At 65.2% G+C, this 53559-nt stretch carries 64 protein-coding genes and 2 tRNA genes (1 of these 66 only partly in view); 44 read left to right on the top strand and 22 right to left on the bottom strand.

Features of this window, described 5'->3' with window-relative positions:
- The 24 genes from ACWIDZ_RS04275 to ACWIDZ_RS04160 all read left to right on the top strand — a co-directional run.
- A protein-coding gene (locus tag ACWIDZ_RS04275) for a DUF4055 domain-containing protein (protein WP_453988893.1) crosses the window boundary here: on the top strand, positions 1–667 show its 3' portion. Its footprint begins 731 nt before the window's first position; only the last 667 of its 1398 coding nucleotides appear in the window; its start codon lies beyond the left edge, outside the window; it ends in the stop codon at positions 665–667.
- On the top strand, positions 664–1101 hold the full coding sequence (locus ACWIDZ_RS04270) for an Ntn hydrolase family protein (protein ID WP_343828704.1): 438 nt from the start codon (positions 664–666) through the stop codon (positions 1099–1101). The genes ACWIDZ_RS04275 and ACWIDZ_RS04270 overlap by 4 nt, the downstream gene beginning before the upstream one ends.
- Complete coding sequence (locus ACWIDZ_RS04265) at positions 1101–2096, top strand: minor capsid protein (protein ID WP_453988892.1); 996 nt, start codon at positions 1101–1103, stop codon at positions 2094–2096. Before ACWIDZ_RS04270 ends, ACWIDZ_RS04265 begins: the two co-directional genes overlap by 1 nt.
- Positions 2097–2752: 656 nt before the next feature.
- A complete protein-coding gene (locus ACWIDZ_RS04260; protein ID WP_453988891.1) occupies positions 2753–3547 on the top strand; it encodes a hypothetical protein in 795 nt (264 codons plus the stop codon).
- Between the two features lie 65 nt (positions 3548–3612).
- A complete protein-coding gene (locus tag ACWIDZ_RS04255; protein WP_453988890.1) occupies positions 3613–4626 on the top strand; it encodes a hypothetical protein in 1014 nt (337 codons plus the stop codon).
- A gap of 62 nt (positions 4627–4688) precedes the next feature.
- Positions 4689–5252, top strand: a complete 564-nt coding sequence (locus tag ACWIDZ_RS04250; protein ID WP_453988889.1) for a hypothetical protein — start codon at positions 4689–4691, stop codon at positions 5250–5252.
- A complete protein-coding gene (locus tag ACWIDZ_RS04245; RefSeq protein WP_453988887.1) occupies positions 5252–5701 on the top strand; it encodes a hypothetical protein in 450 nt (149 codons plus the stop codon). The genes ACWIDZ_RS04250 and ACWIDZ_RS04245 overlap by 1 nt, the downstream gene beginning before the upstream one ends.
- Positions 5698–6045 carry a hypothetical protein gene (locus ACWIDZ_RS04240; RefSeq protein ID WP_453988886.1) on the top strand — a complete coding sequence of 116 codons (348 nt, stop codon included), beginning with the start codon at positions 5698–5700 and terminating at the stop codon, positions 6043–6045. Before ACWIDZ_RS04245 ends, ACWIDZ_RS04240 begins: the two co-directional genes overlap by 4 nt.
- Before the next feature lie 192 nt (positions 6046–6237).
- Positions 6238–6633 carry an HK97 gp10 family phage protein gene (locus ACWIDZ_RS04235; RefSeq protein ID WP_453988885.1) on the top strand — a complete coding sequence of 132 codons (396 nt, stop codon included), beginning with the start codon at positions 6238–6240 and terminating at the stop codon, positions 6631–6633.
- Positions 6630–6818, top strand: a complete 189-nt coding sequence (locus ACWIDZ_RS04230) for a hypothetical protein (RefSeq protein WP_453988884.1) — start codon at positions 6630–6632, stop codon at positions 6816–6818. Before ACWIDZ_RS04235 ends, ACWIDZ_RS04230 begins: the two co-directional genes overlap by 4 nt.
- Positions 6815–7246: a hypothetical protein gene (locus ACWIDZ_RS04225; RefSeq protein ID WP_453988883.1), complete on the top strand. Its 432-nt coding sequence runs from the start codon at positions 6815–6817 to the stop codon at positions 7244–7246. Before ACWIDZ_RS04230 ends, ACWIDZ_RS04225 begins: the two co-directional genes overlap by 4 nt.
- Before the next feature lie 81 nt (positions 7247–7327).
- A complete protein-coding gene (locus ACWIDZ_RS04220; RefSeq protein ID WP_453988882.1) occupies positions 7328–7774 on the top strand; it encodes a phage tail tube protein in 447 nt (148 codons plus the stop codon).
- On the top strand, positions 7774–8157 hold the full coding sequence (locus ACWIDZ_RS04215) for a hypothetical protein (protein WP_453988881.1): 384 nt from the start codon (positions 7774–7776) through the stop codon (positions 8155–8157). Before ACWIDZ_RS04220 ends, ACWIDZ_RS04215 begins: the two co-directional genes overlap by 1 nt.
- Positions 8133–8447 (top strand): hypothetical protein, encoded by a 315-nt coding sequence (locus ACWIDZ_RS04210; RefSeq protein ID WP_453988880.1) that lies wholly within the window; start codon positions 8133–8135, stop codon positions 8445–8447. Before ACWIDZ_RS04215 ends, ACWIDZ_RS04210 begins: the two co-directional genes overlap by 25 nt.
- A gap of 36 nt (positions 8448–8483) precedes the next feature.
- Positions 8484–9575 (top strand): DUF2806 domain-containing protein, encoded by a 1092-nt coding sequence (locus tag ACWIDZ_RS04205; protein ID WP_453988879.1) that lies wholly within the window; start codon positions 8484–8486, stop codon positions 9573–9575.
- Positions 9572–10351, top strand: a complete 780-nt coding sequence (locus ACWIDZ_RS04200) for a hypothetical protein (RefSeq protein ID WP_453988878.1) — start codon at positions 9572–9574, stop codon at positions 10349–10351. The genes ACWIDZ_RS04205 and ACWIDZ_RS04200 overlap by 4 nt, the downstream gene beginning before the upstream one ends.
- A 61-nt stretch (positions 10352–10412) precedes the next feature.
- On the top strand, positions 10413–12800 hold the full coding sequence (locus ACWIDZ_RS04195; RefSeq protein ID WP_453988877.1) for a hypothetical protein: 2388 nt from the start codon (positions 10413–10415) through the stop codon (positions 12798–12800).
- Entirely contained in the window at positions 12800–13456 is a 657-nt protein-coding gene (locus ACWIDZ_RS04190; protein ID WP_453988876.1) for a hypothetical protein, read from the top strand. The genes ACWIDZ_RS04195 and ACWIDZ_RS04190 overlap by 1 nt, the downstream gene beginning before the upstream one ends.
- Positions 13456–14058 carry a hypothetical protein gene (locus ACWIDZ_RS04185; protein WP_343828726.1) on the top strand — a complete coding sequence of 201 codons (603 nt, stop codon included), beginning with the start codon at positions 13456–13458 and terminating at the stop codon, positions 14056–14058. The genes ACWIDZ_RS04190 and ACWIDZ_RS04185 overlap by 1 nt, the downstream gene beginning before the upstream one ends.
- The gene (locus ACWIDZ_RS04180; protein ID WP_346486289.1) at positions 14040–14438 is read left to right on the top strand and encodes a DUF6950 family protein; all 399 of its coding nucleotides are present in this window, start codon (positions 14040–14042) and stop codon (positions 14436–14438) included. The genes ACWIDZ_RS04185 and ACWIDZ_RS04180 overlap by 19 nt, the downstream gene beginning before the upstream one ends.
- Positions 14439–16298: a hypothetical protein gene (locus ACWIDZ_RS04175; RefSeq protein WP_453988875.1), complete on the top strand. Its 1860-nt coding sequence runs from the start codon at positions 14439–14441 to the stop codon at positions 16296–16298. It abuts the gene before it with no gap.
- Positions 16295–16471: a hypothetical protein gene (locus ACWIDZ_RS04170; RefSeq protein WP_343828729.1), complete on the top strand. Its 177-nt coding sequence runs from the start codon at positions 16295–16297 to the stop codon at positions 16469–16471. The genes ACWIDZ_RS04175 and ACWIDZ_RS04170 overlap by 4 nt, the downstream gene beginning before the upstream one ends.
- Before the next feature lie 31 nt (positions 16472–16502).
- Positions 16503–18248 carry an SGNH/GDSL hydrolase family protein gene (locus ACWIDZ_RS04165; protein ID WP_454077657.1) on the top strand — a complete coding sequence of 582 codons (1746 nt, stop codon included), beginning with the start codon at positions 16503–16505 and terminating at the stop codon, positions 18246–18248.
- Between the two features lie 12 nt (positions 18249–18260).
- Positions 18261–19007, top strand: a complete 747-nt coding sequence (locus tag ACWIDZ_RS04160) for a hypothetical protein (protein WP_453988873.1) — start codon at positions 18261–18263, stop codon at positions 19005–19007.
- Positions 19008–19049: 42 nt separating this feature from the next.
- Here the strand turns inward: ACWIDZ_RS04160 and ACWIDZ_RS04155 are convergent, their stop codons facing one another.
- Complete coding sequence (locus ACWIDZ_RS04155) at positions 19050–20576, bottom strand: hypothetical protein (protein ID WP_453988872.1); 1527 nt, start codon at positions 20574–20576, stop codon at positions 19050–19052.
- Between the two features lie 84 nt (positions 20577–20660).
- Between ACWIDZ_RS04155 and ACWIDZ_RS04150 the strand changes: the two genes are divergently transcribed.
- From ACWIDZ_RS04150 to ACWIDZ_RS04130, 5 genes are all read left to right on the top strand, one after another.
- A complete protein-coding gene (locus ACWIDZ_RS04150; RefSeq protein ID WP_453988871.1) occupies positions 20661–21341 on the top strand; it encodes an acylneuraminate cytidylyltransferase family protein in 681 nt (226 codons plus the stop codon).
- 253 nt (positions 21342–21594) lie between these two features.
- The gene (locus ACWIDZ_RS04145; protein ID WP_112999611.1) at positions 21595–21918 is read left to right on the top strand and encodes a hypothetical protein; all 324 of its coding nucleotides are present in this window, start codon (positions 21595–21597) and stop codon (positions 21916–21918) included.
- Positions 21915–22157 carry a hypothetical protein gene (locus tag ACWIDZ_RS04140; protein ID WP_343828732.1) on the top strand — a complete coding sequence of 81 codons (243 nt, stop codon included), beginning with the start codon at positions 21915–21917 and terminating at the stop codon, positions 22155–22157. The genes ACWIDZ_RS04145 and ACWIDZ_RS04140 overlap by 4 nt, the downstream gene beginning before the upstream one ends.
- A gap of 485 nt (positions 22158–22642) precedes the next feature.
- Positions 22643–23236: a glycoside hydrolase family 19 protein gene (locus ACWIDZ_RS04135; protein ID WP_453988870.1), complete on the top strand. Its 594-nt coding sequence runs from the start codon at positions 22643–22645 to the stop codon at positions 23234–23236.
- Positions 23233–23607 carry a hypothetical protein gene (locus tag ACWIDZ_RS04130; protein WP_453988869.1) on the top strand — a complete coding sequence of 125 codons (375 nt, stop codon included), beginning with the start codon at positions 23233–23235 and terminating at the stop codon, positions 23605–23607. Before ACWIDZ_RS04135 ends, ACWIDZ_RS04130 begins: the two co-directional genes overlap by 4 nt.
- 408 nt (positions 23608–24015) lie before the next feature.
- Here the strand turns inward: ACWIDZ_RS04130 and ACWIDZ_RS04125 are convergent, their stop codons facing one another.
- The 10 genes from ACWIDZ_RS04125 to ACWIDZ_RS04080 form a co-directional block, all read right to left on the bottom strand.
- Complete coding sequence (locus tag ACWIDZ_RS04125) at positions 24016–24555, bottom strand: hypothetical protein (RefSeq protein WP_453988868.1); 540 nt, start codon at positions 24553–24555, stop codon at positions 24016–24018.
- Between the two features lie 781 nt (positions 24556–25336).
- Complete coding sequence (gene ku / locus ACWIDZ_RS04120) at positions 25337–26194, bottom strand: non-homologous end joining protein Ku (RefSeq protein WP_453988867.1); 858 nt, start codon at positions 26192–26194, stop codon at positions 25337–25339.
- Positions 26195–26264: 70 nt separating this feature from the next.
- The gene (locus ACWIDZ_RS04115; protein WP_312120564.1) at positions 26265–26501 is read right to left on the bottom strand and encodes a DUF5961 family protein; all 237 of its coding nucleotides are present in this window, start codon (positions 26499–26501) and stop codon (positions 26265–26267) included.
- A 57-nt stretch (positions 26502–26558) separates the two neighbouring features.
- Positions 26559–26831: a hypothetical protein gene (locus ACWIDZ_RS04110; protein WP_453988866.1), complete on the bottom strand. Its 273-nt coding sequence runs from the start codon at positions 26829–26831 to the stop codon at positions 26559–26561.
- 23 nt (positions 26832–26854) lie between these two features.
- On the bottom strand, positions 26855–27556 hold the full coding sequence (locus tag ACWIDZ_RS04105; protein WP_453988864.1) for an SOS response-associated peptidase family protein: 702 nt from the start codon (positions 27554–27556) through the stop codon (positions 26855–26857).
- Between the two features lie 10 nt (positions 27557–27566).
- The gene (locus ACWIDZ_RS04100) at positions 27567–27848 is read right to left on the bottom strand and encodes a hypothetical protein (RefSeq protein WP_076222890.1); all 282 of its coding nucleotides are present in this window, start codon (positions 27846–27848) and stop codon (positions 27567–27569) included.
- A gap of 266 nt (positions 27849–28114) precedes the next feature.
- Entirely contained in the window at positions 28115–28294 is a 180-nt protein-coding gene (locus tag ACWIDZ_RS04095) for a hypothetical protein (RefSeq protein ID WP_453988863.1), read from the bottom strand.
- Entirely contained in the window at positions 28291–28452 is a 162-nt protein-coding gene (locus ACWIDZ_RS04090) for a hypothetical protein (RefSeq protein WP_453988862.1), read from the bottom strand. The genes ACWIDZ_RS04095 and ACWIDZ_RS04090 overlap by 4 nt, the downstream gene beginning before the upstream one ends.
- Before the next feature lie 8 nt (positions 28453–28460).
- A complete protein-coding gene (locus ACWIDZ_RS04085; RefSeq protein WP_453988861.1) occupies positions 28461–29648 on the bottom strand; it encodes a tyrosine-type recombinase/integrase in 1188 nt (395 codons plus the stop codon).
- 187 nt (positions 29649–29835) lie between these two features.
- Positions 29836–29925: transfer RNA gene (locus tag ACWIDZ_RS04080), tRNA-Ser, on the bottom strand.
- Positions 29926–30070: 145 nt separating this feature from the next.
- Between ACWIDZ_RS04080 and msrA the strand changes: the two genes are divergently transcribed.
- Both msrA and ACWIDZ_RS04070 read left to right on the top strand, forming a co-directional pair.
- Positions 30071–30721: a peptide-methionine (S)-S-oxide reductase MsrA gene (msrA, locus tag ACWIDZ_RS04075; RefSeq protein ID WP_453988860.1), complete on the top strand. Its 651-nt coding sequence runs from the start codon at positions 30071–30073 to the stop codon at positions 30719–30721.
- Between the two features lies 1 nt (position 30722).
- On the top strand, positions 30723–31064 hold the full coding sequence (locus ACWIDZ_RS04070; protein WP_453988859.1) for an MmcQ/YjbR family DNA-binding protein: 342 nt from the start codon (positions 30723–30725) through the stop codon (positions 31062–31064).
- On the opposite strand, the gene ACWIDZ_RS04065 is transcribed toward ACWIDZ_RS04070, so the two are convergent.
- The 9 genes from ACWIDZ_RS04065 to flgF all read right to left on the bottom strand — a co-directional run bounded on the left by ACWIDZ_RS04065 (position 31061) and on the right by flgF (position 38049).
- Positions 31061–31429, bottom strand: a complete 369-nt coding sequence (locus tag ACWIDZ_RS04065) for a hypothetical protein (RefSeq protein ID WP_453988858.1) — start codon at positions 31427–31429, stop codon at positions 31061–31063. The genes ACWIDZ_RS04070 and ACWIDZ_RS04065 overlap by 4 nt on opposite strands.
- 17 nt (positions 31430–31446) lie before the next feature.
- Positions 31447–33237, bottom strand: a complete 1791-nt coding sequence (locus ACWIDZ_RS04060; RefSeq protein ID WP_453988857.1) for a DUF885 domain-containing protein — start codon at positions 33235–33237, stop codon at positions 31447–31449.
- Positions 33238–33300: 63 nt separating this feature from the next.
- Positions 33301–33813, bottom strand: a complete 513-nt coding sequence (locus ACWIDZ_RS04055) for a hypothetical protein (protein WP_453988856.1) — start codon at positions 33811–33813, stop codon at positions 33301–33303.
- An 8-nt stretch (positions 33814–33821) separates the two neighbouring features.
- A complete protein-coding gene (locus tag ACWIDZ_RS04050) occupies positions 33822–34325 on the bottom strand; it encodes a hypothetical protein (RefSeq protein WP_291776885.1) in 504 nt (167 codons plus the stop codon).
- A 37-nt stretch (positions 34326–34362) separates the two neighbouring features.
- Positions 34363–34839, bottom strand: coding sequence for a hypothetical protein (locus ACWIDZ_RS04045; protein WP_291776884.1), 477 nt, complete (start codon positions 34837–34839; stop codon positions 34363–34365).
- Between the two features lie 124 nt (positions 34840–34963).
- Positions 34964–35689: a flagellar basal body L-ring protein FlgH gene (gene flgH / locus ACWIDZ_RS04040; RefSeq protein WP_256968228.1), complete on the bottom strand. Its 726-nt coding sequence runs from the start codon at positions 35687–35689 to the stop codon at positions 34964–34966.
- Positions 35690–35700: 11 nt separating this feature from the next.
- Positions 35701–36492: a flagellar basal body P-ring formation chaperone FlgA gene (gene flgA / locus ACWIDZ_RS04035; RefSeq protein ID WP_453988855.1), complete on the bottom strand. Its 792-nt coding sequence runs from the start codon at positions 36490–36492 to the stop codon at positions 35701–35703.
- A gap of 16 nt (positions 36493–36508) precedes the next feature.
- Positions 36509–37297, bottom strand: coding sequence for a flagellar basal-body rod protein FlgG (flgG, locus tag ACWIDZ_RS04030; protein ID WP_291776879.1), 789 nt, complete (start codon positions 37295–37297; stop codon positions 36509–36511).
- Between the two features lie 14 nt (positions 37298–37311).
- Positions 37312–38049 carry a flagellar basal-body rod protein FlgF gene (flgF, locus tag ACWIDZ_RS04025; protein WP_312218447.1) on the bottom strand — a complete coding sequence of 246 codons (738 nt, stop codon included), beginning with the start codon at positions 38047–38049 and terminating at the stop codon, positions 37312–37314.
- A 179-nt stretch (positions 38050–38228) separates the two neighbouring features.
- On the opposite strand from flgF, the gene ACWIDZ_RS04020 reads away from it, so the two are divergent.
- From ACWIDZ_RS04020 to ACWIDZ_RS03960, 13 genes are all read left to right on the top strand, one after another.
- A complete protein-coding gene (locus ACWIDZ_RS04020) occupies positions 38229–38870 on the top strand; it encodes a flagellar basal body-associated FliL family protein (protein ID WP_312218445.1) in 642 nt (213 codons plus the stop codon).
- Positions 38871–38872: 2 nt separating this feature from the next.
- Positions 38873–39943 (top strand): flagellar motor switch protein FliM, encoded by a 1071-nt coding sequence (gene fliM, locus ACWIDZ_RS04015; protein ID WP_291776873.1) that lies wholly within the window; start codon positions 38873–38875, stop codon positions 39941–39943.
- Position 39944: 1 nt separating this feature from the next.
- A complete protein-coding gene (locus ACWIDZ_RS04010; protein WP_346487157.1) occupies positions 39945–40553 on the top strand; it encodes a DUF6468 domain-containing protein in 609 nt (202 codons plus the stop codon).
- Positions 40554–40658: 105 nt separating this feature from the next.
- Positions 40659–41555, top strand: a complete 897-nt coding sequence (locus tag ACWIDZ_RS04005; protein WP_453988854.1) for a MotE family protein — start codon at positions 40659–40661, stop codon at positions 41553–41555.
- Positions 41556–41621: 66 nt separating this feature from the next.
- Positions 41622–41861, top strand: a complete 240-nt coding sequence (locus tag ACWIDZ_RS04000) for a DUF3297 family protein (RefSeq protein ID WP_024354808.1) — start codon at positions 41622–41624, stop codon at positions 41859–41861.
- 109 nt (positions 41862–41970) lie between these two features.
- Positions 41971–43377 carry a M28 family peptidase gene (locus ACWIDZ_RS03995; RefSeq protein WP_453989147.1) on the top strand — a complete coding sequence of 469 codons (1407 nt, stop codon included), beginning with the start codon at positions 41971–41973 and terminating at the stop codon, positions 43375–43377.
- 10 nt (positions 43378–43387) lie between these two features.
- A tRNA-Leu gene (locus tag ACWIDZ_RS03990) sits at positions 43388–43472 on the top strand.
- Between the two features lie 583 nt (positions 43473–44055).
- On the top strand, positions 44056–45759 hold the full coding sequence (locus tag ACWIDZ_RS03985) for a sodium:solute symporter family protein (protein ID WP_453988853.1): 1704 nt from the start codon (positions 44056–44058) through the stop codon (positions 45757–45759).
- A 12-nt stretch (positions 45760–45771) separates the two neighbouring features.
- Complete coding sequence (locus tag ACWIDZ_RS03980) at positions 45772–45903, top strand: putative transporter small subunit (RefSeq protein WP_291776856.1); 132 nt, start codon at positions 45772–45774, stop codon at positions 45901–45903.
- 111 nt (positions 45904–46014) lie between these two features.
- The gene (locus ACWIDZ_RS03975; protein WP_453988852.1) at positions 46015–47709 is read left to right on the top strand and encodes an alkaline phosphatase family protein; all 1695 of its coding nucleotides are present in this window, start codon (positions 46015–46017) and stop codon (positions 47707–47709) included.
- A 159-nt stretch (positions 47710–47868) separates the two neighbouring features.
- Positions 47869–49335, top strand: coding sequence for a pyruvate kinase (pyk, locus tag ACWIDZ_RS03970; RefSeq protein ID WP_453988851.1), 1467 nt, complete (start codon positions 47869–47871; stop codon positions 49333–49335).
- 9 nt (positions 49336–49344) lie between these two features.
- Positions 49345–50385, top strand: coding sequence for a DNA adenine methylase (locus ACWIDZ_RS03965; RefSeq protein ID WP_453988850.1), 1041 nt, complete (start codon positions 49345–49347; stop codon positions 50383–50385).
- 111 nt (positions 50386–50496) lie between these two features.
- A complete protein-coding gene (locus tag ACWIDZ_RS03960; protein ID WP_312219813.1) occupies positions 50497–50619 on the top strand; it encodes a hypothetical protein in 123 nt (40 codons plus the stop codon).
- Positions 50620–50628: 9 nt separating this feature from the next.
- Here the strand turns inward: ACWIDZ_RS03960 and ACWIDZ_RS03955 are convergent, their stop codons facing one another.
- Both ACWIDZ_RS03955 and ACWIDZ_RS03950 read right to left on the bottom strand, forming a co-directional pair.
- Positions 50629–51279 carry a ribonuclease HII gene (locus ACWIDZ_RS03955; protein ID WP_453988849.1) on the bottom strand — a complete coding sequence of 217 codons (651 nt, stop codon included), beginning with the start codon at positions 51277–51279 and terminating at the stop codon, positions 50629–50631.
- 827 nt (positions 51280–52106) lie between these two features.
- Positions 52107–52676, bottom strand: coding sequence for an imm11 family protein (locus tag ACWIDZ_RS03950; RefSeq protein ID WP_453988848.1), 570 nt, complete (start codon positions 52674–52676; stop codon positions 52107–52109).
- Between the last annotated feature and the right edge of the window lie 883 nt (positions 52677–53559).

Genomic DNA, 53559 nt, shown 5'->3' with positions numbered 1-53559 from the left:
GGCACGGCCCCCACTGGACGACATTGCCGACATCAGCGTCGCGCACCTGAATAACTCGGCAGCCTTGGAATGGGCGCTGCTGTGGACGGCCAATCCGACCCCGGTCTTCAAGGGGCTGAACATCGGTGAAGGAGAGACCGTTAAGCTCGGTTCGTCCGAGGGGCTGGTCGTCACCGAGGGCGGCGACGCCAAGTTCATGGAGTTCACCGGCTCGGGCCTGTCTGAGTTGCGTCTCGCGCTGGAGGCCAAGCGGAAGGACGCGGCGCTGATGGGCGCCCGGATGCTGCTGGAGAGCGGCCGAGCAGCCATTGCGGCGGAGACGGCTCGCATCGAGCGGGCAGGTGAGACGTCAGTGGTCTCTGGCATCGCCAACGCCCTGTCGGACTGCCTGACGAAGGCTTTGCAGTTCATGGCCGATTGGGCCGGGGTGTCGTCGGATGGGCTGCAGTATTGGCTCAACACCGACCTGAACCCAGCCGGCTTATCGGCGCAGGAACTGACCGCATTGTTGGCAGCCTGGCAGTCCGGCGCGATCACGCTGGAAGACCTGTTCGAGAACCTGCAGCGCGCTGAGATCGTCGATCCGGCCAAGAGCTTTGAGGATCACCGGGAAGCGCTGGACGAAGAGGGCGGCGGCCTCGGCGGCTTGGAGGATGATGCGGCATGACGACCATCGTTTACCGCAATGGAACCCTGGCCGCAGACCGGCGGGCCTATTCGGGCGACAAGAAGCCCATCGGCACCAAGACAAAGATTCACCGCCTTGAAGACGGAACGCTTTGGGGCGCCAGTTCCGGCAGCGTCGGGGCTGACGCTCTGCTTAGGCGCTGGATTGAAGGGGGCTGCGAGCCTGCCGAAAGCGGCGACCTCAAGCCTGAGGGCTTTGAACTGATCGTGATCCGCCCCGATGGCGGTGTGTTCTATGCGAACGGCAACCTCGATCTGACCGGACCGCTCACCGCTGACTATGTGGCCATTGGCTCCGGCGATCACTACGCTCTAGGCGCGCTGGCAATGGGCGCTTCCGCCGAGGACGCGGTGAAAATCGCCTCCGATCTGGACATCTGGTCTGGCGGCGGCGTCGACGTTCTGACGCGCTGATGGCTTCCACCGCCGAGCGCCTGATCGACGAGGCGGTCAAGCATCGGATCGCCCTGTCCCGCTATTCGACGGCGACTGTCCGCAAGGTCATAGCCCTGCTGAACCGCACCGACTCACGTTTGGTCGAGCGCGTCCTTCGGGCGGACAATGAGGGCCGCGATCCGGTCCAACTGGAACGGCTGCTGGAAGAGGTGAGGGCGCTCCAGTCTGACGGCTGGACCGTGCTGCGCGGGCGGCTCAATGAGGACGTGGCGGCTTTAGCGGACGCCGAGCGGTTGTTCACGGAGCGCATGGTTCACTTCGGCCAGCGGTCGGTCGGCCTGGCTACGGTCACGAACGCGCCGACGACGGCCCAGGTCGTGGCGGCGGTGAACGCCAGACCCTTCCAAGGCCGCTACCTCAGGGGCTGGCTGGAAGAAGCCGAAGCGGGCGCCGCCAAGCGCGTCAGGGAGACGCTGAGGCAGGGGTTTGTCGAGGGCCGCTCGGTCACGGCGCTGGTCCGCGAGATCAGAGGGACGCGGGGGCTCCAATACAGGGACGGGGTGCTCGAGATCAGCCGGCGCGGAGCCGAGGCGATGGTTCGCACGGCGCTGACCCATACGGCCGCCGTCGCATCGAAAGAGACCTACGCGGCCCTTGGTGTCGATCAGGTCCGCTTCATCGCCACGCTGGACGCCAGAACGACCATCACCTGCGGCGCGCTGCACAACTCGGTGCACCCGTTGGAGAGCTTCCCCTGGCCGCCACGGCACGTGAACTGCCGGTCCACGACGGCGCCGGTCATCAAGGGCCTGCCCCCCATTGAGGCTCCGTCCTATTCGGACTGGCTGATGCGCCAGCCCGTCGAGGTTCAGAACGAGGTCTTGGGCGTCCGCAAGGCCCAGCTGTTCCGCACCGGCAAGCTGACGTTGGATCGTTTCGTCGACAGCAAGGGCAGGGTGCTCACGCTGGAAGAACTGAAGAAGCGTGACGCGGCGGCGTTCGAGGGCCTATAGTTTCGGGGTGAGCACGCCCTTCAAGGTCATCGACGGGACACTGGAGCCGGAAGGCCCGCTGAAGCGCTTGAAGGCGTCAGTTCCTGATACGCCGCTTGTTCGTTGCCCTCGCTGCACTGGCCTCGCGATGATCGAGGTGAAGCTCGGCATGGTCTGGAAGAGCGGAAAGCCGACCGGCGGCCAGAAGCAGATCGTCTGCGGAACCTGTCTGGCGCGCGGCGAACATGTCGTCGTCGCCTGAACAACTAGGCTAGTCAGTCGGATTGCTCCTGGGCTGGCCGCCAGCCTGAAGGAACTCCCGGATTAGGCCTCGGGCAGCCGCATCTACGGCTTCTGCATCATCGTCTGTGCCGGTGAGGTCATGCACCTCCTGGTGCTCAACGAAAGCTTCGTAGCCGGTGACGACCGCGCTGTTGTCGTCGAAGATTCTGACGATCCACCGAGCGGTGCTCCGGTCGTATTCAGTGCGTGCCCAATAGCGATCTGGGCCGCAATTGAACTCGATGGCGTCTAGGTCCGTCACAGGTCTGGTCTCCCGGTTTCCCCTTTCCGCAACACCCCGTTGCCGAAATCGCTCCGTGCAGAGCCGGAGCATCCACCAGGGCGTGAGCTGAGCAGCGCCCCCTCTGTCCGCTGAGCGGGAGGAACTACCCACCATGAACACAACCAAGAACCGCCTTCTGGGCGGCGGCTCCGTGCTGCCTGTCGCCACGAACTATGCGCCGGTTGGGCCGATGACCCTGCTGCGCGGCCCGATCATCCCGCAAGCCCCGAACGATGATCAGGGCGGCGGTGAAGGGCCGGGCGATGACGAGCTCCAGCTCATCGACCCGGCTGCTCACGCGGCGCTGGCCTCGGCCCATGAGCGCCTGAAGAAGGACGCCAAGGCTGACCGCGACGCCCTGAAGGAGATGAAAGAGCGTCTGGACGCCATTGAGGCCGAAAAGGAACAGGCTGAAGCCGAGAAGGCCAAGGCCAGCGGCGACGTCGAAGCCGTCCGCACCCAACTCGAGACCAAACACGGCCGCGAGCTGAAAGCCGCCACCGACCGCGCTGAGAAAGCCGAGCGCCAGGTCGAGAAGCTGGTCATCGACAACGGCCTGTCCGCCGCCTTGGACGAAGCCCGCGTGAAGCCCGAACTGAAGCGCGCCGCCGCCGCCCTTCTGCGCGAAGGCGTCGAGCTCAAGGACGATGACGGCGAGCCGGTTGCCTACAAAGGCGGTCTCCCGCTGGCCGAGGCCATCAAGCTCTGGGCCGAAGGCGACGAGGGTAAGCCCTTCGTGCTGGCCGGCAACAGCGGCGGCGGCGCCCCCGGTGGCGGCAAAGGCGCCCACTCCGGCCCCAACCCCTGGAAGCAAGGCCCGTCCTTCTCCCTCACCGAACAGGACCGCATCGCCCGGGACAAACCGGACCTGGCGAAGCGCCTGATGGCCGAAGCCGAGGCGGCTTAACCCTCGGCGCTCCCTGAAGCGCGCGCCTCTGACGGCCGCGTCTGATCCCACCGAAAGGAAACGACATGGCCGTCACCCGGCTTTCCGATCTCGTCTTCGGCGAGAACTTCAACACCTACACCGTCGAGCGATCGACGCGCCGCAACGCCTTCGTGGCCGCCGGCGTGATGGTCGTGGACCCGGCCGTCGCTGCGTTCATGAGCGGCCAGGGCTTCCTGGTGAACATGCCGCACTTCAAGCGTCTGGCGAACGACGAGCCGAACGCGTCCTCGGACAATCCGGCCGACGTGGCCGTGCCGAAGAAGATCGGCACGGGCAACGAGATCGCCCGGAAGCTGATGCGCAACCAAGGCTGGTCTTCGGCTGACCTGACGGCGGCCTTCATCGCCCGCGACCCGCTGGACGCCATCTCCAGCCAGATCGCGGACTACTGGGCGGGCGTGAACCAGACGACCCTGCTCAAGATCTGCCAGGGCATCCTGGCCGACAACATCGCCAATGACGGCGGCGACATGGTCAAGAACGTCGCCACCGACGCCACCGGCGATCCCGTCGACGGGGAGCTGTTCGGCTCGGATGTGCTGATCGACGCCGCCCAGACCATGGGCGACGCCAAGGGCTCGCTTCGCGCGATTGCGGTCCACTCCGTCATCCACGCCCGCATGCAGAAGATCGGCGCCCTGGTCGAGAACTACGACCCGGAAACCGGCCGTCTGCTGTACGAGTCCTTCCAAGGCAAGCGCGTCATCATCGACGACGACATGCCTGTGGTTCAGGGCACGAACCGGAAGACCTACACGTCGATCCTGTTCGGGGATGCGTCTTTCCGCTCGGGCCTCGGCACGCCGAAGACCCCGAACGCCGTCTCGCGCGAAGAGGCCGAGGGCAACGGTGAAGGCGTCGAGACGCTGTGGAACCGCCGCCACGAGGTCATCCATCCGACCGGCTTCGCTGTCGCCGGCACGCAGATCAGCAGCAACGCCACCCCGAGCTATTCGGCTCTGGCCACTGCGTCGAACTGGAACCGCGTGTTCGACCGCAAGAACATCCCGCTGGCGTTCATCCAGACCAACGGCTGACCCAAGGGCCGGCTGCGGTCGGCCCTGCCTTCTCCCGTCTTCCTGACATGAAAGGATAGGCCATGCGCCTTCTCCATCTCTCGGCGCTGAGTTGCGCCGCCCTCTGCCTTGCGGCCAATGCTGACGCTGGCAGCCAACCGATCAGCGCCCCGCTGGACGGGCAGATCGCGCTCACTGCGCACAACAACGGCAACGGCACCTGGGCCGTGAAGCGCGGCCCCGATGGTCCGATCCTTAAGGACGGTCTGGCGCGCGAAGAAGCTCTGGCCATCGTGGGCGCCCCGACGGGCCCGCATGAGCCGGACACCGCCGAAGAAGAGACCGCCGCCCAGAAGCGCTCGGCTCTGGAGAAGAAAGAGGCCAAGCGCGAGGCCACCGAAATCTTCCAGTCCGACGCGGAAGCCGGGGAGCCCTCGAAGGTCGCCAACAGCGACCTGCAGAAGGCCAACGACGAGAACGCGGACCTGCGCCGTTCCATCGCCTCCAAGGACGAAGAGATCCGCCAGCTGCGCGAGCAGGTGTCGAAGTTCGATCCCGACGGCGACGGCAACGTCGGCGGTGCTCCTAAGGCCGTGTCCAAGACGGCCGGCGAAGGCCCGTCGAAGCCCAAGAACGGCGACGCCTGATGCTGATCGTCGAGAATGGCGTGGTGGGCTGGCCTTCCGGCCCGCTCGCTACGGTCGAACAGGCCGACGCTTACGCCCAGGCGCGGGGATGGTCCGATTGGGCTGCCCTGACGCCTGAGCAGAAGAGCGGCGCCATTCTCGACGCTTCCACCTATGTCCGAGCCTCTTACCGGCCCCCGGTGAAGGTGAGCGCCGCGGTTGAAGAGCAGATCAGCGAGGCTGTCATCGAGGCCGCCAGGCTATCACTGACCTCGCCCCTGATCGGCGGCGACAAGGCGGCCCAAGCGGCGCGCAAGTCGGTGAAGGCCGGATCGGTCGCCGTGGAATACGAAACGTCATCTGCGGAAAGCCGCAGCGCGGCGCGGCTGGCTCTGGTGGCTGGCCTGCTTCGATATGCTGGCGTCTATGCGATCGGCTCCGGCGTCAACGTCAGGTTGGCCAAGTCGTGAGCATCCTCGACGACCTGCCTGATGTGATCGCCGAAGCGCTGGATGACGTGTTCCGCGACGGCGTGCTGGAGGTGCCGGGCGAACCGACCTCGGACGGGCAGGGCGGCTGGATACCGGGGGCCCCGACCTCACACCCCTGCAAGGCGCTGGTCGATGACTACAGCGACATGCGGCGCGCGGCGGCGGGCATCCCGGCCCATGACCGAAAGATCATCATCCTGGCGGCCAGCTTGAGCGTGGCTCCGGCTGTCGGGCACACCATCACCGCAGAGGGCAGGGACTGGCAGATCGTCGCCCTGACCCGCGATCCGGCTAAGGCGACCTGGGAGGTTCAGGGGCGCTAGTCGAGCGACAGATTTGCGGGTGTGCCTTTCGGCAATGCGACTAAGCGGGCTTGTGCGATTGGATAAGTCATCCAAGCCGCAGCGTCCCGATCTTCCGTCCATCCCCCCGCCTCGGTCAGATAGAGCCGCGGGTGCGAGGTGGTGACGATGAAATACTTCGAATCTGTCATGCGGTGATCATAGGAGCAGAGCTTGGCCACCGTCACGATCAACCTCGCCGCACTGGAGCGCATCGCCGAAGAGAAGGCCGTGAAGGGTATCCAGCGGGCCGCTCTGGCGGGCGAGGCGATCACTAAGGCGAACCTGTCACGCCCCGGCACCGGCCGCATCTACGGCAAGCACCAAGCCTCGGCACCGGGCGAGCCGCCCGCCGTCGACACCGGTCGCCTGCGCAACGCCACCCAAGCCGACACGCAGGTGCGCCGGGATGGCGACGACATCGTCGGCCGAGTGGTGGCGAACGTCGATTATGCCCACGCCCTGGAGGTCGGCACCGAGCGTATGGCGCCGCGCCCCTTCCTCGGGCTGCTGGCCACCGACCATGCCGACGACCTGCGGGACGCCTTTGTTGCGGGAGCGAAGGAATGACCAAGTTGACGATCCGAACGCTTCAGACCCCGACCGGCCCGAAGGTGATGCTCTGCGATGAGGAGGGCGCGCCGCTTCCCCTGCAACGGGAGACCACCATTAACTGCGGCATCGACCAGATCGACAGCATCACCGTCACCTTCGCCATTGATGGCAAGCGCGTCGTTCTCGAGCCGAACGGATGAACTCCACCGCCACGATCTTCGCCCGCCTGGCCGCTGTCGCCCAGTCGCTCGCTACCTGGAACGGCGCCCCGGCCATCTTCAACGAGGCGGCGCCCGACGACTTCCTCGGCCAGGAGCCGAAGCCGTCAAAGCCGTTCCTGATCATCGCCGTGCCGACTTCTGACGTGGCGAGTGAGACCTTCACCGAGACTGGCCGCCTGATCGTGCAGGACGTGCGCGGCTATCAGCGTCGGACGGGTTCGGCGGCTGGGCTCGACGCCCTGATGCGGCAGGTCCGCGACCTCTTCCACAACCGTCCTGGCGACCTCGTCGTCACCGGCGGCAAGTGCGACGTGGCCCGCGTCACCGGTCCGGTCCAAGCCCCAACGACGGACGAAGCCTACACTGGCCGCCGCGTCACGATCCGGATGGATCTCCGCAACACCTGAACCCCGGCCCAGCCGGTCATCCCCAACGCGCCCAGGGCAGGCTGTGCGCGGCCTTTTCCATGCCTGCAAGGGAACTGAGCAATGGCTGTCAAAACGAAAAACAACATCGGGCTGCGGGTAAATCTCGGCAGCGGCTCGACCCCTGACTGGAAGGACGTGCCGGGCGCCTTCACGCTCAGCGGCGGCGGCACGACGACCGACCGGATCGACGCAACGACCTTCGCCAGTCCCGGCAACAGCCGCGTCTATATCGGCGGCCTGTCCGAAGAGAACCCTATCTCGTACGAAATGAACTACACGCCGGGCGATGAAACTCAGGTTGCGATCCGCTCTGCCAACGCCGGTGGCACGAGCTTGGAGTTCCAGCTGGTCTTCGGTTTGGCGGCCGCTCCGACTGATGCCGAGGCCTACACCGTCCCATGCCTTGTCTCGAGCTACGGCCTGCCGACTGGCCCCATCGAAGGAAAGCTGTCGGTCGCGGTGCAACTGACCCCGACGCAGGCGGGTGAGTGGGGCGAGCCTGTCTAATGGGGCCAACTGACGAGCGCCTTGGGATCGTCCGCCTGCCCTTACCGGATGGGCGGTTGGTGCCGCTGCAACTGACCTACGCCGCTCTGGACGCTAAAGGCCATGATTGGCTGCTGGAGCAGTTCAAGGCCATGCAGAAGGGCAAAACAGGCTCTCTTCGCGCCATGGCTGATGCCTTGGACCTTCTGAGCGCCAGCGCGATCCAGGCCGACGAGGTTATGGCCTCGCCGATGGCGGCCTATCCCATGGCGGATGTTCTCCGCTCCTGCTGGAAGGCGTGGGAGTTGGCGCAGTACGGCCCACAAGGGAGGTCCGTCGAAGCCGACACCGAGAGCCCTCAGAAGAGCGCCCGGCCGACGTGGTTGAGGCGCATCTTCGGCTAGCCGTCCGGGCGGGCCTGACGGAAGCAGAGTTCTGGGGCCTGACGCCCTACCGGCTGTCGTTGCGACTTCAGGAAGCTGGCCGGGCGCGCACGGAAGAGGCCTGGCTGAACGAGCGACTGGCTCGCGAGAAGACGCTCAACCCTCTCAGCCACTATACCGCCGAGAAACCGGCTGAGACCGTCGACGTGGCCTCGGCCATGCGGGATTGGGCCAAGCAGAACGACGCGAGGTTTAAGAGGAAGGCGTCGAAGGGGATCGAGGTGGTGGCGCCGCCGGACTCGACTTCGTAACGCTGTTTGGGCAAGGCTCCTCTGATTGGAGGGGCCATGTCCGACGATCATCTCAGCAACGAAGTCTCAATTTCTGCAGAACTAACCGAGCGCGGCGTGAAGGCTGGCGCGAAGAGCCGTACTCTTGCGGCTGTTGACCGACTTTTGGGTGGTGTTGTCGATCTCGCGAATGTGCCCATTGAGCGAATAGCTCAAAAGGGGCGAGCTAAGACAGACACTCAGGTTGCCGCGATCAAGGCCTTGGGGGAGAAGCAGTTGGAAGCGATCCACTCCGATCCCGATTTCGCTGCTCGCGCGATGCAGCAGCATCTCAAGGTCATTGGGACCAGGCAGGAAAACAAGACCGAAGCGGTACGTGCGGCGCTAGAAGATCTTCGAGAGACACCTCCGACTGAAGAGCAAAACAACAGTGGCGGCGAACAGCTAGATGACGCCTTCCTCAACCGCTGGGAGCGCTACGCAGAGGACGCCACAAGCGACCAGCTTAGAGAGAAGTGGGGACGCATTCTTGCAGGCGAAATTCGCGCGCCTGGAACCTTTTCAAGCAAGGTCATGAGAATCGTCGATGAACTAGAACCCAATACAGCCTTGCTCTTCGAGAGGTTCTGCGCTGCCCGCGTGGGTATGACCGTTCTCGGGTGCCTTGCTCCCGCGGCCGACTACGTAGATTTAAAGCGCTTGGTGGCTGCTGGGTTAATGGTGGATCCCGGTGAAGGGGGTCAAATTCGTCGATCATCGGACGTAACCGATGGTTCTGGTCACAAGATGAACCTCTTTTCCTTCGGGGGAAAGGCTGTTGCATTTGATGATGATCAGCAGATCGAGAAGCGCAATATTTACGGAAGCAAAGCGTTAAATGAGCCGCTCACCCTTGCCGAGGGTAAACCTGCTATTCCGGTGTACCTTCTTACAGACGTTGGTCACGCAATTTCTTCAATAATTGGTCACGACGAAATTTCAGTCGTGGAGAATTATTTGATCAAGTTGAGTGAGGATCGGCCGGATTTAAGGTTTAGGGAGTTCAGCTTGAACGCGGTGGGGAGTTTTTCTCTAGTGAAGCTTTGGGGGCCGCCCAAGGTTGAGGATGCTGCCGCGGGGGAACAGGGCCCAGCGGGGGGCGAGTCATGAAGCGATTGGTGGTGCTGGCGGCGTTGTCGGTTGTCCTGACTGGCTGCGGAGAGTCTGGGCCGAACCGGGCTGAGCGGCGCCTGGCAGACAAATCTGAGCTTGAACGGCTGGTATCTACAGAACAGAAGGCTGATGCTCTTACTGCCATCCGCTTGCTGGAAAATGATTATCGTGTTGAGATTGTAGAGGGCGGAGAGCTTCACTCTCTTTATGAGAAGGCTAAGGCGACAAGGCTTGAAGCGGAAAAAGCCGAAGCCCTTGAGGCCACCCGATCACGCCTGAAAGCTCAGCTTGAGACGGTAAACTCCATTAGTTCGGCACAGCCGGAAAGTATGGATCAGATCCGCAGAAACCTTCGCGCCTTTGAGAGCGCGGCGCAGACGCTGGCGGACGCCAAGGACTATCCGGACGCTGCCGTTAAGACCGATTCACAGAGGTTGCGATCTGCGCTTGTTCAGAAGCAAAGAGAGGTCCTTCCGCGAATGCGCGCCGGATTCGGCAAGGTTATGGGGCGCGAGATGTGGGAGAGCGATGTCGAGGTCATTGTCCAGGGCAGCGGAAACCGAACTGTTCGATTTATAGCCGGTATGTTCGCTGCTAACCGGAATATTGCGGCAGGACAACGGGCGGCCGACGAAGTGGCGTCTCAGCTTCGGTTCAAGCGGACTCAATTCGAGTGGTATCGCGGGAGTGAGTACACTTACTACACACTCGATACTCCCGATGATGGTGCCGTGGGAACTTGGCGCGGCTCTTACTTCACCGCAGTTCCCTAGCGATCCAATAAACTGAACCTTTCAGGCGACCTCTCGGGGTCGCCTTTTTCGTAGGTGAACCATGGCTGACGGTAATGTGGTCGGCTCGGCCGAGTTTGAGCTGCGGGCTACTCGCAAGAAACTTGCGGACGATCTCCGTCAGTCTGAGCGAGACGTGAAGGGCTTCATGGACCGTGTCGAGAACGATGCGGACCGAAGTTCGAAGAGCATCGGCAACTCCTTCAGCGGCATGATCCGCGGAATGGCGCTCGGCATCACGGCGTTGACCGCCGTCTTCGCCGCGGGCCTAGCGATGGCGCTCAAGTTCGGTCAGGCCAGCTTGAAGATGGCCGATGATCTCGCGAACTCGGCTGGTCGCATCGGCATTTCTACGAACGCCCTCCAAGAGTGGCAGTACGTGGCGCGCAAATCGGGATCGAGCGCCGCCGAAGCCAGCAAGGATCTGGAAGCATTCGCCCTTAAGTGGGAGCAGGCGCAAGCTGGCCTGAACAAAGACGCCGCGAAGTCGTTTGCCGCGCTCGGATTCTCGCGGGAGGATCTGCGATCGTTCAAGGATGCGGAAGACGCGCTGACCAAGACAACGGATAGGATCGTTGCGCTTGGTTCCCAGGCGGACCGCGCCGCCATCTCTGAACGACTGGGACTAGGGGCTTTCGCTGTTGCGCTCCGCGAGGGGGCCGACGAAGTGGACCGCCTTCGTGCCGAAGCTGCTGCCCTTGGTTTTGTCATGGATGCCGATCTGATCCAGAAGGGCGCCGAAGCTCAGAGCCAGCTTGAGGACTTGTCCCAGGTCATCGGCATTCAGATGGCCGAGGCCTTCATCAACCTGTCCGACGAAGTGTTGAACTTCACCGCCCAGATTGCCGACGCCATCAACGCGCTGAGCGACTTCATCGACCGGTCGCAGGCGGCTAGGCGGATGACGGGCGTGGGCTTCGGCGACGCCCTTGGGATGGCTGCAACTCCGCTCGGCTTCGTCAAAGGTGCGTGGAAGGCTGGCCAAGCTCTTGTGCGCGGTCCTCGTTATGTCGACCAGGAAGCGCTTGAGGACTTGGCGAACGGGACGGGCCGCTATGCGCCGCCGCGCACGCCACGTCGCTCTAGTGGCGGCAGCCCAACGCTGGCAGACATTCCGGGTCGGACGAACAACAGAGCGGACCGAGCCGCCGAACGCGAAGCCAGACGTTCTGAGCGGGTCGAGCAGGAAATCTTCCGCGCCCGTCAGCGCGCCCTAGGCATCTTCGACCGCGAGGCTCTCACGGTTCAGGAGCGCTTCGACATCGAGCAGGCCCAGGTGAAGCTGGAGCGCGAGGCTGAGCAGAAGCAGCTTGAGAGCCGGCTGGCACGAAAGGACATCACGGCTGAGGAGTTCAAGCAGCTCAAGCTGATTAACGACCAGACGGCGACGCTGGAAGATCGGGTTGCCGCGGACATCCTCGCTCGGGACCTGGCCGACGAACGGCTGGCCCAAGAACGCGCCCTGTCGGACCTCACGCGCGATCTGCTGTCGCTTCAGTCGGGCGCCGCTCGCACGGCCAAAGAGCGCCGGGACATCGAGCTTCGCCTGCTGGCCATGGCTCAGGAGCGGGCGCGGGAAGACCTGGAGCGTGAACTGAGCCGCACGCCCGGGCTGTCCGATGCGGACAAGCAGGCCCGCCGCGATGCGCTTGGAAACTACCAGACCGCCGAAACCGCCGCCGTCAACCGCCAGAACATGGGGCCGATGGAGGCGTGGCGGGACGCGAACCTGCGCACGGCCGCTGAGGTGCAAGAGGCCTACGAGCGTGTCGCAACGCGCGGCCTGGACGTCCTGAACGATGGCCTTGTCGATGCGATCATGAACACCCGCTCGCTTGGCGACGTGTTCGGCGCGATGGCGAAGCAAATCCTGGCCGACCTGCTGTCGATCTCGGTGAGACAGTCGATTGTCGAGCCTCTCGCCGCTGCCCTGTTCGGCGGGGGCGGGGGCAATGCGCCGGCGTCTGGTGGCTCTGGCGGCGGCGGATGGCTGAAGAAGGCGCTGGGCTGGGGGCGCTCGCTCTTCGGCTTCTCCGAGGGCGGATACACCGGCGACGGCGGCAAGCATGAGCCCGCTGGCCTAGTTCACAAGGGCGAGTACGTGTTCAGCCAGGAGGCGGTGCAGCGCATCGGCGCCGCTCGCCTCGACGCCATGCACAAGAACCTGAAGGGCTACTCGCTCGGCGGCCTTGTCGGCATGTCGCTGCCTTCGCTCAGCATCCCCGGCTTCTCGGGTGCCGCGGCGACCCAGCGCGTCCAGCACGAGGTCATCGTCAGGCCGGAGCGGGACAGCTTCATCACTCTGGCCTCGGACGCAGCCGTGCCCGTGGCGCGGGGCGCTGCGGCGCAGATGGGGCGGACCGTGCTGGACGCCTCTCGTCGTTCCGCGCCTGCCGTGCAGGAAAGCCAAAGCCTCTTGGGGACCACCTGATGGATCACTGGCCGTGGGATTTGCTCACGCCCCGACAAGAGCGCTGGCGTCTGCAAGGCGTTGCGCTGAATGGCGGCGTCAACGTTGGGGGCAACGCCACTGTCGCCCGAACCGATGGCGGCGGCCTCTGGGTTGGAGAGCAGTCATTCCTGCTCTCCAGCCGTGACCAGATCAAAGCCGCCCGTGCTATCGAGGCGACGCTAGACGGCGGCGTCGGGAAGATCGTGGCCTGGTCTTTCGAGGAGCCCTTCGCTCCGGGCGATCTCGTCGCTTCCGCCGTTCCTCACTCAGACGGCGCGCCCTTCGGCGATGGAACGCTTTACGGCTCCGTTCCGTCCGGAGCTACAGTGACGGCAGACTGCGCACTGCGGGCGACGCATATCCCGCTGACGATGCTCTCCGGCGTCCTGCAAGGCGGCGAGCACTTCTCGATCATCCACGCCTCGGCGGGCTGGCGCCGGTATCGGGTGGCCCGCGTCGGTGACGGTTATGCCGAGATCAGGCCGCCGCTCAGGGAAGCGATCCCTAGCGGAACGGCTCTCTACTTCGTCCGGGTCGGCTTGGGTGTCCGCCTGGCTAACCCTGACGAGTTCTTCGGAGCCCTCGATCCCTCGCGCATCGTCGAGGTTACGGCCCGCTGGGTGGAGGCGTTCTGATGCTGCCCGAACAGGCCAGGGTCATGTCGACCATGGGCGCCCCGCGATACTCGATGTTCTTCCTGATGCGGTTGCGGACGGGCGAGGTCATTCGGGCGTGGCTGGGCGCGGGAGACTATGAGCTTCCTGCCGATGACGTCGACACGACCGGCGGCGTCTATGTCGGCATCGGCATGGTCGGTGACTTCCCGGAGCTGAGACAGTTGGTCGGCGGCTTGGCTGAACGGGTGGAGTTCTCCCTCAACGGCGCCGATGAAACGGTCTTCCGCCTCGCCGCTGTGGAGATGGACGACGTAGTGGATGCCGAGGTCTACGTCGGCATCATCTTCTTCGATGATCATTGGCAGGCGGCGGACGCCATCGCGTGGCCCTGGGAAGGAACGGCGGACGTTCCCTCCGTCCATCGCGATAGCTCTGAGGACGGCGAGATCACTCGCAGCGTCACGATGTCAGTCGGTTCGGCCTTTACGGACAGGGCGCGCCCGGTGCTGGGGTTTATGACGCCAGAAGATCAAAAACGCCGCAGCCCAACAGACACCTTCTGCGACCGCGTTCCGGCCTACGATCTAGGGTCCACGATCCAATGGCCGGCGCCCAAGTAGCCGACCTCGGCCGCTTCCTAGAGCGGATGACATCGGAGCCGTTCGTGGACGGCGAAACCGACTGCATTCTCACCGTGTCCGACTGGATCGTGCTCAGCGGCCATCCGGACCCTGCTGAGCCCTTTCGCGGGCGTTATCGCACTGCACTTGGGCGGGAACGGATCGTGCGCCGGGAGGGCGGTTTGCTCGCCCTGATGCAGCGCGGAGCGGACCGGGCTTCGCTCCAACAGACAGTCAGCCCCCGGCCTGGCGATGTTGGTCTTGTCTCGATGGCAGGCCTCGAACTCGCCGCCATCTGCCTCGGCGCGCGATGGGCCGCCAAAGGTCTGGGCGTCGTTGTCGCCGAGCCTGAAGAAATCATCAGAGCCTGGAGGGTCTGAATGCCTCAAGCCGTTCCGGCTGCGGCCGCTGCGTTTGCCAACTGGGCCTTCGCTGCGACCGGGCTCGCCTATGGAGGCATGGCCCACGCGGTCGTGACCGCCACCCTGTATTATGGGGCTCAGGCCGCGATCTATACGGGCATTTCGATGGGGCTGAGCGCTGTCGCCCAGGCCCAGCTTCCAAACCCTGAAACCCAGAAGAGCACCCGCAAACAGACCCGCCCTCTGCGCTATGTGGCCTTTGGGGGGCCATCGCGCATGAGCGGCGCCTACATGCTGCGGGAGTCGGTCGGCAACAAGCTCGGGATTGTCCTCGGCATCTGCGAGGGGCGGCTCGCGAGCATCGATCGGGTCTACCTGAACGACGACCGTGTGACCCTTGGGCCAGGCGGCTGGGTTCAGGGGATGGCGAACGAGCGCTACGGCACCGGCGACCTGGTGAATGTCTCGCTCCGGTACGGCAACCCGACCGAAACCCGCCACACCAACCTGGACCCGACCTTTTCCAGTTACTGGCCAGCGACCTCACGAGGAGACGGTATCGCCTCGCTGGCGCTGTTCGCTCAGCACCGGTCGCAGGAAAGCGTGGGGCGACACTTCCCCAACGGCGAGCCCATGCCGGGTATCGTCGGCACGCCAGTCTGCTACGACTGGCGCGACCCGACGCAGGACCGGAATAATCAGGCGACGTGGAAAGCCTGCGCTAATCCGGTCGTCTGGATGGTGCACCTTGAGTGGTTCCGCTTCGGTCGGTCCTGGGATCGATGCATCGCGCCCGTTCTGGCCGATCTGACAATCGAGGCGAATTACTGCGATCAGCCCGTGCCGCTGAAGGCCGGTGGAACGGAGCCGCGCTACCGTTGTGCGGGGAACTACCCGGCGAACATCCAGCCGCAGGCCGTGCGCACCTCCATCCTCGCCAGCATGGACGGATGGCTGACCACAGACGGCAAAGGCCGCCTGATCATCAAGGCCGGCCGCTATGAAGAGCCAGACTTCATCGTCCCGCCTGAGCACATCAAGGGTTACAGCTGGAGCGCCGGGGAGAAGGACGAGCGCGAGATCAACGCGCTGACCGTATCGTTCGTCTCGCCAGATCACGACTACTCGGAGATCGAAGCCGGCCAGTGGCGCGACAGCGCGGCCATAGCCCGAAAAGGCATCGAGCGCGCTGAACCTCTGGGCCTGACAACTGTCCCCTCACGCGCCCAGTCGATGCGCTTGGCAAAACGCAAGATGAGCCGTCTGTCGGCCATCCGCCGAGGTCAGGTCCGCACCGGCATCTACGGCCTGAACGGTTTGGGCGAGCGATATATCCGCGTCCGCAACCCCGAGCATCCCGGCATGGTTGATGTGGTTTGCGAGGTGATGAATGTGAGCATCAACTTCGCGCGTGCCCAAGTTGTCTTCGACGTGATCCGGGCTGACGTGAACATCGATGATTGGGACCCGGCCGAGGAGGAGGGCGAACTGCCAGAGCCCATCGAGAGGCCTGAGCCTGTTCCGTCCGACCAGGAGGCGGCTCGGACGATCAAGAGCCCCTCGGTGCAATACCCGCTCACTTCGGACGAATCGTCCATCACCGTGGCGGCTTTCACGGCGATCGCGTCTGACGGGTCGGCCGTCAACTTCCCCGCGGCAGTCATCGGCAGCCTGACCGAACTCACCCGTTACGGCGTCTTCTACAAGCCGTCCGCCGGCTACGAGGTTGAGGAGTATCCAGCCCCGACCCGCATGGCGACGGGGTCGTGGCTATTCATCGGCTGGATGTCGACATCTGACGTCAATGGCGACTTCCCGTCCAACCCGACGCCGCCAGGCGGCTGGGGCGGCAATGACGAGATGGTCATCCGAGAATGAACGAGCGCCGCATCTTCCTGATCATCCGCGAGGCTGAGGACGGCCTGACCGTCACCGTCACGCCGATCCAGCCGGCCGAACAGCCCGAAGCGGTCGCGGTCATCCGCACCGTCGGCGACGTGGCGGCTGAGACCACCCTGCACTTCCCGGGCGCCGCCGTCCGTCAGGACTGACGCCCCACCATCCAACAATCTGAGGTGAGCCATGGCTGACATTTCGTCGACCAGGGACAGCGTGCGCGCGGCGTTCCGTGATTTTCGCGTCGAGGGCGTGCCCGCCTCCGGCGAGTATGAGCCCGACAAGAGCGAAATCCGAGCCGCCGTGGCGGGCAAGATGGTCGACCTGATCGCCGAGGTCGCCGCCTCGGCCGTGGCGGGTCGGCGGGTCTTCGTCACACTGGCGGAGCGTGACGCATGGACGGATCGGCCGATTGGAGCCGTCGCCTATGTAGAGGAGACGGGCGAAACCTATCGCTGGAGCGGGGCGGCTTGGGAGGCGTTCGAAGACCCGACCGTAGAGGCCGCCGCCCGAGCCTCAGCGGATGCTGACCGCGCCGAACAGGCGGCGGATGCGGCCGGGGCGCTGATCGGTGAACGCGTCGGCGAGATGACGATGCTCGAAGACGAGCGTGGATGGGCCGCTCTAGGCTTCGACGAAGCTGGGCAGATGTTCACCAGCCACGCAAACTTCATGGCGGGAGGTGAAGCCTTCGAGATCGCAGACGAGAAGGGTTTTGTTCTTGCCGCCTTCTCGGCGACGGGAGGCCTGATCGTTGCGGAGTCATTGGTCGAAACCGCAGCCCCCTGGGATGCGGCTCCCATCTTCGGCTCCCTGCTTTGCGGCGTCGAAGGGGTGGAGACCCACCTCTACCTTCGCAACATGATGGTGCGTCGATCCGACGAGCCGCGCGTGCGTGGCGTCTTCTCAAGCAATGGGGAAACGGACGGGTCGCGACAGACCTATGTCCGCGTATCTGACGATGACCTGGTGCTCGAATTGTCGCGCTCGGGTGCAACTGCCCAGCTGATGCTGCGCTCCGCCGGAGATGTCTCGGGGCTACGAAACCAGACGACCCTGACGGTCGCTGTCGCCCCAACTGGAGCATCCGCGTCGGCCACCATTCTGATGATCGGCGACAGCATCACCAATCGCGGTCAGGCCGCCTTGGTGCGAGACCGTTTGACCGCCTGGGGAGTAACGCCGTCGATGATCGGAACGATCAACGGCGCGTTACCCGAATCCGGTCAGGTGACGGGCGAGGGGGGAGCGCCTGGCGAAGGTCGGGAGGGCTGGGAGTTCGGTGACTACACCGGAGCGATCCTAGACCGCGCCCTGATCGTCTCTCCCGGCAGCGAGGCGGATTATCTGGCTCTGCCAAAGGACACCCGTCGAGAGTACAACCCGTTCCTTCGGGCGGCGACGGGCGGCGACGCGCCTGCTGTCGTCCGCAACGGCTATGTTTTCGACTTCGCCTACTATCTGAGCCGTTTCAGTCTCGACGCGCCTGACATCGTATTGATCGGCCTCGGTACGAACGACATCCGAGACCGGAACGGCGCGGCCCTGATCGATGCCGTCACCGACGGCATGGCGATCATGCACACCCAGATCCGAGCTTCAGCGTCGTCTGCGCGGATATTCTTCTGGTTCCCGCCATCGGCTCGATCTCCCGGACGGGACGCCCTGTGGGAAATCAAGTACGCGCCAGTGATCAAGGCGATGATCGCCTACCAGCGCGCCGCCGCTGATCCGAACCTGCACATCATTCCCGCCTGGGCGATGGCCAATCAGGAAATCGGATGGTCGCTCATGGATGCAGCGGTGAACCCGGCAACCGGCGTCTCATCCTCTGTGATCGACGACGATATCCATCCCCGCGACACGACTCGCCAGCAGTTGGCGGAAGTCCTCGCGGCCTATGCGGCGTGCGCCGCGCATGACCTGATCTGAGGAGACACCATCATGGGTTTGCGAATAACCGTCCCCCGCGTCGATTTCGAGAGCCGCGCCATCGGCTGGACCCCGGCTGTCCCCGAGGGACTCCAAGGCCTGTTCTTTCTGAACGGTACGCTGGAGAAAGCGGCCCGTAATCTGGTCGTGGGTCGCGCGTCGGCGGCGGTCATCGGTTCGCCCGTGGTCGGCGCCGGAACTGTCCGAATGAAGGGGCTCGCCAACTTCCTTCAGACGGACATCCCCGAGCCGACCGCGTTCACCATCCTCACCGTCGGCGCATGCCCGGACACCATGGCGGACGATGCGCACAGGGGCGTGTTCGTTTCCAACTTCGGTTCCCCGCCATCCGGCACGCCCTCGGCGTTCGGCATCAGCATGCACGTCCAGACTGCGACCCGCGTGGTTCAGACCGCTACGCGCTTCACTGACGCCGGCAGCACGACGACCACCTCAGGTTCCAATGGCTCCACGGTGCAGAACCCGGCGAACCTATCGTTCATGTGCGGGCGTGCGCGGGATGACCGCACGGAGATGAACAATCTAACCCAGGCTTTGAACACCGCAGCCAACTATACCTATCCTCGCTATCTTTCTCAGGGCGCGCTGCGGATCGGGTCGGCCTATTCGACCTTCCAGGGATTGTCCGACATCGGCTTCGTGGCGGTCTACGACCGGTTCATCACCGATGCCGAACGCGACGCGATGTACGCCCAGGTCAAGGCTTATTTCAGCCTTGGGTTCGGTCTGACGATTTGAACAGTCAGCGGGAGGAGAGAGAAGCAATAGTTCGAATCAGACTTATGCAGCAGGCTTCACGATGCTGTCGAAGTATATTCGCTCGACTTCCCAGTTATGGGTGTGATGGCTAGCGACGGGCTGGCCACGGAAATAATGGGTAGTCTGTCGGGTTTTCTGATCATTGAGAGAGTATCCGAAGACATTCCGTTGATCCTGCAATCCGCCAGCGAGGTAATTGAGCCACGTGAGCATCACGATTCCGGAGGACGGGTTGCGCTGAGTGCGAGCGATTGTGAGGCGGAGGAATTCTTCTGGAATTAAGGAAACATTCTCGTGGGTTTCCAGGAGCTCCCGCAGGTAGGCGCCACAGTTGGCGGACCGATAAAGGGGATTCGAACCACTGAGGATCAACCGCTCTACCCCGGGTGTGCGGTCCATCCGCTTCACGTCGTAGTTCTGCTGGTTCTTAACCCAGACGTTTTGCTTCCAACCGTAGTCGTGAGCAAATTGAGCATTAGGTCGTCCTGTATTTAGACGTATCACGACCTCTTTAGTGTCGATCTGCGGGCCTGTGCCCAGACCGATCTGCCGAGGGCCGTTTGCAACGATGGCGAAATTGTCTCTATTGCGCCTGATCAAGTCGGGGAAGTCTGACTCGCATTGGACAATGCGGTTGACCATCGCTGCCTCGGCGAGCGCCCACTGATCGGCCAGCAGTCCTTCCTCTACCAACAGGCGGGTTATCGCTGGAATCCGCATCGTTTGCCAAATATTTTTGGAACCACTCCTTGCTCGTTTCAGCAGAGACAGCGCGTATCCATACTCACCAGCATCGCAGAAGAAACCGGCCAGAACCATAAGATTGGCAGGCGACAGGTTCGCATTTCTTGCCACAAGTCGTTTAATTTCTTCGCGAACGTGCAAAGTAGTGCCGAATGTCTTCCATTCGTGCCTGACCCACCCCATTACTGCTCGGCGCGTGGGCTGTATTTGGGCTGCGACAGCCTCAGCATAGTCTCGGCTGGTCACGTCATCCAGAACGCCGAAAAGCCGGGCCAACTGCGCTCGCTCAAAGTGGAATCGATCAGTGTGGTGCCCGTACTCGAATTCAGTGTCCCGGACGAGCTGGACAACTTCCTCGCCCAACCCCGCCAGCTTCCATAACGCCGCGTTAATAGGGATGAGGGCTAGGGGCTTCCGTCCGTCGTTGGTTCTTACTTGCCAAGGGTTATCGCGAACGATTTCGAAGAACGTCTGGTCGGGCCCGGAAATGCATGCCCGAGCGACCATATCGACAAGCGAGCGATCTATCTTGGCGGTGGCGGCGCCCGATTCGTGTTCGAGCGCCATCGTGAAGGCGCTGCCATCAAACTCGATATTATTTAGTTCGGCACCTGACTTCTCTAAAAGGCGAGCAAGGCCGGAAGCAGTAACTTTGCCGAAGCGATAACGAATCTTGGCGTTGATCAACTGCTCGGTCGGCGATTTGCCCATAGCTCGCGAAGTAGCCGGAGTCGGGCTTGCCGGCTCTCCTGAAGCCGTCAGTGGGGCTTCGGATGGCTGGCGACGCGAGAGAACTTTGAGCATGTGATGCCCTTTGTTTAGGCTTGCATAACGGTGGGCGGCCTGCTTACCGACACGGACGCGCGAGCGTCAACCAAAGAGGTCGATATGGAAGTTACCGCAGTGATCGTTGCGCGCGGCGGGAGCAAGCGCTTGCCAAGAAAGAACCTTCTTAAAATCAATGGGGAGAGCCTCCTTGGCCGCAAGGTTAGGCAACTTCTTGCTGCGGAGAGGATAGACCGCGTTGTAGTCGGCTCGGACGACGACGAAATTCTGCAAGAGGCCGCTGCTGCGGGGGCGGAGCCGGTTCGCCGCCCTGACTTTTTTTGTGACGAAGCCCAGGCATCTGCGAACCAGATGATTGGAAATATGTGCGCTCTCATAGAGAGCGACGTCATCGTGTGGGCGCATTGCACCAATGCGCTTCTCTCCGCGGGCACATATGACCGGGCGGTTACGGCCTATGCTGAGGCTAGGTCTGCAGGCTACGACTCTTTGTTGTCGGTTAGCGTCCTTCGCGAGCACCTCTGGGATGCGAACAAGAAACCATACAATTACGATCCTTACGGCGACACGCATCCGTTGGCTTCAACGCTGCCGCCGCTATATGCTCAAGATGGCGGAATCTTCATACAGCCCCACGCTCAGATGGCCGCAAACAGCTATTTTTTTGGCGTGAAGCCGTGGCTTTTCGAGGTTCCTCACGATGAGCTCCTCGACATCAACACTCCCCACGAGTTTGCTGTAGCTAAGGCCTACATCGAAGCTAGCGAAGAGCCGCGCAAGTAAGAGACACGCGGCGTCTCGAGAATGCACCTGCGCGCTCTGGCATTCCGCTGAGCGATTGTGGGAAGTAACTAAGTGAATCCCATGAGTTGTATGGCTACGCGCCTTCGCGCGAAGCTGTCCGTGCTGGGCGCGCATTAGCGCGCTCCAGTCGACTTCTGCTTCCTGAAGGGTCCTGGGTCGAGCCGGAAGCCTGACGAAGCCGGTTCGCCGCTGGCGGGCCGTTTCCTGACAATCTGAAACGGGAGGGCGGCGCATGACGCCATCTGTCTGGCTGGCCATGGCGAGCCTCTGCGCGGGGCTGTTCGTCCAGGTGGCGGTCTTCGCCTTCATGCTGGGGCGTCTGTCCCAGAGGGTGACGACGTTGGAGCGTGACGGATCGGCGCTGCAAGGCATCCGTGACGCCGTGACCAAGCTGACGGTGCAAATGGACACCGCGCAGGGCGATATCAGCCACATCAGCCGGGACGTGAGCGGGCTTCAGCGTTCGCTTTCCAACATCGTCACCGACCGCGCCAGCAAGGCGATCGAGCTGCCGGCGACTCCGCCGCGCCCCCGGCGCCGAGGAGCATCGACATGAGCCGCAAACCGCCCCACTGGTGGCCGCAGGTGATCAACCTGCCGCGCACCACCACAATTCTCGCCCTCGGCTTCCTGGCCGGCAACCTTCTGTTCCTGCCGGTGATCGCTTGGCTGGGTGACATGGTGGCGGAGCGCTACGCCGATGCGGTTATGCTGGTGGCGTCCATGTTCAAGGACGGCATGCTGCTGATCCTTGGCTTCTACTTCGGGCGCAATCAGGCGTCGGAAGCCAACTAGAGCAGGCGCTCATTCCCGGTCAGGCGTTTGAAGAGGCTGTCGAGCGCCGCGAGCAGGTATCCACCAAATCCAGTCATATCAGGCCAACAAGCTGTGCCGGATTTGGTTGCGGCCGGGCGGACGGTCGATCCTAGACCACGCCAGCCGTCCACATGGCTCCCATGATGCAGGCGAGGCTCATCACGCAGAGAGAAGCCTCAAACGGCGAGAGCCGCCAGGCTGAGCGATTGCGGTGCTTTCGTGTGGGCATGACGGTCTCTCGGTTTCGAGGATGATCCGGAGGGCCAAAGAAGAGGCGCCGCGTAAAGGCAGAGGCTCGCCGTAGAGGCCGCGCCACAGCGTATCTAGCGCCTGATCTGTTTCCCCCAGGGGTTCCATCGAATCACCCCGCCACAGGTCCGGGCGGCCTGTCGTTAACAATTGAGGCTTCGGCCGAACAACGGTCGTTTTTGCGCCTTGCTCCTGAAAACTGAACTGGAGACACCATGCTCGACGCACGTCGATTGCAGGGCCGCCTCGGCGTGTCCGTTGACGGCATCATCGGCGCTGGAACCCTGACGGCGCTGTTCGCGCAGATGGGCGCGCTGAAGCCGATTGCCGAGGAACTGGGCCTCGCGGCCAACGTCCACTTCCGCACCTACGGCATCCTCGATAGCGGCCTGCGCCTGGCGCACTTTATGGGCCAATGCGGGCACGAGAGCGGCGGCTTCCGCTTCATGGAGGAGATTTGGGGACCGACGCAGGCGCAAAGGGGATACGAGGGGCGCGCGGATCTCGGTAACACCCAACCCGGAGATGGTCGCCGCTATCAGGGGCGCGGGCCGATCCAACTGACCGGTCGGGTGAACTATCGCCGCGTCGGCCGGCAGATCGGCATCGATCTGGAGCGCCACCCGGAGATCGTCTCGCATCCGTCGATCGGCCTGCTGGTGGGCTGCGTCTACTGGAGCCACCGCAAGCTGAACGCCAAGGCGGACGCTGACGATCTGCTGGGACTGACCAAGGCCATCAACGGCGGGACGAATGGCCTGGAAGATCGCCGCCGTCGTACTGCGCAGGCCAAGGAGCTGATCATGTGATCCGGCTCCGCGACATCACTTCGACCGGCTGGCTCGCCGTCGCCTGCCTAGCGCTCGCCCTGATCTTGCTGGCCATGTGCGCCGTCGATGGCCGCCAGAGGGCCGCTGACAAGCTTCGACAGGCAGGGGCGGGCAAGACCCTGGCCGATGGCCGCACGGCCGCTGCGCAGGACGCCAGCGCCATCCGCGACCGGGCCGACGCCCGCGACCAATCCACCGTTTCCATCGTCACCCAGGCCGAAAAGGAAATCCGCCATGCGCCTGATCGCAATGCTGCCGCTGATGCTGCTCGCCGCAGGGTGTGCCAGCTCTCCGATTACCGTGATGCACAGTGCGCCGTGTTCCGCGCTGATCCCGGCCGGGTGGACTGAGCCTGTCCCGTCCGCCGCCCTTCCGCAGGAGCCCTCCGACGAGCGGGACTGGATGGCGTTCGGGGTGGCGCAGACCGGCGCCCTTAGGACGGCCAATGGGCGGACGTCGGATGTGATCGGGATCGTGCAGGCTTGCGAAGCGAGGGACGCGCAGGCCGTCGAGCGAATCGGACGGCCGTGGTGGGCTCGCCTCAGGCCTGGCTGACGGGCATAAGAAAACCCGTCTGCCACATTGGGACTCAGACGGGCCTAATGAGCCGAGGCTCGTATCCTAGATGGGGATGCGAGCCCGGATTGCAAGGCGTCGAGCTTCGGGCTCCGCTACACGCCCCGTCGCCCGCCATAGGGTGGCGGGGCGTTTAAACCTTCGGTCGTCAGCCTTGCCGGACGCATCGAGCCCCAGCCTACTTAATGCATCAACGACTTGAAGAGCATGAAGCATGACTCCACGTTCGTATTTGCTTCCTCGTAGAGGTACCGGCAGACGTTGTGGAAATAGTCGAAATCATACTCACGGGGTTCGTCTTCATAAGCAGCGCAGCATTGGTACGCTAGATCGAACGCCAGAGCCTGATTGAAGTAGGTCTCATAAAATTGAACGAAGGGGAGCATATGCTCAGCGTCGCCCTTTGTGACCCGCGTAAAGCCAGCTTCGAGGTCTTCACCTGTTGCCTCGAGCTGAATCTCGACCACGACCTTACTGGTGGCCAGAGCATGCAAGAGCGCGCCCGCTCGTTTGTAATGATCAGGGTTCTTGGAGTCGAGATACACAGCGAACTTGTTGATCGATTGCGTGTACTCCTCGTAGGCGTACTCGATCCGAGCATCGTCGATTTCGTGCTCACAATGCATCAGCGCCGCGATCTGCTGCGGCGCTTTTGCCAGATGAGCTTTTACGATCGCGCAAAACTGGTCCCTGTCGGCCAGTTCATCAAATAGTTCTGCCACCCGACTCACCTTAACCGAACAAGATTCCCGCAATAAAAAAGAGGCCCCGCGGATGCAAGGCCTCTTCGTCCCCGGGTGGGATTGTAGCGTTACTTTCCGGTAAAGAAAGCGTCTTTCATCACCTTGAAAGCGCTGAGAGTGTCATCAAGACCTCTCACCTGCTTCTTGAGCTGGTTTCCAGGATACATCAGGGCGACGGGGTCGCCCTTCCTCACTGGAGTGCTCCTCTCGGTCGCATGCATAGCTGTCTCCATATCTAGACCCCCCATTATGTAGGAGCGGGTGCTCCTAAAACCAAACTGCCGGGGAAAGGTTGCCGTCTCAATAACCCGAAAACCGGGCCGCACCGAGGCAACACATTACCCAAAACTTAACGTTCGCGCAGTGAACCCACCGCCGAATTGCTCGCCCTAAAGCGGCATCTCTCTCGTGAAGTCAACACTCTTTAACGAAGCCGTCAATCCGTTGACCGTCGATACGTTGAAAACGTTCAGGTAAAATCGGACACAACAAACGTTACAGCGAACCCAATATCCATTTAGGCGGACAGGTCGGAACGTAGAAGGAACATCCTCCGGGACTATTCCGGGACTTCACTCCCGGAGCGGCCGGTTTGGTCCCCAAATGTTCTCATGGCGCGCCAGCCCTCACAGCGGCGGGAAAGGTCGTTTGGCCTAAAGAGCCGCCCCGAAAGCTGCAGGCACCGTGTCAGGGCTGTTAAGGCCCGCTCTCTTCGGAGGGCGGGCCTTTCGTCGTTTGGAACCGCGTGAAAAGGCGGCTTCTAGCCGGCTTTGCGGCGGGGCGCCGCCCGACGCGCCTTCGCCGGCGCCGCTTGGGTCTTTGCGCCAGCCCGACGACGAGGCGCAGCGCCGCCCTCCAGGCTGGCGCGCAATGCGGCCATCAGATCCACCACGTCCGTGTCTTCAGGCTCAGCGGCTCGGACCGGCTTCTGACCCTTCTGCTTCGCTGCGATGAGCGCCTTGAGCGCTTCCTCGTAACGATCAACGAACTGGTCGGGATCGAACGGGCCGGCCTTTTGCTCGATGATGCGGCGCGCGATGTCGACCATGGCTGGGTCGGGAGCCTGGTCCGTAATGGCCCCGAACACTTCCCGCGACGCCCTGACCTCGTCGCGTGTGCGCAGGGAATAGGCCAGAATGCCGCGATCGCGCGGCTCAAGCGCCAGGAGGCGTTCCCGCGTTGACAGAACGACACGACCGAGAGCGATCTTGCCCTCAGATCGCATAGCCTCGCGGATAACCCCGAACGCCTCCTCGGCCAAGGCCCCCGCCGGGGCTAGGTAGTAGGGGTTGTCCCAATACAGGCGGTCGATGTCCTCCTCGGGCACGAAGCGTTCGATGTCGATCGTCTTGGTGCTCTCCAGCTTGACCGATTTGATCTCCTCGTCGGTTAGCAGGATGTATTCGTCCTTGGCGACGGCGTAGCCCTTGACCAGCGAAGACCGTTCGACCGGCCCGGTGTCGGGGTCGGTCGTCACCATGCGAATGCGGTTGTTGGTCTCGGGATTGATAAGGTTGAACCGCACATCGCCGCCGGAGCTGGTCGCGGTGTAGAGCGCGACCGGGCATGTCACGAGGGAAAGGCGCAGGTGTCCCTGCCAAGTGGGGCGATAAGCCATGTCGGACCTCCGGGCGGCGCCGCATGCGCCGCCGACTCAACACGGGACCCGGTGATTCGCTCCCTTATGCTCAGTCGCAGGGCTCCGCCTGCCCGTCGCTGAGGTCGATGACGAAGCAGTGTTCCTGCCCGCCGTCCAGGTCCGCCACGAAGATGCGGATCTCGTCGTCGGCGTCGACGGGCGGAGAGTAGAGTTCGGTAAATCCGACGGCCGCCGCTTCGAAGCTGCCGGCTTCCAGGACGTGGCCGTGCGCCCGGCCGAGGCCTTCAGCGTAGGCGAAGTAGCGATGCTGTTCGGGTTCGATCATTCGCGGCTCCTCTCTGTCTGAACGCAGGGGGCCGGAAAAGGATTCCATGATTCTGCGTCAGGCGGCTCGCGTCACATCCCGATAGGGCTCGCCCCGATCGCCCGCCTCGGATCTGGTCAGCACCCGCGTTTCGAACGCCGAGGAGATGGCGACCTTGATGCCTCGATGTCGGATGCCTTCGTCCAGAGACTTGGCCGTGTGATCGATCGCGTAGAGATCATCGCACCATTCATCGCTGTTGATCTCGATGAGGCCGGGCTGAAGGTTGGGGTCTTCGCCGGCAGAGGCCATCATGGCGTCGAGAGCGGTGGTCAGTTGTTCGGGCGTCATGGCGCTGCGTGTAGCTGAGTCGCTCAGATGGTCGCTAGAGCGCCGTCCGGCAACGCGCGCTGCAGCTCCCCGGCGATCTCCCACGGCGCGTTCATCCACGCCTCGATCTCTTCCGGCTCCGTCAGGATCACCGGCATGGCCTTGGGGTGGACCGACCTCACCGGCTCGCTGGGTTCGGTGGTCAGGAAGGCGAACAGGTCGCAGGTCTCTGGGCCGTCCTTGATCTTCCGCACACAGGTCCAGTCCATGACGTGGATGCCGGCGAAGAAGGCGAGCGGTTCAGGATCATCGCCCGCCATCCTGAACCAGACCGGACGATACCGGCCCTCGGCGTCGCGGCCGGGCTCGCTGAAGGCCGTGAAGGGGACGAGGCAGCGGTTCTCAGGCTTGAGCCATGGGCGCCAGTGAGCCGACGCGGTGTTGCGCACGTTCGTCGTCCCGCTGTCCGGCTCCATCTCCAGCAGCTTGGGGAAATCCACCTCCTTGGCCTTGGCCCGGAGCTTGTCGGCCCGACGGGTGGCGGCGTCCATCAACGCCTTGCGCGACGAGGGCATTCCCCAGCGGGCGGCGGTCAGAATGCGGTCGGCGCCCTCCCACCGCACGATGGGCGCGCTGTAGTCGGGGTAGACGTCACCGGGCGCCAAGTTGCCGACGTTGGATCGCATGGCCTTGGCGGCGTCCATGATGGCCTGAGGGCCTGAGCGCTGGCGGTAGAGGTTGCACATGGGCGGCTCCCTAGAACATCTCGACCTTAAGCCCGCGACCTTCGGGCGGGTAGGTCCAGAAGCACATACGCCCCTGACAGTGTCGGCGGCGGCAGCGCGCGGTCCGGCCCCATAGCACGAAGTCCTCGCCGAGCGCCCTGCGCACGACAGCCAGGTCGACGGTCATCTCCAGATGACACCGCAGGCAGCAGGCGACCACGGGCCAGCCCTGGCGCTGGAGGTCGCCGACCTTGGCGGCGCGGCCCATCCACTGAGCGCGCGTCCAGTTGTTGTAGCGGGGGTTCATGCCCATGGTCAGTCACGCGGCCAACGCCAGATAACACGCATCCCCGCGCCGCCGCCGGCGTAGCTGCTGATCGTCACGCCCGGGCCTCGCAGGCCGCAGGACCGACACCTGAGGGACGGCCGCAGGTCCTTTATCGGCGTGCGCCTGGCCTGCCTCGGCCACAGAGCCCACGCGGGGCCGACCTTGTGCCCGCAGGCGCACGTCAGTTCCATCTGGTCGCAGGGCGCGATGTCATCCACCGCGACAGTGTCGTCGTACTCGCGATGCATGGCTTAATGCGCCGTCGCTCCCCTTGCAGCGCACGCCGTGCGCAGACGCGCCAATGTCCCCGGCGCCTTTGTCTCGATCTCGCGCAGGATGCATCCGGCGCCGGCTCGGCCGTCTGCCGTGGTCAGGTCCAGACCGGTCAGCTGCAGCATCAGGGTGGCGAGTTCCTTGTCTCGGTCGCTCACTGAGGCCGCCCCACAAGCCGCATGCCCGCCAATAGGCCGGCGATCAGATCGACCGTCGGAGCCGGGATGTCCGCGCGCTCGCGCTGCTCCAGGTCGCGGTCCAGTTGCTCCAGATCGCGAGCGAAGGCCTCATCGGGTCCAAGGGGTTTCGTTTCCATCTTCGTCCTCATGCGCGCTTCTGGAAGGGGGTGACGGTGCCGGCCTTGCCGGTGCAGTAGTCGCTCCAGGCCTCCATGAGCGCTCGGCGCTTTTCCATCGCCTGGCCGCGTCGATAGGCTCGGCGCACGGCTGATCCGACAGTATGAGCGAGCGCTTCTTCGCTGATCTCGTCTGCGAAGCTCGTGCAGTCGACAGCCCAGTCTTTGAAGGCGGAACGGAAGCCGTGCGGCGTGGCATCTGTCACGCCCATTTTCCGCATAGCCATCGCCAGCGCCATGTCGGAGAGCGGCCCTTTGAGGCCGGGGAAAATCAGACCGCTTCGGTGGCCTCTATCCACGCGAGCAAGAATGCTCAGCGCGGCGTCAGACAGTGGAACGCGGTGTTCGGCACCGGCCTTCATGCGGGCGGCGGGGACAACCCACACGTCGCCGTCGATCTCTTCCCAAACCGCCCCTCGCACCTCGCCGGAGCGGGCCGCGGTGAAGATGAGGAAGGCCAGGGCAAACGCCGAGACGCTCTTCCGGGTGCCCAGTAGTTCTATGAAGGCGGGGACGTCTTGATACGGCATGGCCGCATGATGCCCGCCGCCGCGCTTGGTCGCCGGTAGCAGCTTGTCGAGGTGCCCCTTCCACCGAGCGGGGTTGTCGCCTGTTCGCAAGCCCTTGGCTGTTGCTGCATCAAGAATGCGTTCAATGCGATTGCGCACGCGCCGAGCGGTCTCCGGCCGCGAAGTCCAGACTTTCCGCAGGTCGCGGAGAACCATCTCGGTATCCACGTCCGTGACCGATGAGCGCCACACCGTCGGGGCGTGCTGTTTGAGCGACGCCTCCCATTGAGGCCGCTGCTTGGCGGATCGCCAGGTCGGCTCAAGATCATCCATCAGATCCGACGCCACACGCGCGAAGGGCGTGCGCTCCACAGCCGCGCGTTCCTCTCGCCTCGTCTCGATGGGGTCGATGCCGTCGCGAAGGAGTCGTCGCGCGTCATCGGCACGGTGCCGGGCCTCCTTGAGGTCGACGTCGATCAGGGAGCCCAGGCCCATCTCACGGCGCCGCCCCCGGAATTTGAAGATCAGCACCCAAAACCGTCCGCCAGCCTGATCGACGCGCACATAGAGACCGCGCCCGTCGAGGTGCAGCCCTGGCTCGCGGATCGCCTTGAGCGTGACGTTGGTGAGAAGGTTGTAGGAAGCCATATCCTCTCCGAGAACGGAACCAGAACATAGCATCACGACGGGAGCGGTCGCCTCCCTAACTCTCTCCCTACCCGAAGAGCGCAACTACCCGTGGACGCTGACGGACACCAGCGGACGAGAATGCCCGTGGCGCAAGGGTTTCAGCGGGTGGGGTGTGGATAGCTGCGGACGCCGATGGACAGGGATGTGGCGGACAGAGAGGGATTCGAACCCTCGATAGAGTTGCCCCTATACACGCGTTCCAGGCGTGCGCCTTCAACCACTCGGCCACCTGTCCATTCCACCTGGGCCCGGATGCATCCGGGGCGGAACCGTCGGGAGCGGACCGACGGGAGGGGCTGATTAGAGCATGACGTCCCCATGGGCAAGCGCCCTTGAAGCCTCCATATAGGCGAAGACGCTGTTTTCGCGGAGTTCGCGCCATGTTGTTGAAGAAGACCGATGAACTGCCCACGCCTGAGACGGCTCTGCCGGGTCGGGCCGAGGCGTTGCCGACCGATGAGACCCACTTCGTCCTGGGTCATGCGCTGAAGGGGCCGCATCCGGCGGGGATGGAGACGGCCGTGTTCGGCATGGGCTGTTTCTGGGGCGTGGAGCGGGTGTTCTGGCAGCTGCCGGGCGTGTGGACGACGTCGGCCGGCTATGCGGGCGGGATCACGCCCAATCCGACCTATGAGGAGGTCTGCTCGGGCCGCACCGGCCATGCGGAGGTGGTGCAGGTGGTGTTCGATCCGACCAGGATCACCTACGGCGACCTGCTGAAGGCGTTCTGGGAGAACCATGATCCGACGCAGGGGATGCGCCAGGGCAATGATCTGGGCACCCAGTACCGCTCGGCGATCTATACGCTGAATGATGCGCAGCAGGCGGAAGCCGAGGCTTCGCGCGACGCCTATCAGGCGGCGCTGAGCGCGGCGGGGCGAGGCGTGATCACGACCGCGATCGAACCGGCCGGGCCTTACTACTTCGCCGAGGACTACCACCAGGGCTATCTGGCCAAGAACCCGGCGGGCTATTGCGGCATCGGCGGGACGGGCGTGGTCTGCCCGATCGGCCTGGGCGTCGGGGCCTAGGATGGATCGCGCGGGGGTGGGAGAGGTCTGCCTGGCCTTGCCGGCGGCGACGATGGATCACCCGTTCGGGCCGGGCCATGACGCCTATAAGGTCGGGGGCAAGATGTTCGCCCTGATCGGGACCGAAGGCGGGCTGTCGTTCAAGGTCTCCGATATCGCCTATGCAGTGCTGACCGAGGAGGGGCGGGCCGCGCCGGCCCCCTATCTGGCGCGGGCGAAATGGGTGCATCTGGCCGATCCGGGCGACTGGCCGGACGACGAGCTGGCCGATCATCTGAAATCGGCCCACGCCCTGATCGCGGCCAAGCTGACGAAGAAGGCGCGGGCCGAACTGGGGCTTTAGGCGGCGGCGTTCCGCGACCGGAACCACAGGTAGAGAATCCCCAGGGGCGCGATGAAGATCGAGAAGCCCCACAGGAAGAGGTTCACGATCAGCTTCAGGAACATCAGGATGAAGGCGTTCATGAAGAAGACGGTCTCGCCCATCATCACCCGCTTGATCTCGTCCCAGACCAGTTTGGAGAAGGGAAACAGCAGGGCGCCGACGCCGAACACGGCCAGGGTCACGGCCCGGTCATGCATCGGCTTGGCGCTGTCCAGCGACAGCACCATCCAGATCATGAAGGCCATGAAGGCGGCGCTGAGCACATAGGCGCGGATCAGATAGCGCGGCTGCACAGAGCCGAAGATGCGCTTGATGAAATTCATGTCGGAGGGACGCTTTCTTACTGGGAGGCGGTCTTCTGTTCGGCGATCCAGCGATCCATGCGCGCATCCAGCAGGGCCAGGGGCAGGGCGCCGTCGACCAGCAGGGCGTCGTGGAAGGTCCGCACGTCGAAACGGTCGCCCAGTTCGCGCTCGGCCTTCTGGCGGATATCGCGCAGGCGGATCTCGCCGATCTTATAGGCCGTGGCCTGGCCGGGATCGCCGATGTAGCGCTGCAGTTCGGTCTCGATGTTGTGCGCCGACAGGGCCGAGTTGTTGCGGAAGCAGGCGCGGGCCTGTTCCTCGCTCCAGCCCAGCCAGTGCAGGCCGGTGTCGGCCACCAGACGACAGGCGCGCCACATCTCATAGCTGAGGCGGCCGAACCGCTCATAGGGCGTGCGATAGATGCCCATCTCCTCGCCCAGGAACTCGGAATACAGGCCCCAGCCTTCGCTGAAGGCCGTCACCGAGGCGCGGCGGCGGTAATAGGGCTGGTCGGCGGCTTCCTGCTGCAGGGCTATCTGCAGGTGGTGGCCCGGAACGGCCTCGTGCACCGTGAGGGCGGGCAGTTCATACAGGGGCCGCTGGTCCAGCTTGCCGGTGTTGACGATGTAGCCCCCGGCCACGCCCGTCGCCATCGAGCCGGAGTTGTAGCGGCCGGTGGTGTAGGTCTCCTCCATCTCGATCGGCACCGGACGCACGCCATAGGGCAGGCGCGGCAGGGTGGCGAACAGCGACGGCAGGCGGTCGTCCGAGCGCTTGGCGATTTCGGACGCTTTCTCCAGCAGTTCTTCGCGCGACTGGGCATAGAATTGCGGGTCGGTGCGCAGGAAGGTCAGGAAGCCGGCGAAGTCGCCGATCCAGCCGGCGGCGCGCATTTCCGTCTCCATGCGGGCGCGGATGCGGGCGACTTCTTCAACGCCGATCTGATGCACCTGATCGGGCGTCAGGTCGGTGGTGGTGTGGCTGCGGACCAGGAAGGCGTACAGGTCGCGACCGCCGGGGCGGTGGACCAGGCCCGGCTCATGCGGGGCCTTGGGCGCGTATTCGTCGCGCAGCAGGTCGCGCCAGGCGATGCGGCGGGCGGCGATCGGCCCCTCGACCAGGGCGCGGGCGCGGTCGCGGAATTGTTCCTGCTGGGCGGCGGGGATGGTGGCGGGCAGGGCGTTGAACGGGCGCAGCAGGACATCGCCCGCTTCGCCCGGTTTCAGGTCGCGCTCGGCCTGGGCCAGGGCGCTGTCAACGACGGAACGGGCCTGGATCAGGCCGGTCTCCAACCCGCGCCGGGTGTTGGCGATCCCCGCGTCGTAATAGGCGGGCGCCGCCTCCAGACGCTTTAGCCAGGCCTCGGCGTCGGCCGCCGTGGCGATGCGCGTGGCCGGCGCCAGATAGGCCAGAAGCTGGCCGGGACCGCCTTCAGAATCAAAGGCCAGACGCGACGGATCCAGTTCGATCCGCTCCAACTCGCGGCCGATCAGATAGCCGACGAAGGCGTGGTTCAGCCGGTGGGCTTCGTCCAGCGAGGCCGGGTTGATGGCCTCCAGCCGCGCCTTCAGGGCGTTAAGCGGCGTGCGACGGGCCAGTTCGCCCGCACGGCTGGCGTCGGGCAGACGCGACAGGGCGGCGCGGTCGCCGTCCATGCCCGAACCGATGGGATCGTTCTGGCGCAGATACGCCTCATAATCGACCAGCAGGGCGTCCAGCGCGGCAGCGGGCGAAGGGCTTTGAACGACGGCGGCCTGGGTCGGCAGAGCGGCGGCGCCTGCAAGGCTCGACAGGCCGATCCCGGCGGCGAGAAGAAGATGACGCATGAACTAAAGCCCTCCCAAGAACTGGCGGGGAGGGGAGCGGACGTCGCCGCTGCGGTCAAGCCTTCAGCGACACAACTCCAGGAAACGCGCCGCACGGCCTTCCGAACCGGGCTGGGCGGCCATCATCGCGCGCTGGTCGCCGTCCCACACCGCCAGCCAGCCGAGGCGGTGAAACCGCTGGAAGACGGGATCGGAGGCGGGAGCGGAGGCGATCAGGTGGACGCCGTCGTGCATGTCGGCCGCTTCGACGCGTGCGGCGTAGGTTTCTGTGTCGCCGCCCGATTCCAGGGTGATGGAGCGGCGGGCGGGCGCCGGGTCCGCAGCCAGGGACAGGCCGATCTTGCCCGAACCGGGCGCGCACATGAGGCTGAGCGGCACGTCGTCCGACTGGGCCAGGCCATAGGACAGGCGCGGCTCGTCCGGGTCTTCGTTCAGGAACCAGTCGTAGCCCGCGACGGGCACGGGCGCGCCGCTCGCCTTCAGCGAGGGGACGCTGGGCGCGCAGGCGCTCAGGGCGGCGGAAAGGGCGGCCATGAGGGTGAAGGCGGCGGCGGTCGGCCAGCGGGCGGGGCGCATCGTCGTCCTTATCCGGTGCACAGTTCGGCGAAGCGGCGCAGCTTGGACAGATTCGCCCGATCGATCTCGACGGCCTTGGTCTGGTCGCCGAGAGACAGGGTCAGCCGTCCGGAGGCCAGGAAGGCGGCGAAAACGGGATGGTCGGCGCGCAGGGTCGCCTCCAGCCGCCCGCGTCGAGCGCGCGCCTCCACCTCGGCCGAGGCGGCGCCGGAGCGGATGACGGCGAAGCCGTCGGCGCCCGGCGCGTCATGGAAGGCCAGTCGCACGACGCTGGAGCCCGGCGCGCATTCCAGCGTGGTGCGCAGGCGCGGCGTGTCGGGAATCTCATTGGCCAGGACCAGAGGGCCGTCGCCGCTGTAGAGGGTCCAGGTCCAGCCTTCCGACGCGCGCGTCGATCGTGCGGGCGTCGCGGCCTGCGGACGTTCGGCGGGCGGTTGCGCGCCGTTCTGAGGGGCCGCCTGGACGGCCAGGGCGAGCGCCATGGCCTGGGCGAGGCCGAGCAGTGAGGTCATGTTTCAGCCCCCGCTGAGGAAAACGGGGGGACTGTGGTCAGGCATGTCCCGAAGCGCAATAGCTAAGAAACCCCTGCACCATGCGCCGCTCGGCGCGGGTGGCGGTCAACTGGCGGTCGCCGGCCTCGGTCTGGACGGTCATCCGGCCGCCTCGCGCCAGGCCGGTCAGGGCCGCGTCGCCGATCGGCAGGCGCGCCTCGAAGGCCTCGCCGTTCGACAGCGGATCGATGAGCTGCGGCCCGTGCGAAGCCAGAATCAGGCCCGCGCTGCGCGGCTGGACGTCGCCATAGACCACGGCGGCGCCGTCGCCCGGCGCGCAGGTCAGCATCAGGGCCAACTGGTCTGAATCCGGCAGGCCATAGGCCAGTTTGGCCATCGGCCCCTCGTGCAGCATGTGCCAGCCGGCGGCGGCCTCGCCGCCGTGGCGGGGCGAGGAGGGAACATAGGTCGCCGCGTGGGCCGCAACGGCGGCCAGGCCCACGGCGGCCAGGATGGGAAAGACGGTTTTACGCATGACAAGCTCACTCGCGTTCGACAGAACAAACGCGGGTCGCTTGTTAAGAGTTCACGGCTCCGCTGGGCCGCGCGCGATTCAGTGATGTGGTGCGGCCGGAATCACACGTTTCGGTGAACGCAGGTCAGAACGGGCTGAACCGCTCGACCAGGGACTGAGCGGCGGGCGTCGCCTGCATCCGGCTGATGTCGCCGCGCCCGCCGTAGCTGATGCGCGCCTCGGCGATCTGGCTGTGGCGGATGGTGTTCGCGCTGGAGATGTCCTCGGGCCGGACGATGCCGGCCACGGTCAGCTCGCGCACCTCGCGGTTGGTGCGCACTTCTTGCCGACCCTGGATGACCAGGTTGCCGTTGGGCATGACGGCGGTGACGACGGCTGCGACCGTCAGGTTCACCCGCTCGGAGCGGTTGACGCTGCCCGAACCGTTGGCGTTCACCGCCCCTTCCGTGCCGATCATGTTTGCGGCGTCGAAGCCGCCGGGGAAGGCGCGGCCAAGGCTGTTCTCCAGACCGAAGAAGTTGGTCACCCCGCCCGAGGCGCTGTTGGTGCGGTTGCGCTGGGTGGTGTTCTGGGTCTGGGCGCGGTCGTTGATGTCGATGGAGACGGTCAGGATGTCGCCGACGCGCCGCGCACGCTGATCGCCGAAGAAGCTGCGCGCGCCGGTGCGCCACAGGCTGTTGGCGCTGGCCGAGGTCGGTTCGGGCAGATAGGCCTGCTCGACCGGGACCAGGGCGGCCGGATAGCCGATGGGCGCCAGCTCCGGTCCCTTCACCGCCTCGATGGCGGTGGAGCAGGCGGCCAGGCTGAGGGCGGACAAGGACAGGGCGGCGACGGTGATGGGGCGCATGATGGAACTCTCGCTCAACGGGCGGCGAACTGTTGCGGGTTGCGGCGGGCGATCTGGGCGGCGGGACCGGCGACGGCCCGGCCGGGGGCGACCGCTACGGCGTCGATGGTGCGGTTGGACTGGACGTTCAGGATCGGCACGGCCTCGCCGGCCGAGGCGTTGCGAGTCGCCTTGCCGGTGACGGTCAGCTCGACACCGTCGTTGATGTAGGCGACCTCGACCATGTCGTTGCGGGCGATCACCTGGGGCGAGGCCAGGTCGCGCGGACCGACGGGCGTTCCGGCGCGCAGGGCGCGTTTGGCCTCGAGGCCGATCACCGCCTCGGCGTCCTGCGGCGCGCCGGCGGGGGCCAGGTGCGACTGGACCGAAGCCCAGATCACGTCCTCGGGCTGGATCACGTCGCCGGCCGCCAGACTGCGGGCGTAGGTCAGAACCTCGACGTTGACGCCTGCGCGGGCCGACACAGGAGCTGGGGCGCCGACGCTGGCGGCGGCGGGACGGGCCGAGGCCTCCGCCGGGATCGCCCCGCCCTCGCGCACCACGATGCGGCGCAGACCGTTGGGGTTGCTCCATTGCAGTCCGGCCCGGCGGGCGGCGATCTGCACCTGCGAGGCCTCCAGAACGGCCGTGGCGCCGACGCGACGGCCGACCACCACGCCTGAGGCGGCGCCGGCCTCGTCGAACAGTTCGCCCAGGGTGATGCGGCCGTCGTCGTCGACCGGATCGGGCAGCAGATTGACCGGCCCGGCCCATGCGGGGGCGGCCAGTGCGGCGACGGCGGCGGCGAGGATCAGGGCGCGCTTCATGGCTTAAGGCCTTTCCCTAGCTCTTCAACTGGGTCGAGACGGACAGCATTTCGTCGGCGGTGGTGATGACCTTTGAGTTCATCTCATAGGCGCGCTGGGCCACGATCAGGGCGGTGATCTCGCTGACCGCGTCCACGTTCGACGCCTCGGTATAGTGTTGCAGCAGGGTGCCGTAGCCGACCTCGCCCGGCGCCCCGACCGTGGCCGGACCCGAGGCCGCCGTCTCCAGCAGCAGATTGTCGCCGATGGCTTCCAGACCCGCCTCGTTGAAGAAGGTCGCCAGTTCGAGCTGGCCTACGACCTGGGGTTCGGGCTGGCCTTCGGTGGTCACCTGAACCTGGCCGGACTTGGAGATGGAGATGTCCAGGGCGTCCTGGGGAATGGCGATGGCCGGCTCGACCGCATAGCCGTCGTCGGTCACCAGCTGCCCTTCGCCGTTGACGGTGAAGTTGCCCGCGCGGGTATAGGCCAGCTCGCCCGAGGGCAGGGTGATCTGGAAGTAGCCCTTGCCCTGGATGGCGATGTCGTAGGTGTTGCCGGTGCGGTTCGGGCTGCCCTGTTCGGTGATGCGATAGACGCTGCCCGCCTTCACGCCCGAGCCGATCTGGATGCCGGTCGGCACCACGGTGCCCTGCGTCGAGGACTGGGCCCCCATGCGCTCGACGTTCTGATACAGCAGGTCCTGAAACTCGGCCCGCTGACGCTTGAAGCCGACCGTGTTCATGTTGGCGATGTTGTTGGAGATGACCTCCACGTTCAACTGCTGGGCGGCCATGCCGGTGGCGGCGGTGCGAAGCGCGCGCATGTCTCAGCTCTCCCTTACGAAACCCGGCCCAGCCGCTCGACGGAGCGGCGTGACAGGTCGTTGGCGTTCTCGATCATCTTGGTCACGCGCTCATAGGCGCGGCTGATCTCGATGAGGTTGGTGATTTCCACGAGGGTGTTGACGTTCGAGCCTTCCAGCATCCCCTGGCGGACCTGGGCGTCAGTCGCGTCCATCGGCTGGGCGTTGGAGGCGTTGCGATACAGGCCCTCGCCGGACTTCTGCAGCACCGACAGGGCGTCGAAACGCACAACGGTCAGGCGGCCGACGGGCTGGCCTTCCTGGCTGATCGTGCCGTCGTGGGCGACGCTGGCGGGGCCGCGCTGCGGGTCCAGAACGATTTCGGCGCCGTCGGCCAGGACGGGCAGGCCCTGCTTGGTCGTCAGCCGTCCTTCGGGATCGGTGACGAAGGCGCCGTCGCGGGTATAGGCGGGGCCGGTCGGGGTCTGCACCGTGAAGAAGGCGCCTTCGCCCTCGATGGCGAAGTCCAGGTCGCGGCCGGTCTGCTTCAGCGAGCCCTGGCCGAAGTCGCGGCCCACCCCCTTGTCCAGCACGAAGCTGGCCGAGGGGCGGATGGCGTCGTTGCGGGCGCGCTGGCCGATCTCGGTCCCGACCATCAGCTGCTCGACCTTGAAGCCGGTGGTGTCGGCGTTGGCGACGTTGTTGGCCACGATGTCCAGTTCGCGGCGAAGCGTCATCTGGCGCGACAGTCCGATATAGGCGGCGTTTTCCACGAGGCGGCTCCTTTCGCCGCTGTGCGTCGCAACGACCGTGCCAACAGGGTTAACGCCCGTGGAATGGGGCTTTGAGCGGTTTTCGACGGTTCGGCGCCCGGCAGGATTTGCCGATCGTAAACGCCTCGTTAACCAAAATCGGCCCACACCCGGCATGTGAGGATCGGGGCGGCTTACGCATGCTGAAACTGAAGCTGGGCAAGAAGAAGAGCGAGGCGCCGGCCGGCGACGACGCGAACCTGCCTGCCGTGAGCGACGGCGCCGAAGGCGCGGGCGGCGATGACGGCGCGCCCGCCAGGAAGAAGATCCCGCTGCTGTTCATCATCATCCCGGCGGCCCTGGTGGTGCTGGGCGGCGGCGGCGCGACCGCCTTCCTGATGATGAAGCCCAAGCCCGCCGAGGCGGCCGGCGGCCACGCGGCCCCCGCCAAGGAAGAGAAGAAGGGCGGGCACGGGGACGGCGGCAAGGAAGGCGAGGCGGCCACCGGGGCGGGCAAGGTGGCGGCCGGACCCGACGGCGTGACCTTCTACACCCTGCCCGACATGATCGTGAACATTCAGTCGGTCGACGGCCGCCCGACCTATCTGAAGCTGCGCCTGACGCTGGAGATGAAGGACGCCGCCGTCGCCTCGCACCTGCAGGCTGAGGCCCCGCGGATGCAGGACATGTTCCAGGGTTTCCTGCGCGAACTGCGACCTGAGGATCTGGCCGGCTCGGCCGGGTCCTATCAGCTGCGCGCCGAAATCCTGCGCCGGGTCAACCTGATCGCCGCGCCGGGCAAGGTCGACGCCGTGCTGATCGAAGAGATGCTGGTGCAGTAGGGATGACGGACACCCTGGCTCCCGACAACGAACTGGACCCCTTCGGCGGCGAAGCGGACCTGGGCGCCGATCCGGGCGCGACCCTGTCCGAACGGGTGCTGAACCAGGACGAGATCGACAGCCTGCTGGGCTTCGACATGGGCGGCGGCGACGACGCCGAGCGCAGCGGCATCCGCGCCATCATCAACTCGGCCCTGGTCTCTTACGAGCGCCTGCCGATGCTCGAGATCGTCTTCGACCGCCTGGTGCGGCTGATGACGACCAGCCTTCGCAACTTCACCTCCGACAACGTCGAGGTCAGCCTCGACACCATCAGCTCCATCCGCTTCGGCGACTATCTGAACTCCATCCCGCTTCCGGCCATCCTGGCGGTGTTCCGGGCCGAGGAGCTGGACAACTACGGCCTGCTGACGGTCGATTCCAACCTTATCTATTCGATCGTCGACGTCCTGCTGGGCGGGCGTCGCGGGACGGCGGCCCTGCGTATCGAAGGGCGGCCCTACACCACCATCGAGCGGGCGTTGGTGCAGCGGATGGTCGAGGTCATCCTGAACGATGCGCGCCAGGCGTTCGAACCCCTGACCCCCGTCCACTTCAACCTGGACCGGCTGGAGACCAATCCGCGTTTCGCCGCCATCGCGCGTCCGGCCAACGCCGCCATCCTGGTCAAGCTGCGCATCGACATGGAAGATCGCGGCGGCCGGGTCGAGCTGCTGCTGCCCTATTCGACGCTGGAGCCCATCCGCAAGATGCTGCTGCAGCAGTTCATGGGCGAGAAGTTCGGGCGCGACAACATCTGGGAAGGCCACCTGGCCACCGAGCTCTGGACCACCGAGACCGAGGTGCGCTGCGTGCTGGACGAGCAGCAGATGCCCCTGTCCAAGGTGCTGGATCTGAAGGTCGGCGACACCCTGATGCTGAACGTGAGCCCTGAGTCCGAGGTGTCGGTGCGGGCGGGCTCCATCCCGCTGACGACCGGCCGCATGGGCCGCAAGGGCCAGCACATCGCCGTCCGCGTCGAGGGCCCCATCAGCACCGACGCCGCCGCCCGCATCGCCAGAGGGAACAGCTGACATGACCGGCATCATCCTCGACTCCATCCTCATGCTGCTGCTGGTCGCCGCCATCGGCTACGGCATCAAGCTGGAGCGCAAGCTCAAGACCCTGCGCGAGGGCCAGCTGGCCTTCGCTGCCGCCGTGACCGAGCTGAACAGCGCCGCCGGGCGCGCCGAACAGGCCTTGGCCACCCTGCGCGCCTCGGGTCAGGAGACGGACCTGCTGCACGACCGCATCATCAAGGCCCGCGCGGTGAAGCAGGAGCTGGAGGTGCTGATCGCCCGCGCCCCGGCCCGTCCGGCCGACAGCCGCATCGAGACGCGCGAGGACGAACGCCGCGCCGCCGCCCGCGCGCCGGTCGAGATGGAGCCGGTTGTCGAGGTTGAACCCGTCCGCACCTCTTCGGTCGCCCCCCTGCTGGACGATGAGGCGCGCGCGCGCCGCATGGCCTCGCTGATGGAGCGCATCGAAGGCGCGCGCGCGGTCATGAAGGCGCCGTCGCCGAAGCCCGCGCCTGTCGCCGAGCGCGCCTCGCCGGTGATGCAGGCCCTGGCCGCTAACCATGCTGCGCAACAGAGCCTAAACCGCGCCCGTCGTAGTCTGGACGACGACCTGTTCGCTGCTTGATGCCTTTAAGCGCCCTATGTCCGACACGCGGTGTCGGACGATTTGAGGGGCGAAGTTTTTCCTACCCGGCGTGTTTGGCGCCGAACCGTTCGCTGAGTTTGATCGATGAGCAAGCTGCCCCGCCTTCTGCCCCTGATCGCCGTCGCCATCGGCGGCGTCGTGGCCGTGCGCGCCGCGGGCGTGGCGCCGGACCTGTTTCAGGGGGCGACCGCCTGGGCTCAGGAGGCGGTCGCCGCGGAAGGCGAGGGGGCCAAGGCCGAAGCCAGGCCCGCCCCCGCCGTCTGCGCTCTGACGCCCGAGCAACTGGCCCAACAAGCGGGCATTTCTCCGGCTGAACTGCGGATCATCCAGTCCCTGTCCAAGCGCCGCGACCAGCTGGATGCGCGCGACGCCGATTTCGCCACTACCCTGCCGCTGATGGTGGCCGCCGAGCAGAAGCTGGACGCCAAGCTGCAGGCGCTGGAGGCCCTCAAGGGCGAGATCAGCGCCCTGGTCGGCCAGGTCGACGAGAAGGAAAAGGCCGAGGCCGACCGTCTGGTCGCCGTCTATTCCGCCATGCGGCCCAAGGAGGCGGCGGCCGTCTTCGCCACTCTGGACGACAGTGTGCGCCTGCCCGTCGCCTCGGCCATGCGCCCGCGCACCCTGGCCGCCATCATGGCCCAGATGCAGCCCGCCGCCGCGCGCGAACTGACCGAAAAGCTGGCCAAACGCTTCCAGGCCCAGCAGTACGCCGCCCGCGCCGCCGCCATGGCTGCGCCGACCGAGGCTGCGCCCGCTCCGACGCCTGCCGCCCAGCCTGCCTCTCAGCCCGCCGCCGCCCCTGCGCCCGCGCCGACTCGCGCTGCGCAGCAGACCGCGCCGCGTCGCACCCCGACGCCCGCCGCCGCTCGCCCGGCGGCGCAACCCGCGGCCAAGGCGCCGGCGCCCGTCGAGACCGGTCCGCGCCCCTATGCGGCGGTCGCCGCCGAGGCCCCGGCCGCCGCGCGCCAATCGGTGCAATAGGCGACGGTTGTCGCACAGGCCTTGCGCGGCTATTCAGCCCGCTTCGATTTTTCGCGAGACCTCTCCATGTCCGACGCCCTGCCTGACCGCCTTTCGGTCGATCCCGACAGCCCCTTCCACGACGCCGAACTCCTGGCGCGCGGCGTAGGCATCCGCTTCAAGGGCGAGGAAAAGACCAACGTCGAGGAATACTGCGTCTCGGAAGGCTGGGTGCGCCTGGCCGTCGGCAATCGCGTCGACCGTCGCGGCAAGGCCCTGACCGTCAAGCTGCAAGGCCCGGTCGAGCCCTTCATCAAGGGCGAGTGATTTCCGTCCTGGCGGCGAAGCTGAGACTTTCGGTCGCAGGCTTCGCCCGCTAGGGTTCGCGCCTCATTGTTGAGTTGGGGAGGCGCAATTGTCGTTCAATGCTCGTCTTATGGCCGTCAGCGCTTTGGCGCTCGGCCTGATCGCCACGCCGGTTCTGGCCCAGGACGCCGGGACCATCCGCGCCGCCGAACAGGTGCGCGACCAGGCGCTGAAGGGCAATATCGCCCTCGACTACGTCACCCAGATCACCACCCGCTTCGGCCCGCGCCCGGCGGGCTCGCGCGCCGAACAGGACGCCGCCGCCTGGGCCGCCGACTACATGCGCGCCCACGGCTTCCAGAACGTCCGCATCGAAACCTTCCCCCTGATCGGCTGGGAGCGGGGCGAGGAGAGCGCGGAAATCCTGGGCGCCCGTCCCCAGAGACTGGTCGCCGCCGCCCTCGGCCACTCCATCGCCACCCCCGCCGAGGGAATTGAGGCGGACGTCGTCTTCTTCGACGGCCTGGATGCGCTGCTGGCGGCGCCCGCCGGATCGCTGAACGGCAAGATCGCCGTGGTCGACGGCGGCCAGATGGTGCGGATGCAGGACGGCTCGGGCTATGGCCCCCTGTCGCGGCTGCGCAGCCAGGGGCCGTCCGAGGCCGCCAAGCGCGGCGCGGTCGCCTTCGTCATGCGCTCGGCCGGGTCGGACGAACACCGCATGCCGCACACCGGCACCACCCGCTATGTCGAGGGCAAGGTGCCGCTGCCGTCCTTCGCCCTGAGCGCCCCGGACGCCGATCAGGTGGCGCGTCTGGTCGGCATGGGCGAGACGGTGCGCTTGCGCCTGAAATCTACCGCTCACACCTATGAGACGGTCAGCCAGAATGTGATCGGCGACATCGTCGGCGCCTCGCGTCCGGACGAGATCATCGTGCTGGGCTCGCACATGGACAGCTGGGACCTGGGCGCCGGGGCCATCGACGATGCGGCGGGCGGCGCCATCACCCTGGCGGCGGCCAAGCTGATCGCCGAACAGGGCCGACCGGCCCGTACGGTCCGTGTGGTCCTGTACGGCTCTGAAGAGGTCGCTCAGCCGACCGACCACGGCAACGGCGGCGGCGCCTATGTCCGCAACATCGGCGCGGGCGTCGAGAAGCACGTCGTCGCCGGCGAGAGCGATTTCGGCGCCGACCGCGTCTACGCCCTGGGCCTGCCGCCCGGTTCGCAGAACACGGACTTCGCCAGGATCGCCCTGCGGGTCCTGCATCCCCTGGGCGTGCTGCCGGGCGAGGCGGAGCTGTTCGGCGGCGTCGACATCGGCCCGCTGGCCCAGGCGGGCGTTCCGGTCTTCGGCCTGCGCCAGGACGGCACGCGCTATTTCGACCTGCACCACACGGCCGACGACACCCTGGACAAGATCGATCCGGCCCAGATGACCCAGAACGTCGCCGCCTGGGCAGCCCTGGTGCGCCTGATCGCCGATTCAGATGTGGACTTCCGGGCCGCTCGTGCGGCACAGGAGGCGAAGCGCTGAGGCGCACGCCGCGAGCGTGGCGGAACTGGTAGACGCAAGCGACTTAAAATCGCTCGACTTCGGTCGTGCGGGTTCGATTCCCGCCGCTCGCACCAATATCGGCCGGACGTGATCCGGCTCTGCCCATAGACGAATGCGTCTATGGGGCCGTTTCAGCGCCTGCGTTCGTGAACGCAGGCGTTTTGCGTATTCGACCGGGCCTGGAGCGGCGCCGCAAGCCAGCGGGGGCGTCGCTCTGCCGACGCTGGATGAATACATCTTTCGTTCTTTGCCGAATTCTTCATGCTGATTTGGTATTAATTGCGATAAAAGTATAGATTCTCATGAATATGATTTCGGTCGATTTTCAATGCCTTTGAGATCATGATGAATGATTGTGAGTTTCGTCTCTTTCGTTTTGGTGAAAGGAGCTGAATTTCTGTCAAGGCTACCGCATTGCACAAAAACTTTATCTCGGCTTTGCCGTTGGTGTATTAAGGTCTCTTCTCGTGGCTTGAGGGGTTTGGCCGCGCCGGCGCGCTCGACGCGCCTTTCATTGCGCCGGGCATTCATGTCGGGCGCGAACGCAACCGTGACATTCCGTCTGCCTGCGCCTGTGGCGCGGCGGCGTCTTTGCGGCTGCGCGGATGGCGGGCCGGGGGCTCGCCGGAAGTAGAAGAGACAGGAGCGCAGGCGCGCGTGGACGACGTACAACTTCAACAATTGGGCGGGCCGCTGACGGTCGGCCTCCTGGTGCTGTTTTTCGGCCTGACCATGCTGATTTCTCTGAGGATCAGCCGACGCAAGGAAAACGCTGACGCCTATATGACGGCCGGCAACGGCATCGGTCTGGGCGTCTCAGCCGCTTCGATGACGGCGACCTGGATCTGGGCGGCGTCGATGTATGCGTCCGCCACCTCGGGCTATGTCTACGGCATATCGGGGCCGATCCACTATGGGTTGTGGGGGGCGTTGATGATCCTGTTCATCTACCCCTATGGCCGCCGCATCCGCGCCGTGGCGCCGCGCGCCCACACCCTGGCCGAGGTCATGTACGCCCGGCACGGCCGTTCCAGCCAACTGATGCTGGCGGGGTCCAACATCCTGGGCAGCGTCATCAGTCTGACGTCCAACTTCATCGCCGGCGGGGCTCTGATCGCCATGCTGTCGCCGTTCAGCTTCAGCCAGGGCATCGTCGTCATCGCGGGTGGCGTGCTGCTTTACACCCTGTGGTCGGGGTTCCGGGCCTCGGTGCTGACCGACTTCATTCAGGTGTGCGCCATGCTGGGCGCCGTGGTGGTGGTCATTCCGGCCATCTTCTTCGCCATGGGCGGCCCGGCCGTCTTTGTTGAGGGCGCGTCCAACCTGACGCCGCAGCAGACCAGCTTCTTCTCGTCCGACGCCTTCCTGAATCAGGGGGCGCCCTATATCGCCGCCGTCCTGGCCTACGCCATCGGCAACCAGACCATCGCCCAGCGCCTGTTCGCCGTGCGCGAGGACCTGATCAAGCCGACCTTCATCACCGCCACCATCGGCTATGGGGCGACGATCATCGGCATCGGCATGCTGGGCGTCGTGGCCCTGTATGCCGGGATCAATCCGATGGAGGGCGACCTCAACAACCTGATCCCGCAACTGGCCGGGACCTATTTCGGGCCGGTGCTGCTCAGCGTCTTCTTCATCATGATCATCGGCTCCCTGGCCTCGACAGCGGACTCCGATCTGTCGGCCCTGTCGTCGATCATGATGGCCGACGTCTATGGCCGGGCGGGCAAGCGCAAGGCCGATCCGCGCCTGATGCTGACCGTCGGGCGGGCGACCATGGTCATCGCCACCGGCGCGGCCCTCTATTTCGCCGGAGCCCGCATGAACATCCTGGACCTGCTGGTCCTGGTCGGCGCCATCTGGGGCGCGCTGGTCTTCCCCGTCATCGCCAGCTTCTATTGGGAGAAGGTGACCAACAAGGCCTTCACCGTCTCGGTGCTGGCGGCGCTGGCGCTCTTCTTCCCCGTGCGGTTCGGCTGGATCCCGATGGACGGCGCGGTCGGCTATGTCTTCGATGTCGTCGCCGTGGTCGGCGTCGGCGTGGTCGCGGGCCTGATGACCTTCGGCTTCTTCGGCGCGCGCCTGGCGCGGATCGTCGGGGTGATCGCCGCCCTGGCCGTCGCGCCCTTCGCCATCGGCTTCCTGCATGATTATGCCGTGCTGAGCGGTTCGCTGATCGCCTATGCCGTCAGCACCGTGGTCTGCACCGTCATGTCCCTGTCCAACCGGACCGGCTTCGACTTCTCGCGCATCGCCCGCATGACCGGGGACTTCGACGTGGAGGAAGGCGAAGACCTTGCGACCGCGTCGGCGCGCGCAGCGATCGGCGCCGAACAACAGCTTCCTCAATCCCGCTAACAGGAGATCGCCATGAGCGCCTTTTGGCTCACCGCCTATGTTCTGATGTGGCCCGTCATCGTCGCGGGCGTGCTCGCCTTCATCGCCCGCGCCTTCTTCCGGGAGTGGCTGGAGGCCCGCCGGCGTGGCGAGCCGATGATCTGAAGTCCCGAGGGAGGCTGCGGCCTCCCTCTTTTTTCATGGCCGCTCTGTCTTGGCCCCGTCATGGCGGCGGCGTAGGGGTTCGATGACCTTATGCTTCGCTTGGTGTTTCCGATGATCCGCAGCCGCCTTCTCGCCTCCGCCCTGGGCCTGACCTTGGGCCTCGTCGCCGTGAACGCAGCCGCGCAGGCGACGGAGACGGCGGCCCAGCCCGCGATCACGGCGCCGGCGGCCGAACGGGCCTCGCCCTCGCTGATCGTCACCGTGGTGGTCGACCAGTTGAGCGCCAATCTGTTCAATCAGTACCGCAGCCAGTTCACCGGCGGGCTGAAGACCCTGGCTGATCAGGGCATGGTCTCGATCAACGGTTATCAGACCCACGGCGTGACGGTGACTTGCGCCGGGCACTCGACCGTCCTGACCGGCGCCCATCCGGCGCGCAGCGGCATTCCGGCCAACGACTGGATCGACACGACGACGGGCAAGGAAACCTATTGCCTGGCCGCGCCGCAGAACATCCTGGCCCACGGCAAGAACACCGACAACGGCCCGGTCGGCCCCGAACAGCTGAGCGCCTCGACCCTGGGCGACTGGCTGAAGGCCGTCAGCCCGGAAAGCCGCGTCTACGGCGTGTCGGGCAAGGATCGCGGCGCCATCAACCTGGCCGGACACAAGGCGGACGGCGCCTTCTGGCTGACGGACAATTTCGGCTTCACCACCTATGTCGAGCCGGGCCAGTCGGCTGAGGCGCGTCTGGCCCCGGTGACGGCCCTGAACGCCCGCATGATCGACCGCTTCACCCGACAGGCGCCCAGCTGGACCTATTCCAACGCCGCCTGCCGTCGTCTGGAAGGGCGGTGGACCATCGCGGGCCAGACCTTCGATTCCAAGGTGCCGCCGGCCGACTTCCGCCTCGACAACTCGCCCATCCTGGACGAGCTGACGATCGAGGGCGCAATCGAACTGCTGGACAGCCAGCAACTGGGCCGTCGCGGCGTCACGGACATGCTGGGCGTCAGCCTGTCGGCCACGGACCGGATCGGCCACAGCTACGGCACCCAGGGGCCGGAGATGTGCGAGCAGATGCTGCGTCTGGACGCGGCGCTGGGCGTTTTCCTGGACAAGCTGTCGACCATTCCGGGCGGCGCCATCGTTGTTCTGACGGCTGACCACGGCGGTTCGGACTTTCCCGAGCGTTCGGCGATCGAGGGCTATCCCGACGCCGGCCGAGTGGACCGCGCCCTGCAACCTCGCGTCAACGCGGCGCTGAAGGCGCGCTTCGGTCTGGACGCCGATCCGGTGGTGTCCTCGGCGGGCGGCTTCGTCATCGTCGACAAGGACCGCAAGTCGCTGGCCGAGCCGCTGCGTTCGCAGGTTCTGGCCGCGGCGATCGAGTTGCTGAACGGCGAGCCGCAGGTGGCCCTAGCCGTCGCCCGCGACGAACTGCTGGCCGAGCCGGTTCCGGCCTCCGACAATCCCGAGGAGCTGTCATTGCGCCAGCGCCTGCGCCTGTCGGCCGTGGCGGGCCGTTCGCCCGACATCCTGCGCGCCTGGCAGCCGGGCCTGACCGGCCAGGGCCGCGTCGGCGGCGCCATCTCCAGCCACGGCTCGCCCTGGGATTACGACCGCCGCGTGCCCATCGTCTTCTGGTGGCCGGGCGCCGAGGGGCAGGAGCGCTTCCTGCCCATGCGCACCATCGACATCGCCCCGACCCTGGCCAATCTGATCGGGGTCAAGCCGGACGCTCCGATCGACGGCCGCTGCATGGATCTGCCCCAGTTCGCCAAGGGCCGCTGCGAGACGAAGTAGGCCGGAGTGCGGCCGTAACTTCGTGTTTCGCGGTCATAAACTCGTGTTTCCGCGCCGGGGGGCGCTCTTACGCCTCCCGCGTTTCATTGGCACAAAGGGGCTGAGAAGCGCTTCTGAGGGGAGGCGCCGGCCGTCAGAGCCATAAGAGGAAACCCGTTCATGCAAAGAGCCCGCCGCGCGCGCATTGTCGCGACCCTTGGACCCGCCAGCCGCGCGCCGGGAACGGTCAAGGCGCTGGCCCAGGCGGGGGTGGACGTGTTTCGCCTGAACTTCAGCCACGGCTCGCACGACGACCACGCCGCCGCCTTCAAGGCCGTGCGCGGGGCCGAGATGGCCCTGAAGCGGCCGCTGGGCGTCTTGGCCGACCTGCAGGGGCCCAAGCTGCGCCTGGGCCGCTTCGCCGAAGTCGAGATCGAGGTGAAGCCGGGCCACACGATGCGTTTCGACCTGAATCCGGCGCTCGGCGACGAGACGCGGGTGCAGATGCCGCATCCGGAGATCTTCAAGGCGTTGCGCACCGGAATGCTGCTGCTGCTGGACGACGGCCGGGTGCGGCTGCGCGTGGGCGAGCGTACCGACGAATGGTGCGACGTCACGGTCGAGAGCGGCTCGAAACTGTCGGACCGCAAGGGGGTGGCGGTGCCCGAGGCGGTCATTCCGGTGTCGGCCCTGACGCCCAAGGATCGCGAGGACCTGGCCTTCGCCCTGCGTCTCGGCGTCGACTGGGTGGCCCTCAGCTTCGTGCAGAAGGCCGAGGACATGGCCGAGCTGAAGCAGATCGTCGACGGCCAGGCCGCCTGCCTGGCCAAGATCGAGAAGCCCCAGGCGTTGAACGACCTGGAGAGCATTCTCGACTACTGCGACGGCGTCATGGTCGCGCGCGGCGATCTGGGGGTCGAGATGGACCCCGAGGAAGTGCCGGTCGCCCAGAAGAAGATCCTGCGCGCCGCCCGCCAGCGCGGCGTGCCCGCGATCGTCGCCACCCAGATGCTGGAATCCATGACCAGCGCCCCGGCCCCGACCCGCGCCGAGGCGTCGGACGTGGCCAACGCCGTCTATGAGGGCGCCGACGCCCTGATGCTGTCGGCCGAGACGGCGGCGGGCGACTATCCGCTGGAAGCGGTGACCATCATGAACCGAATCATGGAGCGGGTGGAGCGCGACCCCCTGTGGCCGGGACTGATGGACGCCGATCACGCGGGCATGGACATCCACGACGTGGACGCCCTGGTCGCGGCGGCCCGGAAGGCGGCCGAGGCCTCTTCGACGGCCTGCATGGTCGTGTTCACCACCCTGGGGGGCACGGCGCGGCGGATGTCGCGCGAGCGGCCCCTGCAACCGGTCCTGGCCCTGACGCCCAAGCCGGAGACGGCGCGCCGCCTGGCCCTGGTCTGGGGCCTGGAGCCGCGTCTGGGCGACCAGCCGACCTCGCTGGAAGGCCTGACCGATGACGCTGTCGAGGCGGCCATGCTCTACGGCCTGGCCGAGCCGGGGCAGCGCATCCTGATCCTGGCGGGAACGCCTTTCGGCGCGCCCGGCGCCGCGAATCTGTTGCGTCTGGCCCATGCTCCGGCCCATGCTGCGCCCCGCGGCGGACAAGGGGCGAAGCGCGCCCGCAGGACCTGACGGGACGGAATGATCAAATACATCGGCTCAAAGCGCGCGCTTCTGAGCCAGGTGATCGGCGCGGTGCGAGCGGCTCAGCCGCAGGGCGGGACGGTCTGCGACCTGTTCTCCGGCACCGCGCGCGTGGGCCATGCGCTGAAGCGCGAGGGGTTCCGCGTCTGGTCCAATGATCACAACGCCTATGCCCACGCCCTCGCCACGGCCTATGTCCAGGCTGATCGCGAGACCTGGGCCGAGCGGGCCGAGGCCGTGCTGGCCGAACTGCGCGCCGTGGCGCCTGCGCCGGGCTGGTTCACCAGGACCTATTGCGAGGAAGCCCGCTTCTTCCATCCCGACAACGGCGCCCGCATCGACGCCATGCGCGAGCGGATCGAGGCCATGGGGCTGGAGCCCGAGCTGAAGGCGGTGGCTCTGGTCGCCCTGATGGAGGCGGCCGACCGGGTGGATTCCACGGCGGGCCTGCAGATGGCCTTCATGAAGCAGTGGGCGCCGCGCGCGCTGAAGCCGCTGGAGTTGCGCCTGCCGGACCTGTTGCCGGGCGTGGCGGCGGGCCCCTGCCTCGCCACCCAGGGCGACGCGGTCGAGATGGCGGCCGAGATCGAGGCCGATCTGGTCTATCTGGACCCGCCCTATAATCAGCACTCCTACCTCGGCAACTACCACTGCTGGGAAAGCCTGGTGCTGTGGGACAAGCCGGAAACCTATGGCGTGGCGCGCAAGCGGGTCGATGTGAAGACGCGCAAGTCCGCCTTCAATTCCAAGCCCGGCATCGGCCCGGCCCTGCAGACCGTCATCGAGCGGCTGAGGGCGCCGAACCTGATCGTCAGCTTCAACGACGAGGGCTATCTGACCCGCGACGACCTGACCGCCATGCTGTCGGCGCGCGGCCACGTCCAGGTGGTCGAGATTCCGCGTCCCCGCTACGTCGGCGCCCGCATCGGCATCCACAATCTGAAGGGCCAGAAGGTGGGTTCGGTCGGCCGGCTGAGAAATGTGGAATATCTCTTCGTGGTCACTCAACAACCCGTGGAGTTGCCGGTCGCGGCGTGACGGGAACGAAAGCCGGGCGCGCGCCGTTTTGGCCGTATGCGTACGCTTTCCGGTCTTCCTCCCGCCGCTTCTCGTTTTGATTCCCGAGGTTTCGACGCCCGAGGCGAGACCTTGCGTCCGGCCCGTCCGTCGCTTCGGCGCGGCCGCGGGCTGGACAATTGGACCATCCTGCTGATCGGCGCGATCGTGGCCGGCCTGATGGGGATGCTGCTGGGCGGCGCCCTGTCGGTCTGAGTCTTCCGCCTACGCCGCGTCCAGCAGGGCCTTGATCGGCGCCCAGCTGCGCCGGTGTGCGGGGCAGGGACCCAGCGTCTGCAAGGCCTTCTGGTGGACCGGGGCGTTGTAGCCCTTGTGGCTGGCGAAGCCGTAGCCGGGATAGACCGTATCCATCTCGATCATCAGCCGATCGCGCGCCGTCTTGGCCAGGATCGACGCCGCCGCGATGGACAGGGACAGGCTGTCGCCCTTGACCACCGGGGTCACGGCGCAGGGCAGTTTGAAGCGATAGTTGCCGTCCACCAGGGCGTGCGCCGGCGGATGGGCCAGGGCCTCGACCGCCCGCCGCATGGCCAGGCCGGTGGCGTGCAGGATGTTTAGCTCATCGATCTCCTCGACAGAGGCGAAGCCGACGCCCCAGGCCAGGGCGCGGTTCTTGATCTCGACCTCCAGCGCCGTGCGGCGCTTTTCCGTCAGGGCCTTGGAGTCGTCGATGCCCGACGGCAGGTCGTCGGCGTTCAGGATCACCGCCGCCGCCGACACCGGCCCGGCCCACGGCCCGCGCCCGGCTTCATCCACCCCGCACACGTGACCGTTCCAGGTCGCACGCGCCTCCAGCTCCAGCATCAGGGTGGGCAAGGGGCGGTCGGTCTTGGCGGGAACGGTACGCGCGAGCATTGGGCGTCAGTGCCACGAACCGGGGCACGGGGGAAGGCGGTTGTCGGGTCTAGTTGTGTCGTAAGAAGCGGCTGTGTCGAGTGTCAGCTGTGGGTGGGAAGCGGACGTTCTTCAAACGCGCCCTTATCGGTCGTTGAGGCCGGATCTGACACGCTGCAGACTGGTCATCGTCCTCGTTCTCTCTTTCATTGCTCGCTTGTTGCGGCGCCCATCAAGAAACTCGAAAGGAAGAGCGATCAGAGAAGCGACGCTGAGTGCGGTCCATCCTGTGATGCGATAGAATTCAGTGCTGCTATCCGGCCCGAACAGGGAGGCTAACAGTGCGAGGCACGCGAAAGCCGAAAGTATCGCACGTGCAAACCTAAAGGCGTTGCGAGGGGGGCTGGGGTTCCGATCAATCAACGATTGAGGCATCCTCTGAAAGTAGAGGAATGATCGTCATTCTCCAAGCCCCACCATTTGCTTGAGTGGGCAGGGCCAGTCCCACGGTGAGGTCCGCTATGGGTCGGAAGCGGACGATAAATGCTCACCTCACCGGCAACCTTGCGCGTTTGTCACAAGGCATGGTGTCCTCGCTCCACTATCGTGGTCGGAATATAGGGAGCATGCCATGAGCCAGTCCGTCGCCACCGAAGTAAAGCACCTGCGTACCCTATCGCGGGGAACCTGAAATTCATTTCTTCGGCCCGGATCAGAAGCCTCGGCTAGCGTTGCCGGAAGGTACGCCCCCGCTTCGATAGGTATACTTTGGGTCGATTGTGATCTGACGCCGCAATCACCGTCCCGATTGTCAGCGAATAGGTGGAATCCGTTTGTAGGGGATATTCTTAGATATCGGCTACATCGCGCAGTCGCACGCCGGAGAAGTTCACCGCACTCAATGCGTCAAACATCACGCGATCGCAGATGGGAGGCGCTCCCATGCGATCCTGGCGGAAGATATGGGCATCTCCCACAACGTCTTGTTTGAACACCAGGCTGGCTCCGCCGACGAGGCTGTAAAGTTGCTCGTCCTCGCCGGTCTGATAATTGTGATCGAGCTTAATCCTCACGCGAGAGGCCGCTTCATCCAGGGCATCGATTCTGCGCAGCACATTGCCTAGATAATACTGAGGGCCGTGGCTCCCGTCAGCAAGGCTGAAGTCGCATGCCACAAATGCAAATGCCTTGGCATCCATCTGCTCAAACAGTTGTTTCAAAGGCTCCGACACAATCCATATGCCAGAGAACTCTTCCATATCGCGCGGCATTCCACCCTTCTCCGGTACATGAACCAGGTGGGGGCGCTCCGGATACTGATCCGGCATTCCGTTAGGACGCGAGACGACATTCGTCCCCGGATAGACCAGCTTCTCTTCGTTGGCGATTTCTATGCCAGCAACCCTGCCGTTACCCAACTGGCGTCGACTAGGAAAAATTCGCCCTTATGAGGTGCGGCTTCGACTGAAATTTCGATGGCGGTCGGCTCGGTTCGGAACGGGGAAGCAGTTGAGCCGATTCTAGCCGACCTTCCGAACGCCAGCTAGGGGTGGGTAGCGGGCGTTTGCACACATGGTCGTTTCGGAGGATGGTCCGAGCATCTGTGCCGTTTGGCGAGGGCTCATGACCGTCCTATTTCGGAGTAGCCTCGCGGCGCTCTTGCTCACATCTGCGGTAAGCTGTGCTCGGATAGAGGTTGCGCCGGAGGCACTTAGTTTCGAACAAGAGTGCGCCGTCACTTCCCAGGCATTGCACGCTACTGTCTCACAGGGTCGACCGTGGACTCTGAGCCAAGAAGCGCCGCGTGAAAGCGATATCTGGAGAAATGAGAAAATAATTCTTCAATCTTTCCCTGATGAACAGATTGAGGACGATGAATGGAGTTGGTTCTCTATCTTGCCAGAAAAGGGGCTTCCTGTGCGAGCGGAGGGGCCTTCAGTCGAGATGGCGCGCACATTCGCCTCTACTCACCCGGTTAACGGCATGACCTGTCCTGAGGTGCACGATTTCGCTGCTTCAGAGGGCGCGCTAGTTGCTTCAGTGGAAGGCGCTCGTGATAAATTGGGCGCTGACGATCGGTATCAAAGGCCTCATGTGAATATCGAGAGGTCAGTGTTGTCGTCTGATCGTCGGGAAGCATTGATCTACGTATCCCAACAGTCCGGACTACTCGCCGGGGGAGGCTATCTCGTCCTTTGCAGACGGTCATCGAACGGAGAATGGAGAGAGACTGCCAGATTGGGTGTTTGGCTTTCGTAGGGACCCAACGTCCGCAATGGGTCGTGTGAACTGAAATTCTCT

This window comes from Brevundimonas sp. NPDC055311, from assembly GCF_053645695.1.
The sequence above is the reverse complement of the archived record's forward strand: the minus strand, read 5'-3'. Positions and strand labels throughout refer to the sequence as shown.

What these genes read in the sequence shown, in the direction of transcription:
- ACWIDZ_RS04270 (WP_343828704.1), top strand. Translation starts at nt 664, where the DNA reads ATGACGACCATCGTTTACCGCAATGGAACCCTGGCCGCAGACCGGCGG.
- ACWIDZ_RS04265 (WP_453988892.1), top strand. Translation starts at nt 1,101, where the DNA reads ATGGCTTCCACCGCCGAGCGCCTGATCGACGAGGCGGTCAAGCATCGG.
- ACWIDZ_RS04260 (WP_453988891.1), top strand. Translation starts at nt 2,753, where the DNA reads ATGAACACAACCAAGAACCGCCTTCTGGGCGGCGGCTCCGTGCTGCCT.
- ACWIDZ_RS04255 (WP_453988890.1), top strand. Translation starts at nt 3,613, where the DNA reads ATGGCCGTCACCCGGCTTTCCGATCTCGTCTTCGGCGAGAACTTCAAC.
- ACWIDZ_RS04250 (WP_453988889.1), top strand. Translation starts at nt 4,689, where the DNA reads ATGCGCCTTCTCCATCTCTCGGCGCTGAGTTGCGCCGCCCTCTGCCTT.
- ACWIDZ_RS04245 (WP_453988887.1), top strand. Translation starts at nt 5,252, where the DNA reads ATGCTGATCGTCGAGAATGGCGTGGTGGGCTGGCCTTCCGGCCCGCTC.
- ACWIDZ_RS04230 (WP_453988884.1), top strand. Translation starts at nt 6,630, where the DNA reads ATGACCAAGTTGACGATCCGAACGCTTCAGACCCCGACCGGCCCGAAG.
- ACWIDZ_RS04225 (WP_453988883.1), top strand. Translation starts at nt 6,815, where the DNA reads ATGAACTCCACCGCCACGATCTTCGCCCGCCTGGCCGCTGTCGCCCAG.
- ACWIDZ_RS04220 (WP_453988882.1), top strand. Translation starts at nt 7,328, where the DNA reads ATGGCTGTCAAAACGAAAAACAACATCGGGCTGCGGGTAAATCTCGGC.
- ACWIDZ_RS04215 (WP_453988881.1), top strand. Translation starts at nt 7,774, where the DNA reads ATGGGGCCAACTGACGAGCGCCTTGGGATCGTCCGCCTGCCCTTACCG.
- ACWIDZ_RS04205 (WP_453988879.1), top strand. Translation starts at nt 8,484, where the DNA reads ATGTCCGACGATCATCTCAGCAACGAAGTCTCAATTTCTGCAGAACTA.
- ACWIDZ_RS04200 (WP_453988878.1), top strand. Translation starts at nt 9,572, where the DNA reads ATGAAGCGATTGGTGGTGCTGGCGGCGTTGTCGGTTGTCCTGACTGGC.
- ACWIDZ_RS04195 (WP_453988877.1), top strand. Translation starts at nt 10,413, where the DNA reads ATGGCTGACGGTAATGTGGTCGGCTCGGCCGAGTTTGAGCTGCGGGCT.
- ACWIDZ_RS04190 (WP_453988876.1), top strand. Translation starts at nt 12,800, where the DNA reads ATGGATCACTGGCCGTGGGATTTGCTCACGCCCCGACAAGAGCGCTGG.
- ACWIDZ_RS04185 (WP_343828726.1), top strand. Translation starts at nt 13,456, where the DNA reads ATGCTGCCCGAACAGGCCAGGGTCATGTCGACCATGGGCGCCCCGCGA.
- ACWIDZ_RS04180 (WP_346486289.1), top strand. Translation starts at nt 14,040, where the DNA reads ATGGCCGGCGCCCAAGTAGCCGACCTCGGCCGCTTCCTAGAGCGGATG.
- ACWIDZ_RS04175 (WP_453988875.1), top strand. Translation starts at nt 14,439, where the DNA reads ATGCCTCAAGCCGTTCCGGCTGCGGCCGCTGCGTTTGCCAACTGGGCC.
- ACWIDZ_RS04170 (WP_343828729.1), top strand. Translation starts at nt 16,295, where the DNA reads ATGAACGAGCGCCGCATCTTCCTGATCATCCGCGAGGCTGAGGACGGC.
- ACWIDZ_RS04165 (WP_454077657.1), top strand. Translation starts at nt 16,503, where the DNA reads ATGGCTGACATTTCGTCGACCAGGGACAGCGTGCGCGCGGCGTTCCGT.
- ACWIDZ_RS04160 (WP_453988873.1), top strand. Translation starts at nt 18,261, where the DNA reads ATGGGTTTGCGAATAACCGTCCCCCGCGTCGATTTCGAGAGCCGCGCC.
- ACWIDZ_RS04155 (WP_453988872.1), bottom strand. Translation starts at nt 20,576, where the DNA reads ATGCTCAAAGTTCTCTCGCGTCGCCAGCCATCCGAAGCCCCACTGACG.
- ACWIDZ_RS04150 (WP_453988871.1), top strand. Translation starts at nt 20,661, where the DNA reads ATGGAAGTTACCGCAGTGATCGTTGCGCGCGGCGGGAGCAAGCGCTTG.
- ACWIDZ_RS04145 (WP_112999611.1), top strand. Translation starts at nt 21,595, where the DNA reads ATGACGCCATCTGTCTGGCTGGCCATGGCGAGCCTCTGCGCGGGGCTG.
- ACWIDZ_RS04140 (WP_343828732.1), top strand. Translation starts at nt 21,915, where the DNA reads ATGAGCCGCAAACCGCCCCACTGGTGGCCGCAGGTGATCAACCTGCCG.
- ACWIDZ_RS04135 (WP_453988870.1), top strand. Translation starts at nt 22,643, where the DNA reads ATGCTCGACGCACGTCGATTGCAGGGCCGCCTCGGCGTGTCCGTTGAC.
- ku (WP_453988867.1), bottom strand. Translation starts at nt 26,194, where the DNA reads ATGGCTTATCGCCCCACTTGGCAGGGACACCTGCGCCTTTCCCTCGTG.
- ACWIDZ_RS04115 (WP_312120564.1), bottom strand. Translation starts at nt 26,501, where the DNA reads ATGATCGAACCCGAACAGCATCGCTACTTCGCCTACGCTGAAGGCCTC.
- ACWIDZ_RS04110 (WP_453988866.1), bottom strand. Translation starts at nt 26,831, where the DNA reads ATGACGCCCGAACAACTGACCACCGCTCTCGACGCCATGATGGCCTCT.
- ACWIDZ_RS04105 (WP_453988864.1), bottom strand. Translation starts at nt 27,556, where the DNA reads ATGTGCAACCTCTACCGCCAGCGCTCAGGCCCTCAGGCCATCATGGAC.
- ACWIDZ_RS04100 (WP_076222890.1), bottom strand. Translation starts at nt 27,848, where the DNA reads ATGGGCATGAACCCCCGCTACAACAACTGGACGCGCGCTCAGTGGATG.
- ACWIDZ_RS04090 (WP_453988862.1), bottom strand. Translation starts at nt 28,452, where the DNA reads ATGGAAACGAAACCCCTTGGACCCGATGAGGCCTTCGCTCGCGATCTG.
- ACWIDZ_RS04085 (WP_453988861.1), bottom strand. Translation starts at nt 29,648, where the DNA reads ATGGCTTCCTACAACCTTCTCACCAACGTCACGCTCAAGGCGATCCGC.
- msrA (WP_453988860.1), top strand. Translation starts at nt 30,071, where the DNA reads ATGTTGTTGAAGAAGACCGATGAACTGCCCACGCCTGAGACGGCTCTG.
- ACWIDZ_RS04070 (WP_453988859.1), top strand. Translation starts at nt 30,723, where the DNA reads ATGGATCGCGCGGGGGTGGGAGAGGTCTGCCTGGCCTTGCCGGCGGCG.
- ACWIDZ_RS04065 (WP_453988858.1), bottom strand. Translation starts at nt 31,429, where the DNA reads ATGAATTTCATCAAGCGCATCTTCGGCTCTGTGCAGCCGCGCTATCTG.
- ACWIDZ_RS04060 (WP_453988857.1), bottom strand. Translation starts at nt 33,237, where the DNA reads ATGCGTCATCTTCTTCTCGCCGCCGGGATCGGCCTGTCGAGCCTTGCA.
- ACWIDZ_RS04055 (WP_453988856.1), bottom strand. Translation starts at nt 33,813, where the DNA reads ATGCGCCCCGCCCGCTGGCCGACCGCCGCCGCCTTCACCCTCATGGCC.
- ACWIDZ_RS04050 (WP_291776885.1), bottom strand. Translation starts at nt 34,325, where the DNA reads ATGACCTCACTGCTCGGCCTCGCCCAGGCCATGGCGCTCGCCCTGGCC.
- ACWIDZ_RS04045 (WP_291776884.1), bottom strand. Translation starts at nt 34,839, where the DNA reads ATGCGTAAAACCGTCTTTCCCATCCTGGCCGCCGTGGGCCTGGCCGCC.
- flgA (WP_453988855.1), bottom strand. Translation starts at nt 36,492, where the DNA reads ATGAAGCGCGCCCTGATCCTCGCCGCCGCCGTCGCCGCACTGGCCGCC.
- flgG (WP_291776879.1), bottom strand. Translation starts at nt 37,297, where the DNA reads ATGCGCGCGCTTCGCACCGCCGCCACCGGCATGGCCGCCCAGCAGTTG.
- ACWIDZ_RS04020 (WP_312218445.1), top strand. Translation starts at nt 38,229, where the DNA reads ATGCTGAAACTGAAGCTGGGCAAGAAGAAGAGCGAGGCGCCGGCCGGC.
- fliM (WP_291776873.1), top strand. Translation starts at nt 38,873, where the DNA reads ATGACGGACACCCTGGCTCCCGACAACGAACTGGACCCCTTCGGCGGC.
- ACWIDZ_RS04010 (WP_346487157.1), top strand. Translation starts at nt 39,945, where the DNA reads ATGACCGGCATCATCCTCGACTCCATCCTCATGCTGCTGCTGGTCGCC.
- ACWIDZ_RS04005 (WP_453988854.1), top strand. Translation starts at nt 40,659, where the DNA reads ATGAGCAAGCTGCCCCGCCTTCTGCCCCTGATCGCCGTCGCCATCGGC.
- ACWIDZ_RS04000 (WP_024354808.1), top strand. Translation starts at nt 41,622, where the DNA reads ATGTCCGACGCCCTGCCTGACCGCCTTTCGGTCGATCCCGACAGCCCC.
- ACWIDZ_RS03995 (WP_453989147.1), top strand. Translation starts at nt 41,971, where the DNA reads ATGGCCGTCAGCGCTTTGGCGCTCGGCCTGATCGCCACGCCGGTTCTG.
- ACWIDZ_RS03980 (WP_291776856.1), top strand. Translation starts at nt 45,772, where the DNA reads ATGAGCGCCTTTTGGCTCACCGCCTATGTTCTGATGTGGCCCGTCATC.
- ACWIDZ_RS03975 (WP_453988852.1), top strand. Translation starts at nt 46,015, where the DNA reads ATGATCCGCAGCCGCCTTCTCGCCTCCGCCCTGGGCCTGACCTTGGGC.
- pyk (WP_453988851.1), top strand. Translation starts at nt 47,869, where the DNA reads ATGCAAAGAGCCCGCCGCGCGCGCATTGTCGCGACCCTTGGACCCGCC.
- ACWIDZ_RS03965 (WP_453988850.1), top strand. Translation starts at nt 49,345, where the DNA reads ATGATCAAATACATCGGCTCAAAGCGCGCGCTTCTGAGCCAGGTGATC.
- ACWIDZ_RS03955 (WP_453988849.1), bottom strand. Translation starts at nt 51,279, where the DNA reads ATGCTCGCGCGTACCGTTCCCGCCAAGACCGACCGCCCCTTGCCCACC.